Source organism: Microcoleus sp. S13_B4 (genome assembly GCF_036700885.1).
In the GTDB taxonomy this organism is placed as follows: domain Bacteria; phylum Cyanobacteriota; class Cyanobacteriia; order Cyanobacteriales; family Microcoleaceae; genus Microcoleus.
In genome coordinates, this window is sequence record NZ_JAUBPU010000014.1 from 57672 (window position 1) to 103907 (window position 46236).

The following is a 46236-nucleotide window of genomic DNA, read 5'->3' on the forward strand; positions in this document are numbered from 1 at the left end:
AGTTGACCGCGGGCGATCGCGGGGCAAGCATCCACAACTTTTCCTTCGCAGTAGCGGAGGTAGTTGGACTCCCCCGGTTTGAGTGTGCCGTATACAAAGACTTTCATCGGGTAGGGCTTAACCGCTAGTTTTTGCTAACATAGATGGCTAAGCTAATAGTTTAAGTCTCGCGGGCGATCGCGACTGCAATCTTCCTAAATTTCGTTGTTTACCCTTTCTTATAATTCATGACTCTAGCAGTTAGTTTTATTGCTTTTGGACTTCGGCCTTTGTACTTGAGCTCTTTTTTGCCGTCCCTGCCCCTGGACAGCTTGTTTTCGACTCAAGGAATTATGGTGATGCTGCTGGCCGCCTATGCGGGGGCGATGTGGATGTTTCTCACCAGTGCTCCGAAGGTCCACACGGTAATGGTATCGGATCTCGGACAAGCGAGGGAGTTCTATGAAGGTATGCTAAACCTGCCCGTAGCAGAAGTGCCGCTGCACTACTACTACAATTACGAGCAAACTTTGGGTACAACTGGTATTGATCCGCTGTATTTGTCGCCGAATGTCGGGAGGGCAACGAGCTCTCAAACGCTGGGCAGTCCCGAGGGTTTGTGGTATCAGTTGATGAAAAATACGCAGTTGCATATCATTAGCGGCGCTGGTGTAGGGGAAAAAAATCGCGAACGTCATGTTTGTTTCGATCGCGAGTGTTTGGATCAGCTATTGATGAGGGTACAAACTCGCGGCATTAGTTATAAAATTCGCCGGGAAAAGCCGCTGAATTTTTTGGTCAAGGATTATGACGGTCGCGTCATTGAAATGGCTGAGGTTAGTAATTAAATAATACGCGGCGGTTGAAACCGATTGTACACAAAATTTGGTCTCCACAGAGAGGGACAAAAGAATCGAAGGGGTATTACATCCCAAGTTAGAAACCCGGTTTATGTAAAAAACCGGGTTTCTTGTTCATTAATTAATCTTAGATTCAACGCTAGATTTTTCTGAAACCGCCGCTGCTTTAATCTCTGAAATCGCTTTCCGGCTGAAGAGTTGGAAGTAGAGAGAAACAAAAAACTCTTTGACTGGAAAAACGATAAAAGTCAAAGGATTAATTGTCACGATGATGTTGCGCGCATCGGCTTTAGCTTGTTTGACAACTTGCTGCGCTACCCAATCTGGAGACAGAATGCCGATCGGGTTTAAGTTGCTTTTAAACGGCCCTAAAATGAGTTTGCGAACGATGCAGGGCGCGTCCAGCCGGCGCAGGGTGACTAAATCTCCCAGGGCGCGCTTGCTGAGTTCGTACAGGGGACTGACAGCGGGAATTACTTCTGCTTCGGAAGTGTTGATCCAGACTTCTTTGCAAGCGATGTTTTCGTTAGTACGGACTGTTAAGAAAAAGAGTTCCATCAGCCGCCACGCGGAAAAAGTGTTAATTTCGTATGAGTTGGCGATCGCCTCTCCTGTTCTTTCTCCGTGTACATTAATCCCGTGATTGATGACGAGAATATCGATTTTTTCTAAAAATAGGGCTAAGTCTGCCTCTTGGCCAGCTTGCCAAGTTACGGTTTTTACAGGTAAATTTTCGCCGTCTACATCCAAAGTAATTTCCTCATTTCCAGAGGTGAGGGCGATCACTTTTGCGCCAGCTTTGTGCAGGTGTTTGAGTAGCAAACGCCCTAAAGTTCCCGATGCACCGGTGACGGCTACAGTTTTGCCTTTGAGAGAAAGTGCTGTACCCATAAGTTTATCTATTAAGGTGAAAGTACCGCAATAGTAAGCATTTTGATTGTCGAAGTGATGCCGCCAGTGATAAGGTTTATTAACTAACCACTTGCCAGGGGGAGTCAGAAAGTCTCCCGGTTGGTGGGTGATGTCGGTTAATTCGTCTGCGCCTTTGATGCCGCACCCGCGGGCGATCGCGCTCAACAAAAAGCCTAAAGTATAAATACAACCCGCTGCTGCGCCCCAGTGATATTCCGGTAGCCCAAAATAACCTACAACCCACAGCAACAAGCCTAAAACCATCATCGCCGCAGCTTCGGGCACGTCGTGACGCCAGTGTGCTTGCTTATAAATTGTCTCGCTGACGGGGGTCAAATTCGGGCGAAAAACCCGGTGATGCCAAGTGTGCAGCTTTTGCAGGGGTGCCCAATAATGGGACACGACGTGATAAAAGTCTCGTATTATTTCTGCCCAGCAGACAGAAGCTATTGCCACAGCGCCAACTATCCAGTAATTTACCATGCTCGCACCAGTTTGAAATTTGAGATATTAGATATTGTCTGCTTTGAAAGATAACTCAAAATGGCTTTTATTGCTAGTCTGAAAGTTTACTCAGGCGTTTTAAAATCTGCAACACTCGGTACAATTCATTGCCGGGGTTGGAAATAACAAATTCAGCCGATCGCGCATACTGGGGAGTTTCCCCTGTGACTAACTTCACAAAAGAGAAGTTAGCACCTGTAGAAATCATGCCAAAAGTAGGAGTTTCAGGATTGGGATCTGCCAGCATATATGTCAGGAGTTGGGCCAGTGCTTCGTCAGTTGAAAACGAAAGTTGTTTGGATTCAATTACTGTCACCCATAAGTTTGCTTTCATAATTAGAATATCTATTTTGCCTTCGATGATTCTCCCTTCGTCTTCCTCTTGAATGGCGAGCGATTTTTCGGCTTTGACTTGAAAAGGAGACTCATACAGACCGGCAATAAACAAAATGGGGCTGATGATTGTTAGCTTGACTGCATTTTCAAATACAGGCGGGGTGTCTACCAAGTTGAAGTATATGTCTTGGACGCGATCGAGCAATTGTTTTTCTGAGTCTGTTACTTCGGGTAAGTTTTCTTGCCATTCTCGGAAAAATTCGCTGTTACGAACTCGCTGCAAGCCGAAGTTATCAATTAGATAGCGGAGGTTGATGTCTCTTGATTGAATTTTTTGCATTAATTTTATCATAATTTATATGGTTGTTAATAAGTTTAGCATAATTGGATTTTTAACCGCAGATGAACGCAAATGAACGCAGATGAAATTCCGAGTAAGTTAATTTGGCTGAGGTGTCTGTTCATTGGGTTTTTCGCTCGGCAATTCGCTGTTTTTGTCCAGCTTGCATTTGCAGCAATTGCGGCACGGTGACAAAACGATATCCCTGCTGTTTGAGTTTGGGAATAATTGCAGATAGCGCCTCGACTGTTTGCTGGCGATTTCCGCCGCCGTCATGCAACAATACGATCGCCCCCGATGTAGCTTGGGATAACACGGTATGGGCGATCGCAGCGGCCGGAGGTTCCAGAAAGTCTTTAGGATCGATCGACCAGATTACGACTACATAATTTTTCTTTTTAGCGTAATCTGCCAAACCGTTATTTAAGCGGCCACCGGGAGGGCGAAACAAGAAACTTTTTGCCCCAGTCGATCGATAAATATGAACGCCAGTATTATCTATTTCATCCGATGCTGTTTTTTCGGTAACATTGTGAGAGTAGTGATGCCAAGTATGATTGCCGATCGCATTTCCCGTTTGCACAACTCTTTTAGCAATTTCTGGATACTCCCGCAAATTTGCACCCAAGCAGAAAAATGTGCCCACAACTTGGTGTTTCTGCAAAACTTCTAATATTTTCAAAGTTTCTGGCGTTGGGCCATCGTCAAATGTCAGGGCGATAACTTTTGAGTTGTTAATACTGGCTTTATAAACAATTTGGCTGCGAAATTGCACGGGCGGTGCGAAGATTAAAGGTTGTTCGGGAGGTGTGGGAGAGGGAGTTGCGGGGGGAGAAGGGGGTGTTTTTAGTTTTGGGGCTTTCAGGAGGTTGGGCGGGGAATTTTCAACGGGTGCGATCGGTATTAGCGGATTTGAATTGGCGGTTTTTCTGTTTTCCGACAACAGAGAAATTGTGATGCTCAATCCGATAAGTATAACGGTTTTAATAACCAGTTTTTTATGGCCTTTGCGATTCATCAGGTATAGAATTTATTTAGAACAATCTCATTATGCCTGATTGTTCTGCTAGCTTAAAAGTTGGGTAAATTTTTTTTTTTTGCAAAACCTCGATCGCACTAAAGCTAGACTTAGGCAGAAACCGGGTTTTTTTAGGCAAATCAATCGTGGCTAGCCACCCTTTCCGCTATCAAAACCCGGTTTCTTAATAAAAAATCTACACTTTCAGGCTCTTTCGGCGACAATAAAACGACGTGATGACACCCTATCTGTCAAGGACTATCTACAATCGGCAAGTTTGCCGCGCCCTTTCATCCTCCGGTTCTTGCCACCCAAAAGCAAAATGGCTCACCGCATTAATTTGCGGCGTCGCAGAGCGAATTGCTCGCATTTGAATCTCCAAAGACGGCCGATTTCGGAGAGGTTTTCCCCAATCTCCAGCAATGGCAGGAATAATTTTTGCTCCCGCAGGCGCTAAACTTACTGTCCGCTGCACCTGTGGCACAATGCAGCTTACATCCCCGCAATTTCCGTAAGACATGGCGTGGAATTCTACAGCAGCCGGAAATGTATCCCAAGGCTGCAATCTCGAATCATATCCCCCTTGATTTATCGCTTGATTTGCAGTGGGAAAAAATACCGCTCCTACAGGAATTCCCATCCTTTGAGCTGGTTGAATTGCTATACCCAAAAAATCTAAAATCCCTTGGACTGCGTGAGCAACGCTTAGTTTCCACAGGTCTTTTTGCAGAATGCCGGTATCAGGCAGCGGCGGTGTCGTTTTTGATGTTGGAGTTGCAGGGTTTGGCTTGTTAGCGGCGGGATTTGTTGAGGCTGATCTTGATGTGGCATTCTCTCTTCTAGAAGGTGGAGTTGCTACTGACATCGCCTGCGGAATTCGGCCCTGCCAAAGAGGTTCTCGCTCCGTTGGATACTGTTTGACTACTGCTTGAACGTCATTACTATTGATAAATCCTCTAGTCAAATATCGCTGAATTAAATCTCGCCCTTGCTGATTGTTAGCCCGCTGCAAAAGAACTTGCTGCGATGCTGGACCGTAAATCCACAAGTCTTGAACTTTAGTAGCAACTGAAGCGGGTCCGACGCCCCTTAGATAGCGAATGTAGTCGAATAACATTCCTTGCGGCTTGCGCTTGACTATTTGATTTACTAACAAAGTATAGTCTTGCCGTGCTTGTGGGTTGTACGGATCGATAAAGGCTTGATTACCGGGAACTTCTCCGAAGTCCTCGTTAATTGCTGCGTCTTCACTTGCTGTTAAACTTGTCTGATTTTTACCGTTGATAGCGAGGGCTTGCTGTCTGTCTGGACGCTGAGAATAGGTATAGCCAAAGTTCATGGTGAACAACCAGGCGTATACTTTTAAACCTCGCTGTTTCCCTTTGGCGATCGCCTTTTCTAACAAATCGTATTTCTCGTAACCACGATTTCTCAAAACAGAAGGCCAAGCCGTAGGATTGTCTGCGACTGGTAGCAGCACTTGACCGTCATAAAATGTTTCTATATAGACTTGGTTGTAGCCTTTATTCACAACTTTGTCTAATACTCGATCGAGTTCTCCGGGTCTGACATCGCAGGGATACAAACGCAGCCAAACTGCTTGGGTTTCGGGCCAAGTTTTTTGGCGGCATTCTGCTATTTCCCGCGCGTCTTTGCTCAAAACAGCAAAATATGCTTGCTGAGATTCCGGTTTTCCTGACAGCGCCGCGCCGCGCAAGTCTTCTTTTTGATTTACTTGTTCTTGGGATAATTGGCAATAGGCTGATGTTTCGGCCAAAGCTGGTTGATTTTCAATAAACGGCCAAACAAGCTGGCTGATGAAGCTACTGGTTAAAACAGCAGTTACCGCACTGAAAAAGCGTCGCTGGTGTTGAAAATTCGCGATGCGAGTTGGTGCAATTTTCATGGGATAGTTGAATGGGGTTTTCTAGTTTAAATTGGGTGGCGAGCGCCTTTTTGTGATCGCGCTCAACAAGCAGCTACAAATTTTCTACTTTTTTCGGTTGACCTAGTTATGGCACAAGTCGATCGCACAATGCAAATTCTATCGGGCGGCTATTTAAATTAAAGAAGGGCGATCGCGTAAGATAAGATTGGGCGATTAAACCGCTGCTAGGTTATACAAAATTTCCTCTGCCTAAGTGTTGGCGCGCAGGCACCCGCCTTCGCGGACTCAAAAATAAAGGGGGTAAAAAGCCCGGATTTGATCTCATACCCAGTTCGATTTTTTAGTATTTTTTCACTAAATGCTGCATAAAAAAGCGCCTGGATACAGTGGGCGCTAAAAGCAGTTGATATTTCTACTAAAAATTGTTCACACTCAAATATCAAGGATGAAAGATGAATTGTTAAAATTTATCCTTGATCCTAAATTTTGAGATTAAGCTCCTCTGTTAAGAGCAGCTTCAATCTGCTGAAATTCTGACTCAAGACGCTTTTTCAATTTTTCAGGAACGGGACGGTTGGGATAGGAACTGTAATGTCCTGCCAAAGAGTTTAATGCCGTCCGCATTGTCGTGAAAGAGGCCAGCTTGGTAAGAGCGGGATCGCGGCGATATGCAGCAAAAAAATCGTTGATGCTGGTGCGAGCAGCGGCTTGAGCGGCGGCTTTTTCGGGCGCGCCCTCGGGCAAAGTGAGCGCTGTTCTCAAGCTCTTCACTAATGCTAATGTGTCTTGGCCATAATCTCCACTCAGAGTGGCGGGAACATTCGTACAGCCCGCTACGCCGATGACAACAACTAATACCAGGGCTAACAGACGGGAAATGTAATGCTTCATAAGGTTTAGAAAAATGGAAGCGAAAGCGGCAATCAAAATTAACCTTTATCCTATCTCGAATTGAGCTAATAATGCCACTTTCGAGTTTTTTTTGTGCCAATACCATGAAAAAGATAATTTGTCAATCTAAAATCTAAAATCTAAAATCTAAAATCGATTGATTTGTCCAGCAACGACGGAGAGAATTTGGGTTTGTCGCAGCCACTGAGCATCAAAAGCGCCTAGGTGAGTTGTAGTAATCAGAGTTTGAAATCGTTCTTGAATTGTTTCTAAAAGTTGATTTTGGCGGCTCAGATCGAGTTCTGCAAGTACGTCGTCGAGCAACAGTAAAGGCGCTTCGCCGACGACTTCTTCAATAAGCTGCAATTCGGCTAATTTTAATGCTAATACCAGAGTTCGCTGCTGACCTTGGGATGCGTATTGACGAGCTGGGGTATTGTTAATTGTAAATGTAATGTCGTCGCGGTGGGGGCCGACTAAAGTGGTTCCTTGAAACTGTTCGGCGATCGCCCTTTTTTGAATTTTCTCTAAAAATGCTTGTCGCACTCCTTCGAGATTGTCTTTAGCGATTAATTCCGAACTTACTTCAATATTAGCATCGTATTTTACATCTAAAACTTCTGCAGAACCACTAATGGAACGGTGCCAATTTCGAGCTAAAGGCATCAATCGCTCCAAAATTCGATCGCGCCTGCGGATCACGCGAGCGCCCGCTGTCGCCAACTGCGCGTCCCACAAAGCTAATTCTGAACTGGGAATTGGGGATTGGGAATTGGGGATGGGTAAGTCTTTTGTATTTTCCGGTTCGGGACTTTCGGGTGCAATAAATCGCATTTTGTCAAAACTGTCGGAAAATTCCGCTTTCCGGATTTCTTTAGAACGTTTCAACAGAGCGTTTCGCTGGCGCAAAATTTGGTTGTACTGCTGCAAAATGTGAGCGTAAATCGGTTCTAACTGGATGACTAAGCGATCGATCCAATTGCGCCTTCCTTCGGGCCCGCCGCGCACTAAGTCCAAATCCAAACAAGAAAATTGCACTACATTTAAGACACTCAAAAAGTCTAAATGGCGACGCAGCGGTTCACCGTTGAGCTTCAGTGTCCGACGCGCCCCAGAGCGAAGAGTTAAAGCTAAGTCGATCGCTCCGGTTTGACGTTCGAGTGTAGCATCAATTTGCCCGATCGGCTTTGAGTCGAGTATTAAATCGCGATCGCGCGATACTCTGTGGCTTTTTAATGTGGAAAGCAACTCTACCGCTTCTAACAAGTTAGATTTTCCTTGAGCGTTATTTCCTACTAAAATGGTTTTGGGAGCGTCAAACGCTACCTTTTGATCGAAGTAGTTCCGAAACTGCCGTAAGTGCAGCGTTTTCAAATACATAATATTAGTAATCGGTGAGCGGCAATTCGTAATAGGTAATTGATAATTAGTAATACATCTGCGATTTCTTTCGGAGTGGCTCGCTTCACTGCGTTGCACCTGCAATGACATTATAGCGAAGTAATAAATGTTTAATTCCGTCTCACGAGCTATTTCGTCTTTAGAGCGATGACTTTCGCTGTGAGCCAGGGGTCAAAATCCCTGGCGGATGTTATTTAGAATAGCGCCCCATGCGGTCTGTATAACGAATAATGGAACATCGCTCCTTCTCCGTCAGCCGTTAACACTATTTTCTAGATTTGTAAAAGCGCACAAACAGTTTTTCCATTTCAATCCACACAAACATCAGGGCGCTGAAACCGAAGCAAACCATCAATTCAAAAGGCGACAAATAGTGAGTACCGAAAAAAGCTCTCAGTGGCGGAACGTAAATCAGCATCAATTGCAAAGCAGTAGTAACAATCACAGCTCCCCAAACAAAAACGTTAGTCAAGGGATTTAACTCGATAGTTAGCTGAGTGTTAGACCGAATTGCGATCGCGTGACCCATTTGTGCCAAACAAAGAGTTGTAAACACCATTGTTTTCCAAGCATCTGGATCTCCGACATGATTGGGGTTGGTGGTATATCCGTAAGCCCAGGACATCATCGCGATCGTCAAAATTGCAAAAATAATCCCGATCCGAATCATGTAAGAACCCAAACCCCGCGCAAAAATACTTTCTCGCGGACTGAAAGGAGGCTTTTTCATCACGTTCGGTTCCGCCGGTTCCACGGCCAAGGCCAAAGCGGGAACGCCGTCTGTTACTAAGTTCATCCACAAAATTTGCAGCGGCGTCAGCGGCACTCCTCCCAAACCGATTAAAGGTGCGGCCGCAATTGTCAAAACTTCGCCGATGTTGCTGCCCAAAATGTACTTAATAAAGCGGCGAATATTGCTATAAACCACTCGCCCTTCTTCAGCGGCGGCGACAATAGTTGCGAAGTTGTCATCGAGGAGCACCATATCGCTAGCTTCTTTGCTGACATCGGTGCCGGTAATCCCCATGGCGATGCCGATATCGGCTTGTTTCAAGGCGGGGGCGTCGTTAACGCCGTCGCCGGTCATTGCCACAAATTTGCCCCAACTTTGCAAAGCTTGGACTATTCGCAATTTGTGTTCTGGGGAGACGCGGGCGTAAACGCTAACCTGTTCGACTTGCTGTTTGAGTTCTTCTTGGCTGAGCTTTTCTAATTCTTGACCGGTGAGAACTCGATCGCCCTCTCTAGCAATACCTAAATCGTAGGCGATCGCTTTTGCAGTCAACTGGTGGTCTCCTGTAATCATCACCACCCGAATGCCTGCATCGCGGCACTTCACCACTGCTTCTCGCACTTCCGGGCGTGGGGCGTCCAGCATACTGACGAGTCCCAGCCAAATCATGTCTTGTTCGCTGGTTTCCTCAGAACCTTCGGGTGGCACGTTTTCCCAGAGTTTGTACGCAAACCCGAGGACTCGCAAACCTGCGCCTGCCATGTTGTTGTTTTCGGCGAGGATGCGATCGCGCATTTCCTGAGTTAAAGGTTGTACTCGATCGCAGACTATAATGCCTTTGCAGCGCTCCAAAGTCAACTCTGGAGAACCTTTGGTCAGCATCAAATAATTCGGCTGCTGTCCTTCAACTGCTGGAAATCCCGAATTTCCCGATCGGCCGGGCACTTCGCAAATCACGCTCATTCGCTTGCGTTCGGAAGAAAAAGGAAATTCCGCCGTCCGCGGCAGCAATTGAGACTGTTTTTCCTTATATATGCCTGCTTTTCCTGCTACACACAGCAGAGCTCCCTCCGTGGGGTCGCCCAAAATCTTCCATTCTTGCTGTTCTTGCTGCAATACTGCGTCGTTGCACACTGCACAGGCAATTAATAAAGATTCGAGTTCTGGATATTCTTCTAAATTATTAATTTGGGTCGATGTATGGCGATCGGTAAAATCTCCGATCGGGGCATAGCCGTCGCCTGCGACGGCGACTGTGCAGTCGCCCGTAGAGACTAGCTGAACTACCATTTTATTTTGAGTCAGAGTACCTGTTTTGTCGGAACAAATGGTTGTTACTGAACCCAAAGTTTCTACCGCAGGTAGTTTGCGAATCAGGGCGTTTCGCTTCACCATCCGTCTAGTTCCGAGTGCTAGAGTAACTGTCACGACTGCTGCGAGTCCTTCGGGAACCACAGCCACAGCCATGCTGAGAGAAACTTCTAACAACTCTTCAAACCTGCTGGTATCGAAACCGATGCCGCCGTTTTGGAAGGTAATCATGCCGCCGATGACGACAATTGCGACTAAGGCTAGGGCACCGGAGACTAGAACATTTCCCAACTGGCTCATCCGCTGTTGCAGGGGAGTCGGTTCGTTTTCTACTGACTGAAGCATGGCGGCAATTTTGCCCAGTTCAGTTTCCATTCCGGTGTTGGTGACGATCGCCTTTGCTCGTCCCTGAACAACTTCTGTGCCTTGAAAAATTAGGTTGAGTCGATCGCCCAACGAAGAATCTTCTGGAAGTTCTAGATCGGCTTGCTTGGTTACTGCTAGAGCTTCCCCTGTCAAAGCAGATTCTCTGACTTGCAGATTTGATGTTTCGATCAAGCGTGCGTCTGCTGCTATTTTTACCCCAGCCTCCAACAGCATCACGTCTCCGGGTACAAGTTCCTTGGCGGCTATTTCCGAAGTTTTGCCGCCCCGCAGGACTCTGACTAGGGGGGAAGCGAGGTTTTTGAGGGCTGCGAGGGCTTTTTCAGCACTTTGCTCTTGGAAAAAGCCGAGAATGCCGTTGAGTATGACGATCAAAAAAATGGCGATCGCATCTTTGGGAAAAGTATTTTTTTTGATGTCCAAGAAAGCCGAAATCACTGCCACACCTATCAGCATCAACAACATGATGTTGGTGAACTGATCGACAAAAATCGACCACGGACTGCGGCCTCCTGTTTCTTCTAGTTCGTTGGGGCCGTATTGCTGCAAGCGTTCTGACACCTGTTGGCTGCTCAAGCCAGCGTCTTTGTTGCTGCTTAGCTGCTTGAGAGTTTGGTCAATTGCTACGGTGTGCCAAGAAGAGGGAGAAGTTGAAGACATAAATTACGATCGAGCATGGGGCAATTAGGGGACTGCGGCCGGACAGATACAGCCGATAGATGTCGCTGATGGCACTGAGAGAGTTTTTAGTTTTTAGTTTTGCATAAAAAACTGTTTAACTTGGGACTCGTATGTGGCGGTTCGAGGCCGGGAAGGCAGGAAGCTTTCAACTTCACTGCGTCTGGCGGATCTATCGCGCCGTTTCTAGACCTATCGCTCATAGCACTTATCCACCTTAACTAAAAATTAGCAATTTCTTCGGCTTTTACCCACGGCCCAACGGCTGAGTTTAGTCTTTAAATGGTGATATTTCGGGCAAAAGTTGTGGCTGTGGCGATCGGGGTCACAATAAGATTCGATTTTACCTACCGAATTCTGCCTGCATCCTGGCTGGGGCAGAATTTTTGGTTTTTTCCCTATTGCCGTGCCTTGTTTTAGCCAAACGTTAATTTGCTTAACTCTTCTTAACCATTCGGTTTTCCGTAGGAAAGCCAACAGAGGCGATCGGCTGAGGCGAGGGTTTGGGGCAGGTTCATTCGTGTCAACTTAACGTCAAACCCAGTTAGAGACAGATGTTTGACTATTAAGACCAGAGCCCCCTAGCCCCCTTAATAAGGAGGGGACAGGAGTCTTCTCAAAGTCCCCCTTCTTAAGGGGGATTTAGGGGGCTCTAGACTTTGCCTAAAAGCGACATTTATCAGGGGTTTCCGGCTTAAGTTGACACCAACGGGGCGAGCCTACCCCCACAGCATGGGTCAAAGAACCAAACTCGGGGTTTCCCGCTGCACCGACGCATCTACCGCAGGGAGGACATTTGCCAGCCCTCGCCGAACCAGAATTTACCTTCTAAGAGAGATAAGTTCCTGTAATAATTTGTAATAAACAAACGCGGGCGAGCATTGTATAAAGTTATCAGAGGGTTGAAACGACAGGCCAAAGTTAACAAAAACACTGATTGACAAGGTTTGTCGCATCTCATAAAAGGTGTAAAATTTTCTAAGGTTTCTTAAACCTCCGTTGCAATGTAACAATAGTGCAGGTAGCGGAAAGGGAGAGATCGATGGGACCAGCAGATTAGCTGGCATCAAATTTCAACCCTTGCAGGCACTCGTAGCCTGAACAAATTTAACTTAACGGTTTTATACCGCAACCAAACTCAATTAACTCAAATAGGAGAGTTCTTTCATGTTTGACGCATTTACAAAAGTGGTTTCCCAATCTGACGCTCGGGGCGAATTTCTAGCTCAGGGTCAACTTGATGCTCTCAGCAGCATGGTTTCCGACGCTAACAAGCGGATTGACGCAGTAAACCGCATCACCGGCAACGCATCCAGCATCGTAGCCAATGCAGCTCGCACCCTGTTTGCCGAACAGCCACAACTGATCGCTCCTGGTGGCAATGCTTACACCAACCGCCGCATGGCAGCTTGCTTGCGCGATATGGAAATCATCTTGCGCTACGTCACCTATGCAACATTTGCAGGCGACGCCAGCGTTTTGGACGACCGCTGCTTGAACGGTCTGCGTGAAACATACCAAGCTCTGGGAGTTCCCGGTGGTTCAGTTGCAGCCGGCGTGCAAAAAATGAAGGAAGCAGCAATCGCGATCGCTAACGACCCCAACGGCGTTACCCGTGGTGATTGCAGCTCGCTGATGTCTGAAATCGGCAGCTACTTCGACCGCGCTGCCAATGCAGTCGGCTAAAAATAGCCAAGCGAACCTTTCTTGTAAAGAAGCGAGCGATCGCATTTTTGCAAACAATCATTTTTGTACAAAAACAACACAACATTAGGGAGAAACCAGAACAATGAAAACCCCTTTGACTGAAGCAGTAACAGCAGCCGATTCTCAAGGCCGTTTCCTGAGCAGCACTGAACTACAAGTCGCCTTCGGACGTTTCCGCCAAGCAGCAGCAGGTTTGGAAGCAGCCAAAGCGTTGACCGCCAACTCTCAGCGCTTGATCGACGGTGCAGCTCAAGCTGTGTACAACAAATTCCCGTACACCCAACAAATGCAAGGCCCGAACTACGCTTCTACCCCAACCGGTAAAGCTAAGTGCGCTCGCGACATCGGCTACTACCTCCGCATGGTGACCTACTGCTTAGTTGCAGGCGGCACCGGTCCGATGGATGAGTACCTGATTGCAGGTGTTGACGAAATCAACCGGACATTTGAATTGTCTCCTAGCTGGTACGTTGAAGCTCTCAAGTACATCAAAGCCAACCACGGTCTGAGTGGCGACGCTGCAACTGAAGCGACTTCCTACATCGACTACGCAATCAATGCCCTGAGCTAGATTTGCGTGATGCCCGGAATTGTAAGCTGCTGTTAGCTTAAGTGTTAGCGGTTGTTTAGAATTCCGGGCATCTGCGATCGAAGCCTAGTTTTGCAAATACTTTTTTTAAGCATTTTTCAGTTTTTAAAGCAAAAAAGGGAGAAGCGAAGATGGCGGGATTAGGTGCAGCAGAACGGTTGGGAATAAAAGCATTTGAAGAAGCGGGACGGGTTGAACTGCGTCCCCACTGGACGCAAGACGATGCGAAAGCAGTAATTCGCGCCGCTTACAGCCAAGTTTTCGGCAACGAGTATTTAATGTCGAGCGAACGACTTACCAGTGCAGAATCTCTGCTGATGCAAGGGCAGATTTCAGTGAAAGATTTTGTGCGGTCAATTGCACATTCCGAAACTTATCGGAAAAAGTTTTTTTATCCGAACTCGCAAACGCGGTTAATTGAGCTTAATTACAAGCATTTGTTAGGCCGCGCTCCTTACGACGAGTCGGAAATTGCTTTCCACGTTGATTTGTACAATGCAGAAGGCTACGAAGCTGAAATCAATTCTTACATTGACTCAGTTGAGTATGAAGAAAATTTTGGCGAAAGTATAGTGCCTTACTATCGCGGTTTCGCGACCCAAAAAGGTCAAAAAACTGTCGGTTTTAACCGGATGTTTCAACTGTACCGGGGTTTTGCTTCTAGCGATCGATCGCAAAACCAAACTCAAGCCCGGCTGACTTGGGAAGTAGCGAGAAATATGGCTTCGCCGATACACACAGCCTCCACCGGAAAAGCCCTGGGCGGGACTTCCGGCGGTTCTCGCGGCCAACTCTACCGAGTCACCGCAATGCAAGGTTCGGCTAAGTTTTCGCCTCAAGTGCGGCGGACTACGACGGAATATCTCGTGCCTTACGAGCAACTTTCGAGCCGCTTGCAGCAAATCAACAAATGTGGCGGCAAAGTGGTAAGTATTACCACAGCTTAAAGTTTGTAAAGACGTTTCAAAAAAACGTCTTTAGCAAATTAGGACTAAGGCTAAAAAATTCTTCAATTTTATGTGTATATGTAAGGTGTGCAGTGTACACCCTACTTTGAGGCATATTATCCTTAGTCCTAAAAATTTCAAGTGCACCCAAGCATTAAACTTTTGTCATTAATAATTTAGGAGAAAATCTGGTGGCGATTACAACAGCAGCGTCCAGACTAGGAACATCCGCCTTGAGCGATGCGCCGAAGGTAGAACTGCGCCCAAACTACACCAAAGACGACGTTGAAACTGTGATTCGTGCGGTTTACCGTCAGGTGCTGGGCAACGACTATTTAATGAAATCCGAGCGACTTACAAGTTCCGAGTCTTTGCTGCGAGATGGCAGCTTGACTGTACGAGAATTTGTACGGGCTGTAGCTAAGTCAGAACTGTACAAAACCAAGTTTTTCTACAACAGCTTCCAAACTCGGACGATCGAACTAAACTACAAACACTTGCTCGGTCGCGCTCCCTACGACGAATCTGAAGTAGTTGAGCACTTAGATTTGTACCAAACACAAGGCTACGACGCTGATATTGATTCTTACATCGATTCAGTAGAGTATCAAGAAAACTTTGGCGAAAGTATCGTGCCTTACTACCGCGGCTTTAACACCCAGCGTGGTCAAAAAACCGTTGGTTTTACCCGGATGTTCCGGTTGTATCGCGGCTATGCAAACAGCGATACATCTCAACTAGAAGGCAATAACTCTCGCTTAGCTGTCGAACTCGGCACTAACACCGCTACGCCTGTAGTCGGTCCCTCCGGCGGTAACGAAGGTTGGGCATATCGGCCTTCTGCCAGAAACGTAACTCCCGCAAGCACTTTCGGCGGCGCGGCAGCTTACGGCAAAGAAGGGCGACTGTTGCGCGTGGAAGTTTCGGGCATTCGCACAGGCGGCTATCCCAGCGTGCGCCGCAGCAGCAAGGCTTTCATCGTACCTGTTGAGGATTTGTCCTCGCAAATGCAGAAATTTCAACGCATGGGCGGGAAAATCGCCAGCATTACTGCAATTTAGTCAGTTGGCAGTTGGCAGTTGGCAGTTGGCAGTTAGTAGCTTTTAGTCAACAGTCAACCGTCAACAGTCAACAGTCAACCGTCAACCGTCAGAATTACCAATTACCAAGAAGCTTATGTTGGGTCAAATTGTAGGTGGAAAAAGTGGCAATACAGCTTCGGCTGGTCGCTGCTTTCGGTATGAAGTTGTGGGCTTGCGCCAAAGCGATGAAACAAATAATGTGGATTATTCGATTCGATCGAGCGCGAGTACATTTATCAACGTGCCTTACAATCGGATGAATCAAGAAATGCAGCGGATTACTCGCATGGGCGGGAAAATTGTCAGCATTCATCCTTTAAGCGCGGGTGCAGAATCATCCCATGAGTCATCCCATGAGTCATCCCATGAATCATCGGGTGAGCACCAATAGTTTGCTGGGAGGAGCGATGAAAATCGCTCCGACACAAGCTAGAAGGGGCGATGAAAATCGTTCCTAGATAAGCTAGAACGGGCGATTGAAATCGCTGCTAGACAAACTTTCGTCCAATCCAAGCGGACTAAGAGTTAATGCAACCCGCCCAGGCGGGTTTTGTCTGTTTAGTAGCGATTTTAATCGCCGAGTTTCCCTAACCCTTGCAGGTTTTTTCTGTGTAGCAGCGATTTCAATCGCCTAATAACTAATAATTAATAACTAATAACTAATGACTATGAATTATTACGAATCCGACTCACCGCCGGCGGGTGTAGCTGAGGGCGAGTCTTTAACTGTTGAACAGGCGATCGCAAATCTCCACTCCCAAGATTACAGTCTTCGCTATTACGCGGCTTGGTGGGTTGGCAGGTTTAGAGTCAAGGAACCGGCAGTTATTGCAGCTCTTATTGATGCTTTGCAAGAAGAATCAGAACAAACAAAAATTGGCGATTATTCCCTACTGCGAAATGCGGCGCGAGCTCTGGGAAAATTGGGAGATAAACAAGCCTTGCCGGCGCTGATTGGCTGTTTGAAATGCGGAGATTATTACGTGCGGGAAGCAGCGGCTCAAGCTCTCGAAATGCTGGGAGATCGCGATTCTATTCCACCGTTAATGGAACTCTTAGATGGGGGAATTTCCGCAGCCGTGCGAGTGCCTGGAAAAGCACATCTAGTGCAGCCTTACGACTCGGTAATTGAAGCTTTGGGAACGCTGGAAGCGACAGAAGCAATAGCGCTAATTTCACCTTTTTTAGAACATTCTGTGGAGCGGGTGCAGTACGCTGCGGCGCGGGCGATGTATCAGTTAACTGGTGAGCGGGTTTACGGAGAGCGCTTGGTAACTGCTTTGAATGGGGATAATTTGCAGTTGAGACGATCGGCTTTGATGGACTTGGGGGCGATCGGCTATTTGCCCGGAGCGCAAGCTATTTCTGAAACTTTAGCAGAAAATAGCCTGAAATTGATAGCGCTCAAAGGAGTTTTGGAGCATCACCTCAATCAACAAGAATCACTATCTTTGTCAGATGAAGCTATCCGCGTTATGGATTTAATGGATAGTTTACTTTAAAAAATTAGTTGACAACTAAAATAGGATTGCTCTAGCGGTTCTCAATTGTCTGCCGTACATTCAGGAAACAGCACATTTCAGGACACAGCCGTGCTGTTTCCCTACCTATTTTGATAAGAATGTGGGTGGGTGAGTGTGCAAAAAGTTCGATCGCGCGATCGACCCAACTTACAATTACAATACTCACGGTAAAGCTTACAAATAAATGGCATTAGAACTAATTCAGGCTGTCGAACAAGCAGATTCTTCCGAGGGCTTGTTAAACGCAGTCAAAGCACTGGCCGCAGCTTCCTCAACACAAGCAATTCCTACCTTAATTACAGTGCTCGGCTACAACAACCCAGGCGCTGCTGTTGCCGCAGTTGATGGGCTGATTCAACTCGGAGAACCTGCGGTGCTACCGCTTCTAGAACAGCTTGACGGCTACAATTACGGGGCGAGAGCTTGGGCTGTTCGGGCTTTGGCCGCAATTGGCGATCCGAGGGGTTTGGAGATTTTGCTCGATGCGGCGGCGAATGACTTTGCTTTGAGTGTCCGGCGGGCGGCGGCTAGGGGTTTGGGGACGATTTGCTGGGAACTTATGCCAGCAGAACAAGTTGTAGAGGCTCAAATTAGCGCGGTTAAAACGCTGCTGCAAGCGTCCCGAGACCCGGAATGGGTGGTTCGCTACGCAGCAGCGGGGGGTTTGCAAGCTTTGGCGGGTGGTGTGGCTGTTAAACCGGATTGGTTAGCGGACGTTTCTGCCAGGTTTGACGAAATTATTGATCGCGACGAAACTGCTTCAGTTAGAGCCCGGGCTTTGCTTGCCAAACAAAGATTGTCACTTGGCTAGGGTTAGGGCGATCGTCTCTTCCAAGTCCCCTTGACTGAGAGTGGTTAATATAAAGACTTCTTGTACGGTTTTGCCTTGTCTGGCGATGATTTTAAATCCCCCGCGGATGGGTACTGACACTCTTAATGTCATGCGGGGGATGTGTCCTTTAACTTTGTTGATGACGCCTGGAGTAACGGTTTGAATGCCCATTTTTAGGGTGAGGCGCTCTAAAATTGGTATCAAACCGGGAAGGTGGGTAGAGTGATTCCAAACTAGGCGGCCTTTGGGTTGTGCGTTCATAATTTTTTAACCAAATTCAACATACCCAGTCTAAGCCACCTCTGGCTGGAAGCAATTTGAAATTCCCTCAACTTATGTATCAATAACGTTACTGTGCGTGTCATTGCCAGCAAACCGACGCAATCTCACACCTAAATTTTTGATTCCTGGCGCGAAAAGAGAGATTCGATGGCGCAGAATTGTCCTGTACTTTTTGATGTTGTGCGTTGGTAACTGTCGGTTTTTCTAGTTGAGTGGCGATCGCCTCAAGCATTTTTGCGGCGCTGCAAGGTTTGTTGAGATAGCCGTCTGCTTTGAGTTCCAGGGCTTTTTCCATCTCGGAACCCGTCATAAAAATAAACGGAATGCTGGCGGTTGCAGGGTGCGATCGCACGGCTGCGAATACTTCAAAACCGTCTGCTTCCGGCATCATGACATCAGACAAAATTAAATCGGGAATTTCGGCTGCTAACTGGATACCGACTTTTCCGTTTTCAGCACCCACAGCTTCAAAACCGTGCGATTCCAGAAGTTCTAATACCGTTTCTCGGATTAAATCATTATCTTCAATTACTAATATTTTTTTCATTGGTTTGAGCTGGCTCTTTACTTTGTTTGTCTGGCTTTGTTATAATTGTTACAGGTGAGTTTTAAAGAATTCAATAGGGTTATTGCAAAAAACCGCTCTTGACTAGCCACTTGTTACGGCTTTGTGTACGCTCGCAGTTACACACAAGACTTGAGTTATCAGCAGCTTTACCTTGTGTACTAGCGGTAGAAGTCGCTCCAGCGTACCTAGGATTGTAAACGTATAAAATCAGCGATTCAATAGTATATTTAATAAAGATTCCAGCCGCCAGACTCCAAAAGTTTCTATTTGAGTGGCGATCGCAGTTACGTGTAATTAATAAATCTGCCGATTAGCTAAGGGGAAAACTCCAACCTGTGAAGTTCACAAATTTCGGGCGATCGGGTAAAATATAACTTGGTGTATCGCTATTGAGTGAGGAAAAAGATATGTCAGAATTTCTAGACTTTCTCAGACATCAGTTTGCCTACGTTGCCATTGGCGAATTTAAACCGGGAAAATTTAAAGAAGCAGAAGAACTTTTTGAAAAAGCCGTTGCAACGTATGCTACAGGTTTTAAGGGAGCATACCTGCTGCAATTGCCCAATACAGACAAAGGTATTGCCATCATTTTTTGGGAAAGCGTAGAAGAGATGGCCGCCAATCAAAGCGAAGCTTATCAGGAAATATTAAAGCAGATGACGCCTTTGTTTGCGAAACTTCCCGACACTGATGTTTATGAAATCGTCAGTGAAATTCAGCCCAAAAGTGAATGATTAAAAATCCTGCAATCGGCGAGTCATTCCCATACCCATCGGCGTCTTTCGCCCGACTCCGCTGTAAAGCGCAAAATCTGCTAAAGTGTTAATTTGCTTGATAGTAGCAGGAGCTATATCTCCCATAATTCGGTAACTAATATCGCCGACGCAGCCAATAAATTTACTGCGAGAATCCGTACTAACTTCGGTTCGGATATCGAAGAAACTGGGGAAAATAGCTTCTGTGAAAGTAGGTTCGATCGCAATCCGGCTGTACTTGTTCCAGCGATTCGCTAAACTGCCGAAAATACTTTCTCTAGTCGGCATAGCACTATCGTATACACCTTGCCTAAAATTAGTAGGAGTGCAAAAAGTAAAAGCAATTTGGCGCTCAGTTTCCGAAGCTCTATCGAACAATTCGGCGTAAGTACAAAAGTTTACCCAAGGCTGGTTTGATTGCGGTTCGCTCAAAATATTAGTAATGTATATATTTGTCGGGCCGAGATGCCAAGGGCTCTCGAAATTGAGTTGCTGCCAAAGTTGAGTTAGGCGATCGAACAAACCCTCATCCAGCAGAGAAATTCGCCACCAAATCGGCGTATTTTCCTGAATTGCTTGTTTGTGTTCCCACTGTACAGCCTGCGAAATTGTGCGGGAAGCCGGAGGCAAAACTCTCTTTTCTGGCTGGGGCGTGCTGCTTTTGTAAATCTCTTTTCTGCTTACTTGAAAAGGGCTTAAAGTGAAAGCTTTTTCATGAGATTGGTCGTGCAAGTAGGCGCTCAAATCGCTGTCTACAGCACTCACAAGGTTCAAAAATAAGGCGTGGAGATGCCGTCCCGTTAAAAACTGGGATGGAATTGGTGCAACTGGCACCAGGTTTAAAACAAGGCTGTGGGGCATTTTTAAATTTATATACTGTGTCTGTTCATATATGTTCAGCTAGTATTAATACTACAGCTAAGTTGCAACTTAGATTAAGGAATTTTAATCAGGTAAGGTGCACAGTGTGCACCCTACGTTTACGACGATTTGTGGGTCGTATACACCTACGTTTAGGCTGTAATATTGAGGTCAATCTCTGTGTGGTAATTTTTTAGGCGATCGAGATTTCTGGCGACAAATAAACGTCTTGGATGGCGTGGAACAATTTTACACCTTCTTCAAAGGGACGTTGAAAAGTTTTGCGGCCGGAAATTAAGCCGCACCCGCCAGCGCGCTTGTTGATTACCGCTGTGCGAATTGCTTCTGCAAAATCGCTTTTCCCGGAAGCACCGCCGGAGTTAATTAAACCCATCCTTCCCGCATAACAGTTGAGCACTTGATAGCGAGTTAGATCGATCGGGTGATCCGTTGTCAAATCCGAATAAACGCGCTTGTCTGTTTTGCCGTAACTGTGGCCGCTAGCTTTAGCCACAGCTTCGTAACCGTTATTGCACTCTGGCAATTTCTGCTTGATAATGTCAGCTTGAATTGTCACTCCCAAGTGATTTGCTTGCCCGGTTAAATCGGCTGCAACGTGATAATCTTTGTCTTGTTTAAAGATATCGTTGCGGAGATAGCACCAGAGAATTGTTGCCATGCCGTATTCGTGAGCGTGAGCAAAAGCTTGACTGACTTCTTGGATTTGTCGTGTCGATTCCGGCGAACCAAAATAAATTGTGGCTCCCACTGCAACTGCTCCCAAATTCCAAGCTTGTTCTACAGAAGCAAACATTATTTGGTCGTATTGATTGGGATAAGTCAGCAATTCGTTGTGATTGAGCTTGACAATAAAAGGGATTTTGTGCGCGTACTTGCGAGATACGCTTCCCAAAACTCCCAGCGTTGTCGCGACAGCATTGCAGCCAGCAGAGATTGCTAGTTTGATGATGTTTTCGCTATCAAAATAAATGGGATTTGGTGCAAAAGAAGCGGCCGCTGAGTGTTCGATTCCTTGGTCTACGGGCAGGATGGATAAATAGCCGGTATTGGCCAAGCGTCCGCTAGAATAGAGTTGCTGAAGCGATCGCAAAACTTGAGAAGATCGATCGGTTTGAGCAAAAATGCGATCGACCCAATCGGGGCCCGGCAGGTGCAACAAATCTTTAGAAACTTTCGCTTGATGGGTAAGCAAGTCTTCGGCTTCGTCGCCAAGCCAAGATTCGATCGCACTGGGAACTGATAGTGTAGCTGTCATACAGATTTCCCTCTCAATTTCAATTGCAGACTGATGATTCCAGACATTAGCCTTGCTGATATTGTAGCGAAAAAATCATATTTTCCCTTCACTCAACGATCGACCCAGTTTTTAACAAGTTAGCGACAACAGCAGCTAGGACGCGCTACTCTATAATAAGCTGGCACTTCAGGCGGATCTGCGCTGCCAGCGATCGCTGATCGACTCACAACTTTGCCATCACAATGTCACACACTTACTTTGATTCTGAAAACGGTAACAAATCCTTCGAGATGCCCGGTGCCAGGCCCCACTACAACCCCGATCGCCCTGGTCAAGTAGAGCACATTTTCCTCGACTTAGTGCTGGATATTCCCAAACAAAGCTTTCGTGGCACTTGCAGCATCCGCATCAATCCAGTTCGCAGCGGCATTGACAAATTAACCTTAGATGCGGTAAACCTCAATATTAAATCGGTAAAAATTGGCGAAACCGAGCAAAATTTCGACAGCGACGGCGAAGTGCTACAAATTCAACTGCACGAACCAACAGAAGCTTACCAACCAATTACAATTGCGATCGACTACTCGGTCGAAAAACCCCAACGTGGCCTTTATTTCGTCGGCCCGGACAAACACTATCCAGACAAACCCACTCAAGTTTGGACTCAAGGCGAAGACGAAGATTCCCGCTTCTGGTTTCCCTGTTTCGACTATCCCGGACAGTTGGCAACTTCCGAAATTAGAGTGCAAGTTCCCAGACAATTATTGGCTATTTCCAACGGCGAATTAATTAGTACAAAAAACGAAGGCGACGATAAGATTTATCACTGGTCGCAAACCCAGGTACACCCGACGTACTTAATGACCTTAGCAGTCGGAGATTTTGCCGAAATTAAAGACGAATGGAACGGGAAACCAGTTAATTATTACGTGGAAAGAAGCCGCGAAGCAGACGCTAAGCGTAGCATGGGCAAAACGCCTCAAATGATTGAATTCTTTTCTAAAGCATTTGGCTATCCTTACCCTTTTCCCAAATACGCTCAAGTCTGCGTCGATGATTTCATCTTCGGCGGTATGGAAAATACTTCGACAACTTTGCTAACAGATAGGTGCTTGTTAGATGAACGTGCCACCCTAGATAATCGAGGTACTGAAAGCTTAGTTGCCCACGAATTAGCTCACCAGTGGTTCGGGGATTTAGTAGTAATTAAACATTGGTCTCATGCTTGGCTAAAAGAAGGCATGGCTTCTTATTCCGAGGTGCTGTGGACTGACAAAGAATATGGCAAAGAAGACGCGGCTTACTATATGTTAAATGAAGCCCGCAATTATTTAGCAGAAGACAGTTCTCGCTACCGTCGCCCCATTGTCACTCACGTTTACCGCGAAGCCATTGAATTGTACGATCGCCATTTGTACGAAAAAGGCGCTTGCGTTTATCACATGATTCGCGCCGAGTTGGGCGACGAATTATTTTACAAAGCAATTCACACCTTTGTGCGGGATAACGCTCACAAAACTGTAGAAACTATCGATTTGCTCAGGGCGATCGAAAAGGCTACCGGTCGCAATCTCATGTTTTTGTTTGACCAGTACGTTTATCGTGGCGGTCATCCAGATTATAAAGTTGCTTATTCTTGGGACGGAGATAACAAATTAGCAAAAGTTACTGTAACACAAACTCAGGTAAAAGACAGCAAAAATGACAACGGCAACAGCAAAGATGTATTCGATCTGAAAATTCCAATCGGCTTCGGTTACAAGCCGGAAAAAGATGCAGACGATGAAAGTTCTGCACGTTCAACCCAGAACCTAAAAACTTTCACAGTGCGAGTCTACGAACGCGAGCAAAGCTTCTATTTTCCTCTCGAAGAGAAGCCTGCATTTATCAGTTTTGATATCGGCAATAAATACTTAAAAACTGTTGTGTTAGAGTATGGAGTTGCGGAACTAAAAGCTCAGTTGCAATTCGATCCAGACCCCGTTTCCCGAATTTACGCTGCTCAAGCTTTAGCGAAAAAAGGAGGACTGGAAGCTGTGAAAACGCTGTCAGAAGTGCTCAAGAAAGAGCCTTTCTGGGCTGTGCGCGCCGAAGTCGCGGGTCAGTTAGTTGAAATTAAACTTGACCAAGTTTTTGAAGGTTTAGTAACTGGTTTAAAAGATAAAGATGCTCGTGTTCGCCGTGCTGTGGTGAATGCGCTGGGTAAAATCCAAACTCACGAAACTTATAAAGCCCTGAGATCTATCGTCGAAAAAGGCGACGACAGCTATTATGTAGAAGCAGCAGCAGCGACTGCTATTGGCGGAATTGCCGCGGCTAACCCCGACGAAAAACCGACCGACGAACAGGTACTGAAAGAGTTAAAATTGGTGCTGAAAGAGCGTCAGGGCTGGAATGAGGTAGTGCGATCGGGTGCGATCGCAGGTTTGGCGCAAATGAAAACTTCTGAAGATGCGCTGAATCTAATTTTGAAATACACAGCCGTCGGTACTCCGCAAGCTTTGCGCTTGGCTGCAATTCGATCTTTGGGCACAATTTCGACTGGTCAAACGAAGGTCAATTTAGAACGGATTTTGCAGCGATTGGCAGAATTATCTAAAGAGACATTTTTCTTGACTCAAGTCTCTGTAGTAGTGGGATTAGGACAAATGCAAACTCGCAAAGCCATTCGCATTTTGCGTTCTTTAGCTGACCAAACTCCCGATGGCCGCGTTCGCCGCATGGCGGATGAAGCTGTGCAAAGAGTGCAGAAAAATGCTGGTTCTGATGCAGCGGTAAAGCAGTTGCGGGAGGAATTAGACCAGGTGAAAAAGGAGAATCAAGATTTGAGGAGTCGGATGGAAAATTTGGAGGCTAAGGCGAAGAAAGATTAGGTGTAAAATCATACCGACGCAGATAAAGGCAGATATTGGCGATCGGCTTTTATCTGCTTGTCGGTAGAGGATTGCGCGCGGTTATTATAATAATATTATTGTTCAGCGGGAGTGCATTTAAATTTGCTACTTTCCACAAAGTCTAAAAGCCAAATATCTCTATTCCCCATTTTGTTCTGGTCTCAAATCGGGACTCATCTAGCATCAGGATGCAAGGTTTATTTTTTAGTGGTAAACAGTTCAGGAGGTTGCAGCAGCTTTTGCACCCAGACATATTGCATAAATCATGAGTATAAAAACCGCTTTACTGATTGAGCAATCGGGGGTAATTCCCTATCGCATTCAAGACGGACAAATTGAAGTAATGCTGATTACTTCTTCGGCTAGCAAGCGCTGGGTGATTCCCAAAGGATTAATTGAACCTGACATGACTCCCCAAGATTCCGCCGCCAAGGAAGCTTGGGAAGAAGCAGGTTTGTTGGGTAAAGTGTTCCCGGATTTGCTAGGAACTTACGAGTATCAAAAGTCCGGCTGTACTTGGCTGGTAGGAGTATTTTTAATGCAAGTGCAAGCAGTTCTAGAAATTTGGCCGGAAGCTGGCAAGAGAAAGCGGCAGTGGGTAAGTATTCCTAAAGCAATTAAGCGGGTTAATGAACCGGAACTCAAACTTATTTTGGCGGATTTGCCGAATCGGTTCTGGTGAAGAGTCGTTCGGTAAGGGCGGGTTTATCAATACTTCATAAATTCGGGTGAACCCGCTAAAAGAACAAAATGACTGAAGACTATATGCTGTAAGATTCTGGAGATGCGATCGCCCGGAGCCATCTCCTCTGATGACCCACCTTAACCCAATTAAAATTCTCTCCCTCAATGACCTGCGCGACAACAAGCCCGAACGTCCAGGCTGGTCACTCACCTTCGGAGCCATCTGTGCAGATGCCGCCGCCGTTTGCCTCGACGATGGAGGAGACTCTATCCCTGTGAAGCTGATAATCGAGGGGATTCAACCCTGTGAAATCCAAATTCAATGGGATGCGATCGATGATAATATCCGTCGGTTCAATGCCGATCGGGAAGTTGCCACTGAATATGGAGCCTACGGTATCGCGGCGTTTATCGTGCCTCACCTCACTGGACTCACCATCATCGAACGCTCTGTCAAAGGTAAAGGGTTAGGTTTTGACTTTTGGCTTGGTTCGCTCGAAGATCCAGGCACGCTATTTCAGCGTAAAGCCCGCTTAGAAGTCTCCGGGATTCGTAAAGGTTCTGACAGGATTATTCAAGCCAGAGTTAACATAAAATTAGAACAAATCCGCCCTTCAGATGACGTAGCTCCTGGCTATGTATTTGTAATTGAGTTCGGTACTCCCAAAGCACGGATCGTCAAAAAATGCAGACCGTAGAAGCCCTTCACCACGAAGCAATGGAACTGGTCGATCGAGCAGTTTTCGCCCGTCAGTGCGGTGATATCGACCAAGTGACTGCACTCACCAGAGCCGCCTTTGCGAAAGAACGGGCGGCAGCGGATTTAGTAGCAAACGAATGGGATTTTGAGCCTACTCGTTCTATACTGCATCGGAGCGCCGCCGTACTTGCCATTGAGTGTGCCCAACTCCGGGAAGCAGAACGCCTGATTGGACGCGCCCTCGCAGGCAACCCTCCCACCGACATAGCGGATGAACTGCGTGACCTGCTTATAGAAGAAATTTACTCGCAGCGCCAAGCGATTGGAGCTTAATTTCTTTAAGCATTAGCTGACAGAAAAGGAATGCTTTCGGCTAAGTTATCCTTAATTTCTATTCCCTGTTTTCTCGCCCAAAACTGGCTCAAAAAGTGAATTTGTCGCAAGCCGACAACTAAATTTAAACCTGGTACAAAAATCCACCAAACTGTTAGCGGTTCTTTGATTCCTTCTTGGCGGTACAATTCATTAACTGTGTTGTAAAGTTTGAACTGCACGATGTAAATCCAAGCAATACCAAGCAAGGAAAACCAACCAAACCATCCGGGAACGTCTGGATCGAATATCCGCAAAGCTTGGGGGACGGCTACTCCTAAAACAAAGGGAAGCAAGCAAAGAGTTCCCGACCAACCGCTGCCGTTATAGCGACGCAATTCTTCTTGAATAATCCATTTGTACCATCCGTAATATAGCAGCAAGCTGACTCCAGACAGCAAAATTACTCGCCACAAAGAGCGCGGTTTACCTAAAGGTTTGTCGGACATATTTAGATGTAAGATATGAATGGCTCTCTTGATTGTATTAACAATTGTTAATTATTGCAAAATCATTTCTCGAATCGATCGCGCTGTTGCAGGGGCCAGCAGAACACCGTTGCGATAGTGGCCACTGGCGATGAGAACGCGATCGTTACCGGAAAGCGTCTCGATAATTGGGGCCGGCCGCCCTTCCGGCCGCGGGCGCAATCCTGACCATTTCCTGATGATTTCAGCTTCTGCTAAGCCCGGACAAAGTGCGATCGCCCTCGCCATCATTTGCCCCAACATATCAGCATTTGCCTGAATTTCCCCGCCATTTTCGGAAAACTCCACTGTCGCCCCCACCCAAAATTCCCGTGAAGCGAAGCTATCCCGAAGGGAATCGCCCAAAGGCACAATGTGAACGTCATCGCAAGTAATTACTGGCGTAAAATCTGGGTTCCCTAAAGGCTTGGCCGATCGCAAATGCAGCGCTTGTCCCAACACCGGGCGAATGTCAACCAACTGATTTAACGATTCAGTCACAGCAGCAGAACCCAAACCAGCCGCCACAATTAGTCGATCGAACTCCAAACTAGCAGCAATCTCCGCTGCTTCAACGGGCACCCCAAACTCAAAAATCGCCCCATTTCGTTCAGCAGCATCAACCAAAGCCAAAGTTAGCGCCGTTGGATCGACTTGCCGGTCTTGAGGCGAATAAATCGCAGCAATAATCTTATCATTTAAAGAGAGATGAGGGCAGCGATCGCGCACTCGTTCCACATCCCAAAGTTCCAATTGCCAACCTTGAGAACGGCGAGTTGCTATCAATTTTTCCCACTTAGTTAAATCCTCTCCCTCCGAACAAAGCATTAAAATCCCTTGTTTGTTAAAAGGAATTTTCCGCCCCGTAACTGCTTCCAATTCAGGAATCAAAGTTTCGTAGCGCTGAAGGCTGGTTTCCCTCAACTGCCAATTTCTACCCTTAGTTTTGTGGCTGATCACTCCCATCAAAACACCGAGTGCAGCGCCCGTAGAACCTTGTCCCGGCGGCTGTTTGTCGAACACAGTAACTTTCAGTTCGGGAAATTGACTTAGTTCAAAGGCTATCGAAGCCCCAATAATACCGCAACCAATAATTGCAACGCGAATCATTCAATTTTAGATTTTAGATTTTAGATTTTAGATTTTAGATTTTAGATTTTAGATTTTAGATTTTATAGAAGTTTCTGGTAGTTTTTCGTAGGGTGCACACGGAGCACATTATCTTCTCGGTGAGCCGTGTGTACCCTATGCCAAGCCGTAAAGCTATTAACCTTTAGGAATTAGCTGCAAGAAGGTCTCGAAATCATTGACAGCTTTTTGATAGCTGGCCGTGACTTTTGCATAGTCAAGCTCTTTAGCAGCAAGATCAATGTTAACCAACTCGGTAAACAAACTCTTAGTTAAATCAACAGCTTGTTGTTGAGAACTAGGCAACAAACTCGAAGATACGGTTTTCATGGTGTTCCGCAAGTCGCCTAGAGGCCCGTGAATGTAAGTTCTGGTATCAATCCAATTCCGTTTTTGAATTAGGGTTCCCAGGTTGTCCATGCGCGATCGGAACTCTGTCAGGGTAGGAACATAGCGCTGAATTTGCTGGGTCTGGGCTGCTGTGTAAGTCGTTGGAACTTTTGCTTCGACACTGCTGCAACTAACCAGAAATGCCATCAAAAACGCCATCATCAAGGCAAAAATGGAACGGGGACGAGTCATATCGATTTTAGATTTTAGATTTTAGATTTCTCGTTCTCAGGAAGAGGCTGGGAATGCAGCTCGGCGAGGAGCTGGTTCACTGACCTAGCACCGAGAGTTATGTACAAAATATTATTTTACCTCCTGGCGGCGCAGAAAAGTGATCACAGCATTGCCAACTTTTTCGGACCAATGTTCTTGAGGATAATGCCCCGCTTGTTCCAGTGTGACTAACTCTGCATTTTGCAGGGAACCGACTAGCTTTTGAACTGGTTCAACACTCAGCCAAGGATCGGTCAAACCCCAGACAAATAAAGTTGGTCGAGTCCATCCTTTCAAGCCGGATTCAATTTCTGCCATTGACTGCGGTAATTGAATATTGCGGACAGTATTCATCAGCGATCGACCCGCATCCGAACTCTTCAAAAACGGGCGGCGGTAAACATCTAAATCCTTGTCGGATATTGTCTGGCGGCTGCCGCCTTCGAGAGTCCTGTCAACCAAAAGCGGGTCTTGCGTCATCATGTCGCCAATAAAAGGCAGCCCCAACTGCTGCATTTTCCAAGGCAATTTGATATCTGGTGAAACTGGTGTATTTATGATGGCTAGACGATCAATTTTATCGGGATTGCGTAAAGCGTATTGAATGCCGGCTGAAGCTAAAAATCCTTGGACAACGAGGGAAAAGCGGTCTAATTCTATAGCTTGAATAAAGCCAGCGAGGGCGTCAACAAAAGCATCGGGAGTGTAGGCAAAGTCGCGTTTGTCTGGTTTGGTCGATCGCCCGTAGCCCACCCAATCTGGGGCGATCGATCTAAATCCCTGTGCAGCCAAATCCGGCATCATTACAGTCCAGGTAAAACTCTGGGACGGCAAACCGTGCAGCAGCAGTACGGGCAGTTTACCAGTTTCGTTAACCGGATTTGTTTCCCGATAAAACCATTTCAGCGAGCCTACTTCAACTATCTTCTCATCAATTAACATTATTTTACTGGTTATTTATCAAAGAATAAGGCGGGGAATACCCGCCCTACTTACCTAATAGTTGGGTGTGCATAAAACACCTTACCCAACTAATTACAGCCGCGTTTAGAAATTCATTTCAGCAGCTTGAACTTTTTCGACCTGTTTCTTCTTGAGAACCAGCATGATTTGAGCCAGCATGGTTATAGCCACAAAAGCCATCAATCCTTTAACTCGATCGGCACTTTGCAGCACAATCTCCACATCTTTTTGACCGAAGCCGCCCACATTAGGATTGCTCGTCAAAAGTTCGCCTGCTACAACTGTTTGTCCTTCGGAAACAATCAGTTCGGGGCCTGCAGGAATCGTATCAACAACTGCTGCACCTTCTGCAGGTTGAATTTTCACTTCATAACCGCCAGCTTCTGGTTGAGAAATCTTAGAAATGGTGCCAGCTACCGAAGCATTGTAAACAGTATTATTGCTCTTTTCGCCAGTAGGATAAACCTGACCACGACCGCGGTTCCCACCAACATAAATTTGGTATTTGCCGTAGTGAACGGACTTGTCAGTTTCCGGATTCGGCGACAAAACTGGGAATACCAATTCTTTGTATTGTTCTCCCGGTACTGGGCCCACTAAAACAACATTTTCTTGGGTTTCGCTGTAAGGTTGGAAGTAAAGATCGCCGACTTTTTCCTTCATTTCTTCAGGAATTCTGTCAGCGGGAGCAATCTTGAAACCTTCGGGCAACATCACAACTGCGCCGATATTCAAGCCACCTTTGCTACCATCGCCGACAACTTGCTGCACGCTAGTATCGTAGGGAACTTTGACAATAGCTTCAAAGACCGTATCTGGCAAAACAGATTGCGGTACTTCAACTTCAGTCGGTTTTGCACCGAGGTGACAGTTAGCGCAAACAATGCGGCCTGTTGCTTCGCGGGGAGTAGCGGGTGCTGTTTGCTGAGCCCAGAAAGGGTAAGCAAATGCTGCTTGGGGAAGTGCGATGTCGCTGGTGAGAAAAAATCCTGCGGCTACGATCGCAATTAAGGCTGTTTTCGCGATCGTCCTGGCACTGCGGCGAAATATCGCAGATAAATTAGTTTGTGGCATTAGAGTATTCAATCTCAAAGGTCAGACAATTTTGGATTTTGGATTTTGGATTTTGGATTTTGGATTTTGGATTTTGGATTATTAGACTGCTTTAGGGATGCACTTATCTGTGGTTTTCACCATTCACCCCCTATCTAAAATCTCAAATCTAAAATCCAAAATAGTTTAAGACCACCAAGGTGCTTCGCCTGTGCGGAAATCTGTTTCTTTCCAAGTTGTAAAAGCGATCTTGTCATCTGCGACAGTGGCGTGGGCCAGGGCCAGAGACAAAGGCGCGGGGCCGCGCACCACTTTGCCCTCATTGTTGTATTGAGAACCGTGGCAAGGACAGATAAACTTGTTTTCGCTAACATTCCAAGGCACGACGCAACCCAAGTGAGTGCAGACTGCATTGATGCCGTAGTCGGCGATAGATTGGTCTTCTTTCACCACAACATAGGTGGGGTCGCCTTTGAGACCTTGGGCTAAGGTGCGATCGCCCGCAGGGTGCGAAGTCAAATATTCGCTAACGATGATGTCGTTACCCAAAGCATCTTTAGCTGTCACTCCGCCGCCAACTGCCCCACTCGCCGGAGGAACAAAATATTGGACAACGGGATAGAGTGCGCCCAGTGCCACACCTGTGACTGTACCGAACGTCAGCAAATTCATAAATTGGCGACGCCCCATATCGGGAACATCGGGATTTCCAGCAGAAGATTGAGCCATGACCTGCCTTTACGGTTTTAAGTTACGTTTGTTTGTTAGCTGTTAGCGAACCTGTACGTGCAGACAACTGGGATAATTGCCGTTAATCTGCTCGCACAAATTTTAGGCCGCGAAAATTCCTTTTAAGAATGCGCCTTCCAGCCTTTATTAGAGTATTATTACATTTTTTGAACTTTGTCTTTTATTGTTTAATGGATTAACTCAGGAGCAACCATGACGGGCAAGGATTTACACCAGCTACTGCTAGAAAAATGGGGAAAGTCTTACGATATCAGATTGCGGCGAACACGGGGCAAGATTTTTGTGCAAGTTATGTGGAAATATTTAGAACAGGCATCTTTTCCGATGACGGAGGCTGATTATTTCGAGCATTTGGATGCGGTGGCCAATTACCTCAACGGCTGGGGGAGTACAGAACAGGTGAGAGAATACATCGTGACTACTCGCGATCGCCCCCGCTTGGGTAAAGCTGTCAGCGTTCCTCTAGATTTGGGTGAAAGAGCCTCGGAGTGGTTGCTAGACGAGTTTTGAATCACTCAGTCGATTTTAGATTTTAGATTTTAGATTTTTAGATTGACTCCACAGCCGGGATCTGGGGGAGTTCCTTCAAGTTTTGTGTCGCGCCGCGGCTGGATTAGTTGAGCCCAAAGTCCCGAAAATCGATCGGCGAGCTTGTCATACGACTTACCGCTGGTGAGAAACTAAGCTGTGGCGCATCTAATTTGCACAGGTGTTTTGATTCAAAGTCTTGTGTGGCGGGCTTTGCTGCGCGCGCCCTGCTGTGGGATTTAAATGCCGCAACAGTTTCTGGGGCTTTTTAGGGGCTTTTTAAATTTTGGGCGATCGGACTTCTAGCTTACCAAAATCATCGGAACCAATTTCTGTCAACAATTTCACATACAATGAAGGTCAGATATCTTGTGAAATTTAGGAGAATGTTGTAATGGGTGTTGCACTGGGAATGGTTGAAGTCTTAGGATTTCCCGCTGCAGTAGAAGTTGCGGACTCAATGGTGAAAGCAGCCCGTGTTACTTTAGTTCGCTATGAGAAAATAACCCGCGCCTACTGGACAATTATAGTGCGAGGAGATGTTTCTGAAGTGCAAGCAGCCGTTGCTGCTGGAATTGAATCAGTTAAAAAGGTCGATGGCGGAAAGTTGCTCTCGTATCACATAATTGCTCGTCCCCACGAGAATCTGGATTACGTTTTGCCGATCGGCTACACCCCAGAAGTCGAACAATTCCGAATGTAGTCAAAGTTTTGACAAAACTTTGGTGTTGAATTTTAACTTTTAGTAATTATAGAGGCGCGGGTGATCGCGTCTCTATATTTTTTTTGCTGCCAGTCGATCGATCGTTCTGTGGAGTTTTTAGCGCCCTAAAAGCTTTACCAAACCAACCCCTCCAAAATACAAGCTCAGCACCGCACCTCCTAAAAGACTTTGCGTTAAAGGGTCAGTAGAAGGCGTTAACACCGCTCCCAAAACTGCCGCTCCCAAGACTACATAACGCCAGCCGGAGAGCATTTGGTTAGAAGAAACTATGCCCAAAACACCGAGCAATACTTGGACGATCGGGATTTGAAAAGCTAAGCCGGTGCTGAACATTAACAGCAGCACAAATTTAAAGTATTTGTCGATCGACCACAACTGCTCTACAACATCCGCTCCATAGGTAACAAAGAAGTTAAGCGCCGCCGGAATCAGAGCAATGTAAGCAAATACTAAACCGCCCAAAAATAGGAAACTCGAACCGAAAAACACCGGCCCCAGCAACCTGCGTTCTTTGCGAGTCAAGCCGGGGAGAACAAACAGCGCTATCTGGTAAAAAATAAATGGAGTGGCGAGGAGCAAACCGGTGTATCCGGCTACTTCGATAGAAACAAAGAAATACTCGCCGGGAGCTAGTTGCAGAAACTTGACGGGCCCGGCCGGTATTTCTAGCAGTTGCACGATAGGTTTAACTGTTAAAAAGCAACCAATTACAGCGATTACTACTGCAATTAGCGAGTAGAAAAGTCGCAGACGCAATTCTTCTAAATGCTCGAACAAAGACATCTCAACTTCGTCGGGAAGTTCGTCGAGAAATTCGTTTTCTAAGTTGCGAGAACCCATCGCACCGCCGGCGATTGGTGCAATGCTGTTTTCCGGGCTAATTGCTTCGAGGTTGTTGTCGGAACCTTGTTCGGATGTCTCCAAGTTTGAGGGAGCAGTCATAGGAAATGGGTAATTGGTAAGAGGGAAAGGGTAATTGAAAATGGGTAATTGAAAATTGGTAATTGAGAATAGTTATTTCATAATTGCTCCGACTTCATTCTTCATTCTTCATTCTGACTTCAGCAGCAGAATGAATTATCGATCATTAATCCGTGTAGTGCCTTCATTATTCAATCACGATCGCAATTTTGCCGATCGCGCGGCCTGTTTCGCTGTAAACGTGGGCTGCTGCTACTTCTTGTAAGCTGTAAGTGCGATCGACAATCGGCTCAACTTTCTCGGATTCTATTAACTCCCGCAAAGCCCCTAAATCGCTCGTGTTGGCATTGGCTAGAATGAATTTAGCTTTTTTACCCGATATAAACCAGCTTGTTAACATCGGTGCGAGGTTGTCTAAACTCGGCAAAGTCGAGATATAAACTCCCTCTGGTTGCAGCACTTTTTCGCAGTCATCAAATGTTCTTGTCCCGACAGCATCTAAAATTATATCATATTTATCGCTTTGTTGAGTAAAGTCAACTTCCGCGTAATCGAGAACAAAATCCGCTCCCAAACTCTTGACCAATTCTCTATTTTTAGCACTGCAAACTCCCGTTATTTCTGCATTCATTGCTTTCGCAACTTGCACGGCAAAAGTGCCGACTCCGCCGGAAGCGCCGTTAACCAATACTTTGTTTCCTGCTTGAAGTTGACCCAAATCCCTGAGCGATTGCAAAGCAGTTAAACCTGCGATCGGTACTGCTGCTGCTTCTGCATGAGTGATGTTTTTCGGTTTAATTGCTGCATCCGATTCTGGCACGGCCGCGTATTCGGCGCAAGCACCCCCACTGATGGGATTTAAGAAAGTATAAACTTCATCTCCGGGTTGAAATTTGGTGACTTCCCGGCCGACTTCCACGACAACTCCCGATATGTCAGAACCGACTATTCTAGGAAAGTTAAATCCTGTTAATAGTTGCAGGTGTCCTTGCCGGATTTTCCAGTCTACGGGATTGACGCTGCTAGCGCGAACTCGCACTAACAATTCGTTGGATTTGGCGATCGGCTTTTCCAATTCTCGGTACAGCAATTCCTCGGCTGAACCGTAGCGATCGAACGCAACTGCTTTCATGGCAAATTTTCCGGTTTATTTCCAATAGAACACTCAATCCTTTACAATTACAGCACATTCGATCTAAATGTGACACAGTAAGTTGAGCTAGCCTTGTAGCAGCGGGCGATCGACTCTTGGAGGCCTCCAGACAATGGGCAGGCGTGAGGCCATGGGTTCGCAGGCCCAGTGCGATCGCCTAGGGATTAAAGTTAATAGGAACAGGGCGGGCTATCCCATAACCCTGAGCATAATCTACCCCAATCTCCCGCAATTTTTCTAAGATAGTCTCGTCTTCGACAAACTCAGCTATAGTTTGCAGATTCATCGCATGGGCAATACGATTAAAGCCTTCAACGAGCGCTTGAGAAATCAAATTATGACTAATATTCTTGACAAAAGCACCGTCAATCTTTAAATAATCAACTGGTAAATTCATCAGATAGGCAAACGAACTCAATCCACTGCCAAAATCATCTAAAGCAAAGCGACAGCCAATTTTTTTGAGTTCGCTTATGAAATATCTGGCTTGCTCAAAATTTGCGATTGCTGCGGTTTCCGTGATTTCAAAACCAATGCTTTCTGGGGGGACTTGGTAGCGAGGAAATTGTTTGATTAAAAACATCAGGAACTGATTGTTACTAATGCTAGCCCCAGAAAGATTGATCGTATACAAGCCTGTACTCTGAACATCTCTCTCCGGCAAATTGTGATAATTAGAGAAAAAATTTTCGATTACCCAACAATCGATCTCAGTTATCAAGCCGTACCGCTCCGCGGCGGGAATAAACTCATTGGGAGATACTAATTGTCCATTTTCGTCCAGCATTCTGAGCAAAATTTCATAATGCTCTACTAATGGTTTAGAGGTAATAGAGACAATCTTTTGGTAGTAGAGACAAAAACTATTGGTTTCCAGCGCTCGGCTGATTTTGGAAACCAACTGCCTCTCACCCCGTTGTTTAATTAGTTCGCCATCATCTAGACGATAAATATGAACACAGTTTCGCCCTCGGGCTTTGGCGGCATAACAAGCTGCATCAGCCGCTCCCAGAAGCTCCCTCAAATCTTGGCTTGTTTGGTCAATAGCAACAACTCCAATGCTGACTCCGATGATAAATGTTTTGCCATTCCAAATAAACCGAAACTGATGCACTAGGTCTTTGAGGTTTTCCGCAATCTGAGTTGCTTGAGAGAGCGAACATTGAGTGAGCAAAATACCAAATTCATCACCTCCCAAGCGAGCCAGCATATCATTAGCACGGACTCCCTGTTGAATAAGTCCGGTGATTTGGCGCAGTAGCTCATCGCCAGCAATATGACCTACGGTATCGTTAACGACTTTGAATTGATCTAAATCTAAATAACAGAGAGCGTGCTGGTAATTGCTATCTTTAACAGAGGCGATCGCCTCAACTAGGTGCTGCTCAAATCTTCGACGGTTGATTAACCCCGTTAGGGCATCGTGACTGGCTTCCCAAGATAGTTGACGGCTGAGATAGCGCGATTCAGTAACATCATGAAAGACGATTACTGCCCCAATAATTTGACCTTGGCGGTCTCGAATAGGTGCTGCAGAGTCAGCAATGGGATACTCGGTTCCATCATGGGCAATCAGAATAGTATTGTTAGCTAAGGTCACAATTCGCTGCTCTAATAGAGCCTGGTTTATAGGATTCTCTACTGGCTCTCGCGTTACTGAATCAACTATTAGGAAGACTGTAGAGAAATGAACTCCTTGAACCTCATGAGTTTTCCAGCCTGTCAGTCGCTCAGCTATAGGATTGAAATATCTCACCTTACCTTGGGCATCAGTAGTAATGACCGCATCGCCAATGGATTGTAGTGTCACTTGAGCCAGTTCCTTTTCGGAAAAGAGAGACTCTTCGAGACGTTGCCGTTGTTCAATTTCTATCAAGAGACGTAAATTCTGCTCTTGGAGACTTTGTTGCAGCCGTCGGATAGTTAGGTGGGTTTCAACACGAGCTAATACTTCTTCGACTTGAAATGGCTTAGCAATATAATCTACCCCTCCGGCAGCCAGCCCTTGCACTTTATTGAAAGTTTCATTGAGAGCACTCAAAAAAATTATTGGAATGTCTGCGGTGCGCTCATCTGATTTTAATTGTCGGCAAACTTCATAGCCATCAAGATCTGGCAATTTAATATCTAGTAAAATTAGCTCCGTCGATGGCGATTGGGCGGCTCGGATAGCCATTGCCCCTGTTATAGCACTGCGAACTTTATAACCCTCTTCCCTCAAAGTATCCCTGAGCAGACGCAGGTTATCAGGCAGATCGTCAACAATTAAAATATTGCCTCGGTAGTTTGTAGCTTGCTCGCTAATCTTATCGCTAGTTCTATCGACAATCATACTGATTTCCCGAGTTTCCTGCTAGAGGAATATAACCCTATGCACCAATAGTATAGTTGAATTATGAGATTATAAAGCTCACTTTACACACAAAGAAATCTTGCGATCCCCGAGATATTCGACTGGCAAGGGGGCGCAGCCATACAAAATCTGAATTGTTCGGGTAGGGGCAGTCCCCCCGTGGTTACTCTTCTTGGCTGCACATAACATTAAAAGAAGAATGTGTCAACTCAAACAGCCGATTTATGAACAAGCGCATTTCTCAAATGGCAAGTCTACTCGTCATTGCGATCGGATGTCTCGTGCTGCTGGGTTGGCAATTTGACATCTCTCTACTCAAAAGTGGTTTTCCCGGTATGACTTCGACCATGAAAGCAAACACGGCAATTTGCTTTGTGCTGGCTGGACTATCTTTGAGATTGTTGCAGTACCCAAGAACCAGACTGCACGATCGCATCGCTCAAGGGATGGCAAGATTCATAATCATCGTCGGTATGCTGACGCTGAGCCAGTATATTTTTGGTTGGAAGCTGGGTATTGATCAGTGGCTTTTCCGAGAGTTCGTGTCTTCAGCGACTCCTTATCCGGGAAGAATGGGAGTCAATACCGCCCTAAATTTTGTGCTCATGGGAGTAGGATTGTTACTGTTAGGGCAAAATTCCCAACGACACACTTGGTTGGCTCAGATTTTTAGTAGTGTTGCAGCTTTAATTTCTCTACTAGCTTTATTTGGACACATATTCAGTGTCGATATTCTTGAACGGTTGGTCACAATTACGACGACTCAACCCCTAAACACGATCGCCACCTTTTTCATCCTCTATGGAGGAATTTTATGGCTCCGCCCCAAGGAAGGATTAATGCAAGTATTAACCAGTCCCCTGGTGGGCGGAGTAATGGTTCGGTGGTTGCTGCCTTGGGGGACAATCTTTCCAGTGACACTGAACTGGTTGACTCTTCAGGGACAAAATTTAGGCTGGTATAACGTTAATTTTGGCTATACATTGCGTTCAACTGTTATGGTTGTCACGTTCTCAATTCTTATCTTGGGGACGGCTCGCTCTTTAAACCAGATAGATTACAGGCGCCAAAAAGCGGAAAAAGAAATTAAAAAACTTAACGAAACTTTAGAAATTCTTGTGGCTGAACGAACAGATGCTTTACAAAAATCGCAGGCTCGTTTTGCGGGAATTCTAGAAATCGCCAATGATGCAATTATTTCAGTCGATCGCACTCAACGCATTACCCTGTTTAATCAAGGGGCAGAAAAGATGTTTGGCTATAAAATTGAGGATACTTTAGGGAAGCCACTGAATTTACTGCTGCCAGAACAGTTTAGAGATGCACATCCGCAGCATATCAAAAAATTTGCACAGTCTTCTACCAGAGCGCGAAGGATGGGAGAACGAGGCGAGATTTTGGCTCGTCGTCAAGATGGAACGCAGTTTCCGGCTGAAGCCTCTATTTCTAGGCTGGAAATGGGAGACGAAATGGTATTTACTGTTATTCTGCGCGATATTAGCGATCGCAAACAAATTGAGATGGCTTTACGAAACAGTGAAGAGCAGTTTCGCCATGCGTTTGAAGATGCCTCTATCGGAATGGCGATCGTTTCACTTGATGGGCACTGGATTAAAGTCAACCCGGCCTTATGTCAGATTCTTGGCTACTCCTCAGAAGAGTTGTTAGCGTTAACTTTCCAAGACATCACCCATCCTGACGATTTAGACGGGGATCTTAATTATGCACATCAACTATTAGCAGGAACAATTTCCACTTACCAAATGGAAAAACGGTATTTCCATAAGCAAGGACATATTATTTGGATTATTCTTAACGGCTCCCTCGTACAAGATGAAGAGGGAAATTCACTGCATTTTATTTCTCAGATCCAAGAAATTACGGCTCGAAAAGAAGCTCAAAAAACGCTAGAACTCCAAAGCGTTATCATGAATAACATGGGAGGAGGAGTGTGTTTGATTAAAGCCTCAGACCTCATAATCGTCTACACCAATCCTACCTTTGACGCTTTGTTTGGCTACACAGAGGGCGAACTCGCAGGTCAATACGTTGGTGTCTTGAATTATGTCGATACAAAGGTTACACCAGATGTAAGCGTTCTAGATATGGTCACTCAAATTGAAGAGACGGGGCAAGCGAAATATGAAGTCCACAATAAAAAGAAAGATGGAACTGTCTTTTGGTGCAGAGTTCATACATCCATGTTTGAGCATCCTGAATACGGAACTGTATATGTTGCCGTTCAGGAGGACGCAACAGAGCTAAAACTGGCTGAGCAAGCCTTGCAAGCGACGACAAATCGCCTCCACTTTCTTCTAAACTACAGCCCCGTTGTCATTTTTAGCAGTAAACCTGCTGGCGATTATGGCGCAACGTTCATCAGCGAAAATATCAAAGATATATTGGGCTACGAAAGCCGCGAGTTTTTAGAAGATTCTAAATTTTGGGTGAATCACTTACACCCAGATGATGTAGAACCAGTGCTTAATGGTTTAGCCAATGTATTTGTTAATGATTTTTCTTTCCACGAATACCGTTTTCGTCGCTCCGATGGGGTTTATCGCTGGATGCTCAGTCAGCTTAGGCTAATTCGAGATCGTTTAGGTACACCAGTAGAAATCTTGGGATATTTAATTGACATTAGCGATCGCAAACAAGCTGAGTTGGAATTTCACCAAGCAAATGAAGCAAACCAAGCCAAGACTGTCTTCCTCGCCAACATGAGCCACGAGCTCCGCACCCCCCTGAACTCAATTTTGGGATTCACGCAATTGATGAGCTATGAGAGAAATCTGACTCCTTCTCTCCAAGAACGTTTACAGATTGTCAACCGTAGCGGTAGACATTTATTGGACTTGATTAACGAGATTTTAGATTTATCCAAAATAGAGAGTGGACGGATGACTCTCAATCTTTCTGACTTTGATTTGACAAATTTGTTGGCTTCTATTGAAGAAATGTTCCAAGTTAAAGTCCAATCTAAAGAATTGCAACTAATTTGCGAGCTAGCTCCCGACCTTCCTAAATTTGTGCATAGCGACGAGAAAAAACTCTATCAAGTCTTCGTCAATCTGCTCGGTAATGCGATTAAGTTTACCAACCAAGGAAGCGTCACCCTACGGGTAAGAGCAACGCAAAGAAACAAAACATCCTGTCACCTATGTTTTGAAGTTGAGGATACAGGCGTAGGAATTGCACCCACAGAAATTGATAGCCTATTTAAGGTATTTGTGCAAGCCCAAGCTGGGAATAATTTGAGTCAAGGCAGTGGACTTGGTTTAGCCATCAGTCAAAAACTCGTCAAACTCATGGGCGGTCAAATTCGCGTTAAAAGCACTTTGCAACAAGGTAGCACTTTCTCCTTTGAGATTCCTGTACAGTTACCTGAAGCAGAATCCGTACCCCCAGAATCAAGTAATCAAAGAGTAATTGGTTTAGCTCCCGGACAACCAACTTACCGGATTCTAATTGTTGAAGATTTAGAAGAAAATCGCCGCTTGTTAGTCGATATCCTTACCTCGATTGGTTTTGAGGTGAGAGAAGCAAAACAGGGAGTGGAGGCACTCTCACTGTGGGAGAGTTGGCGGCCCCACCTGATTCTGATGGATCTACGAATGCCGATCGTCGATGGCTACACAGCTACTAAATATATTAGAGAACGCCCTAAGAGCCAAGAAACTGTCATTATTGCTTTAACTGCCAGTGTTTTTGAAGAAGATCGAGAGAAAGTTCTTATGGCTGGCTGTAACGACTTTATAAGCAAGCCATTTCAGCAAAGAGAAATCTTTGACAAACTTGCTAAATATTTGGGAGTGCAATATATCTACGAAGTCCTAGAACAAACTCCACAAAAACTATTGGTTGAAACGGTGTCTGTAGAAGATCTATCCATGATGCCCCCTCAGTGGTTAGAACAAATGTATCAAGCCGCTTACTATCTCGATACCGAAGTTATGAACGAATTAATCGTACAAATTCCCAAATCCAAAGCAAGTTTGTTCAACGCACTAACGGATTATATCAATAATTTTAATTCTGATCGAATTATGGAGCTGATTCGACCTTTGCTGCCGAATCCACTGTAGTTATCGACTTTAAGGACAAAGAAGCTATAGTGCTGTAACCAGTGGCTATATTTCCCATAGAAACCAACCTGTGAAAAGATTGGGAAGTTTTTGGAGATGTGTGTTGCAGATATCTATCAGCATGAGGCAATGGGGTATACATTAGATGGAATGTGCTGTATCATATAGCAATTATATTTTTGGTGTAAAGGGGATTTATTCTTTTTATTAAATGCAGAGGGTGCTGAAGGGGCAGAGAAAGAGAAAAGAGAGACAGAAATGATTGATTTAACCGGAAAGGTAATTTTAGTAACTGGTGGCTCGAAAGGGATTGGTGCAGTGACCGTGCGGACTCTGGTTAATGCTGGGGCTGAGGTGATTTTGCATTACTTTCGCAGTCAGAAAGAAGCTGAATCTGTAGCAGCAAGTGTTGCGCGCGATCGCTGTTATTTATTGGCCGCAGATTTGATGGTGGAAAACGCGGCCTCGACTTTGTGGCGAGATGCTTTAAAATGGCGGGGTCATATTGATATTTTAGTTAATAACGCTGGAATTATGCAGTCAGCGGGTATCGAGGATAAATTCGATATTTGGTCGTCAGCTTGGCAGCAAACTCTACAAGTTAATTTAATTGCCACTGCCGACTTGTGCCGGGAAGCAATTCTTCATTTTAAAACTCGCAGAGTCGGTACAATTATTAATATAGCAAGTCGCGCTGCTTTTCGCGGCGATGACCCGAATTATCTGCACTACGCCGCTTCTAAAGGTGCTATTGTTGCTTTAACTCGCAGCATTGCTAGAGGGTTTGCGGCTGAGAATATTTTGGCTTTTACAGTTGCACCGGGATTTGTCAGTACAGAAATGTCTAATCAGTTTATTCAGGAGTTCGGTGAAGCTGATATTATTCGCGATATCCCGATCGGCAAAATCGCTCCTCCCCAAGATGTTGCCAATGTTATCGCGTTTTTAGCATCGGGTTTGGCTACGCACGCTACCGGGACTACGATCGACATTAATGGAGCCTCTTACGTGCATTGAGACAATTACTGTAAAATACCTCTCAAGGCTCACGCTGACCCCTTTTAAAACTCACTAATTTATCACTTTAGCAAGACGCTAAAAACATCATAAATCATTTAGGGTTAAATAAAAGATAGTCTGAGGAAAGTTGATTATGACAACAGATAAAGGTAGCAACACAAAACGAGTTGCCATACTCATCGAAAATGGAGTTGAAGATTCCGAATTTCTAGTTCCTTACAACGCCTTAAAACAAGCAGGATTTGAAGTAGTTGTCCTCGGTTCGCGCACCAACGAAAAGTATGCAGGGAAACAAGGAAAAGTTGCCCAGCAGGCTGACGGAACTACCACTGAAGCAGTACCCGCAGAATTCGATGCAGTGATAATTCCCGGCGGTATGGCTCCCGATACAATGCGGACTAATCCCAATACAGTAAGGTTTGTAAAAGAAGCATTTGAGCAAGGAAAAATCGTGGCTGCTGTTTGCCACGGCCCGCAAGTTTTGATTGAAGCCGACTTGCTGAAAGACAAAAAAGCCACAGGTTTCTTGGCAATTAAAACAGACATGATTAATGCCGGAGCTAACTACATCAACGAAGCTTTAGTAGTTGACGGCAACTTGATTACTTCCCGCCAACCGGGAGATTTAGCAATATTTACCACCGCAATTATGGCTCGCCTCGGTTACGGTGGAAAAGAAGTCGGTTTGCCAGAAGAAAGTGACACAAATGCAGAATGGTGGAAATTAGCTAACGGTTGGGGAGGTTCTACACAAGGCGACATTGTTAAAGGTTTGAATACCGCCCTCGCAGGGGAACGCTATTCTAGCGAAGCCTTTCAAAGTTATGCGGAAAAAACCCAAGACAGCGAGTTGCGATCGCTCCTTGCAGAAATGATCCAAAATAAACAGCACCACATCCTCGCTCTCGAAAAACGCCTAAACGATTTCGGTGAAAAACCCTCAATTCCTGCCCAAATTGCTGACAAATACGCTAAATTAAAAGCCTCGGTGCAAGGAACCGATGAAACCTTCTTGCTGCGGAGCACTCTCGGTGATTTGCAAACTGGTGTTGTCGATATTAACAACCTGCGGGTGAAGTTCACAGATCCCGTATCAACTGCCATTTTGACAGAGATAGAATCGGATTTGTCTAAGTGTGAACAAGTCGTTGCTAAACTCTTCCGCGCCCGTGCAGTTTCCCAAGAAATTAAGTCTCCTAAACCTTCAACTAGCCCCGCTGTAAAAATGTAATCAGCAAGGGGATAAATAAGTTTGTAGTTTTTTTGATAGGTGAAAACCCGCACCACTATCGCAACTACAAACTTGCTCTGCAATCCTACAATATAGCCCTTGGCGGTAAAATAAAACCCAACACTAAAAAGCAGATATTCAACTAACTCGAAGGTGGAGGGTTTTATTTTTGTTTCAGCGCGACACGGCGGGTTTGAAGGAAGCTTGCGGCAACCGGGGGCAGTACAAGCCCCCGGATTCATCCCTGCAGAAATAAAAAATATAGTATCCGATAACCACCCCCCGGATACCTTCGTCAAGTCGCTTTATTCAATTATTCAATTATTCAATTCTTTAATCTAAAATCTAAAATCTAAAATCGATTGGCTTGTTCCCTCTTCCTTTAGACAGGAGACACCTGGGCAATAAATGCGCTACTGTGTTGCCAATATTTTGATGAGGAAAAAAAGGCTGTGGTTCCCTTACGCGATGAAAATCCCATTACTATCACTCCCTACGTCACCTACGGGCTGATTGCCGCAAACATATTAGTATTTTTGTACGAACTCAGTTTGGGCGATCGACAATTAACCCAATTCTTCTACTCTTGGGCCGTAATTCCTTGCCAGTTAAGCAATATGTGTCGGGTTGCTCTGCCAGTTTCGCCATTTCCCGAATGGACGACACTAATTAGCTCCCAATTCCTGCACGCAGGCTTTCTCCACATTGCCGGAAATATGTTATTTCTGTGGATTTTTGGCAACAACGTAGAAGATCGTTTAGGACACGTCAAATTTATAATATTTTACCTTACTTGCGGCGTTTTAGCATCACTAACTCAGTGGTATTTTTCCTCAGCATCTGCCATGCCGTCCCTGGGTGCTAGCGGCGCGATCGCAGGCGTGATGGGAGCTTACATTCTCAGATATCCCCAAGCCAAAGTTCTGACACTGCTTCCCTTGGGAATATTTATTACCACCGTCAGAGTCCCCGCTTTCTTCTTTCTAGGATTTTGGTTTGCACAGCAAGCATTGAGTGGCTTGGCTTCCTTAAATGCCCCGGCAAGTGTCGGCATGGAATCCGGCGGAGTTGCCTACTGGGCCCACGCTGGCGGCTTTGTTTTCGGCGCTATTCTTGGCCCTTTGTTGGGCCTTTTTTCTGAGGAAAATCAGATTTAACTTTTAACCGCAGATGAACGCCAATCAACGCAGATAAACCGCCAAGAAAATCTGCGTTTATCTGTGTTTATCTGCGGTTTCCAACCTCTGATTTTTCTCAAAGTTCAGTGCTATGCTTGGCTCTTTGTTGGGATTGTTTTCTGAGTAGAAGGAGATTTAATTTTTCCCCACAGATGAACACAAATTAACGCAGATAAACTGCCACCAAAATCGGCGTTTATCTGCGTTAATCTGCGGTTTCAAACCTCTGATCTTTTCTTTTTAGATAAACGTGAAGTCAAATCCCGAAAGAGAAGAAACCCCAGTTACACCATTTAACTTCGCCAAAATGCGAGAATCCGCACCGGCGACGTTATTGCCATTGCCGTCATAAATGATGTAAGTATTGCCGCCGGAATCGTAAGCAAACAAGAAAGCAGTTCCTCCCAGAATATTTGCAGAAACAGTTGTCTGCACATTCAGGAGAACTTGACTGCCATTGCTGAGATTGGGGAATCCTGGGGCAAAATTAAACTGATCGGCGATCGGCACACCGAGGCCGTTAAAGTCGGTAATCACATCGTATCCGCCCGCCGCGATCGCAGCATCGATCGCAGCCGAAGAAGCCGCATCAAAAGCCGGCCCACCTTGTGCAGGGCTGGTATAGCGGAATTGATTGCTGCCGCCGCCCCCCGTCATGGTATCTGCGCCGAGGCCCCCTACGAGCACGTCGTTATCCACACCGCCGTTAATCGTATCGTTGCCGCCTTGACCATCAATAGTATCGCTGCCCGCCAAACCGTCCAAATTGTCCGGCAAAGAACCCCCAACTAAATTGTTAGGCCCGCTATCAGCCGGCAAGATTTGAACGGTGATAGTACCTGTTCCGGGAATTGTCCCGAATCCGTCGCTGACGCTGTAGGTAAAAGCAGTTGTACCCGCTACGTTGCCGGGGATGAATTGCACTTGAGAGACAAGATTTACAGCTATCCCCAGTTGCGGTGTGCTGACATTGATAATGTTGAGCGGCCCTTGTTGCGGGCTGGAATCGTTTGCCAGCACGTCGATGAAAGTGGGCTGCGAATTATTCGTACTCGTAAATATGATGCCGTCATTGACAGCAATCGGCGACAGGGTAGTTGGAACAGTTACGGAGGTATTGAAAGAATTGATGTTAATTGCCACTGACGCTGCTGCCGTGCCGCCTTGGTCGTCAGCTACGCTGTAGCTGAAAGAACCGGCTGGCCCGATCACGTTTGTTCCAGGTTGAAATTTCAGTCCAAGTAAATCCTGAACCGTTAACTTTTGGTTCACTGTGAGGGGGCTCGTACCCGTAATTACCTGACCAAAAGTAGGATTGGGAAGTCCGACTACCGCGATCGACAGTGGCTGGCCCTCCGGGTCGCTGGGCGCCGAAATGCTCAGAGACAGAGGCAGATTTTGCAAACCAGTCAGCGTCTTGCCAGTTTCCACGATCGGCGGCTGGTTAGGAGTCGGAGATGTAAAACTCGGCGGAGTCGGCCCACCGCCCAAAGGCGGAGGAGTTGGGGGCGCCGCAGTTGGAGTAGGGACGATCGAAGGACTCGGGCTCGGAGTTGTCCCGCCTGCAGTCGGAGTCGGACTCGGACTGGGAACCTGTGTCGGCAATGTCCCTGTTGTTGGTGTGGGACTCGCAGTTGTCCCTGTTGTGGGACTCGTGGTTGTCCCCGTTGTGGGACTCGTGGTTGTCCCGGTTGGTGTGGGAGTTGTGGTCGCTGGTGTGGGAGTTGTGGTCGCTGGTGTGGGAGTTGTGGTCGCTGGTGTGGGAGTTGTGGTCGCTGGTGTGGGAGTTG

At 46.0% G+C, this 46236-nt stretch carries 42 protein-coding genes (1 of these 42 cut by a window edge); 19 read left to right on the top strand and 23 right to left on the bottom strand.

Annotated elements, in window-relative coordinates; translation table 11 throughout:
- On the bottom strand, nt 1-107 hold the start of the coding sequence (locus QT994_RS11055) for a gamma-glutamylcyclotransferase (RefSeq protein ID WP_333174391.1). Its footprint begins 298 nt before the window's first position; 107 of the gene's 405 nt are visible here — the first part of the coding sequence; it begins with the start codon at nt 105-107; its stop codon lies off the left edge, out of view.
- A 120-nt stretch (nt 108-227) separates the two neighbouring features.
- Here QT994_RS11055 and QT994_RS11060 point away from each other — a divergent pair, with 120 nt between their 5' ends.
- Entirely contained in the window at nt 228-827 is a 600-nt protein-coding gene (locus tag QT994_RS11060) for a glyoxalase-like domain protein (protein WP_333174394.1), read from the top strand.
- Between the two features lie 129 nt (nt 828-956).
- Here the strand turns inward: QT994_RS11060 and QT994_RS11065 are convergent, their stop codons facing one another.
- The 7 genes from QT994_RS11065 to QT994_RS11095 all read right to left on the bottom strand — a co-directional run bounded on the left by QT994_RS11065 (nt 957) and on the right by QT994_RS11095 (nt 11217).
- Nucleotides 957-2234, bottom strand: a complete 1278-nt coding sequence (locus QT994_RS11065) for a bifunctional sterol desaturase/short chain dehydrogenase (protein WP_333174396.1) — start codon at nt 2232-2234, stop codon at nt 957-959.
- A 73-nt stretch (nt 2235-2307) separates the two neighbouring features.
- Nucleotides 2308-2931: a restriction endonuclease subunit R gene (locus QT994_RS11070; protein WP_333174398.1), complete on the bottom strand. Its 624-nt coding sequence runs from the start codon at nt 2929-2931 to the stop codon at nt 2308-2310.
- A gap of 121 nt (nt 2932-3052) precedes the next feature.
- Complete coding sequence (locus QT994_RS11075; RefSeq protein WP_333174400.1) at nt 3053-3949, bottom strand: polysaccharide deacetylase family protein; 897 nt, start codon at nt 3947-3949, stop codon at nt 3053-3055.
- Nucleotides 3950-4211: 262 nt separating this feature from the next.
- The gene (locus tag QT994_RS11080) at nt 4212-5855 is read right to left on the bottom strand and encodes a family 10 glycosylhydrolase (protein ID WP_333174403.1); all 1644 of its coding nucleotides are present in this window, start codon (nt 5853-5855) and stop codon (nt 4212-4214) included.
- A 474-nt stretch (nt 5856-6329) separates the two neighbouring features.
- Nucleotides 6330-6728 (bottom strand): photosystem II protein Psb27, encoded by a 399-nt coding sequence (gene psb27, locus QT994_RS11085; RefSeq protein ID WP_006631261.1) that lies wholly within the window; start codon nt 6726-6728, stop codon nt 6330-6332.
- Nucleotides 6729-6875: 147 nt separating this feature from the next.
- Nucleotides 6876-8108 carry an AAA family ATPase gene (locus tag QT994_RS11090; protein ID WP_333174406.1) on the bottom strand — a complete coding sequence of 411 codons (1233 nt, stop codon included), beginning with the start codon at nt 8106-8108 and terminating at the stop codon, nt 6876-6878.
- A 286-nt stretch (nt 8109-8394) separates the two neighbouring features.
- A complete protein-coding gene (locus QT994_RS11095) occupies nt 8395-11217 on the bottom strand; it encodes a cation-transporting P-type ATPase (protein WP_333174408.1) in 2823 nt (940 codons plus the stop codon).
- Between the two features lie 1185 nt (nt 11218-12402).
- On the opposite strand from QT994_RS11095, the gene QT994_RS11100 reads away from it, so the two are divergent.
- From QT994_RS11100 to QT994_RS11125, 6 genes are all read left to right on the top strand, one after another.
- Nucleotides 12403-12921 (top strand): phycocyanin subunit beta, encoded by a 519-nt coding sequence (locus tag QT994_RS11100; RefSeq protein ID WP_333037001.1) that lies wholly within the window; start codon nt 12403-12405, stop codon nt 12919-12921.
- A gap of 103 nt (nt 12922-13024) precedes the next feature.
- Nucleotides 13025-13513 (top strand): phycocyanin subunit alpha, encoded by a 489-nt coding sequence (gene cpcA, locus QT994_RS11105; RefSeq protein ID WP_172185445.1) that lies wholly within the window; start codon nt 13025-13027, stop codon nt 13511-13513.
- A gap of 149 nt (nt 13514-13662) precedes the next feature.
- The gene (locus QT994_RS11110; RefSeq protein WP_333044052.1) at nt 13663-14478 is read left to right on the top strand and encodes a phycobilisome linker polypeptide; all 816 of its coding nucleotides are present in this window, start codon (nt 13663-13665) and stop codon (nt 14476-14478) included.
- A gap of 191 nt (nt 14479-14669) precedes the next feature.
- Entirely contained in the window at nt 14670-15539 is an 870-nt protein-coding gene (locus QT994_RS11115) for a phycobilisome linker polypeptide (protein ID WP_333174410.1), read from the top strand.
- A gap of 115 nt (nt 15540-15654) precedes the next feature.
- Nucleotides 15655-15951, top strand: coding sequence for a phycobilisome linker polypeptide (locus tag QT994_RS11120; protein ID WP_333044054.1), 297 nt, complete (start codon nt 15655-15657; stop codon nt 15949-15951).
- Nucleotides 15952-16222: 271 nt separating this feature from the next.
- The gene (locus tag QT994_RS11125; RefSeq protein WP_333174413.1) at nt 16223-17062 is read left to right on the top strand and encodes a HEAT repeat domain-containing protein; all 840 of its coding nucleotides are present in this window, start codon (nt 16223-16225) and stop codon (nt 17060-17062) included.
- Between the two features lie 31 nt (nt 17063-17093).
- Here QT994_RS11125 and QT994_RS11130 read toward each other — a convergent pair whose 3' ends face one another.
- The gene (locus tag QT994_RS11130) at nt 17094-17249 is read right to left on the bottom strand and encodes a hypothetical protein (protein WP_333174414.1); all 156 of its coding nucleotides are present in this window, start codon (nt 17247-17249) and stop codon (nt 17094-17096) included.
- Between the two features lie 18 nt (nt 17250-17267).
- Here QT994_RS11130 and QT994_RS11135 point away from each other — a divergent pair, with 18 nt between their 5' ends.
- Nucleotides 17268-17894, top strand: a complete 627-nt coding sequence (locus QT994_RS11135; protein ID WP_333174416.1) for a HEAT repeat domain-containing protein — start codon at nt 17268-17270, stop codon at nt 17892-17894.
- Here the strand turns inward: QT994_RS11135 and QT994_RS11140 are convergent.
- Both QT994_RS11140 and QT994_RS11145 read right to left on the bottom strand, forming a co-directional pair.
- On the bottom strand, nt 17883-18176 hold the full coding sequence (locus tag QT994_RS11140) for a DUF2103 domain-containing protein (protein ID WP_333044057.1): 294 nt from the start codon (nt 18174-18176) through the stop codon (nt 17883-17885). The genes QT994_RS11135 and QT994_RS11140 overlap by 12 nt on opposite strands.
- 100 nt (nt 18177-18276) lie before the next feature.
- Nucleotides 18277-18744, bottom strand: coding sequence for a response regulator (locus QT994_RS11145; RefSeq protein WP_333044058.1), 468 nt, complete (start codon nt 18742-18744; stop codon nt 18277-18279).
- Between the two features lie 428 nt (nt 18745-19172).
- Here QT994_RS11145 and QT994_RS11150 point away from each other — a divergent pair, with 428 nt between their 5' ends.
- Nucleotides 19173-19499, top strand: coding sequence for an antibiotic biosynthesis monooxygenase (locus QT994_RS11150; protein WP_190661662.1), 327 nt, complete (start codon nt 19173-19175; stop codon nt 19497-19499).
- On the opposite strand, the gene cas6 is transcribed toward QT994_RS11150, so the two are convergent.
- Nucleotides 19500-20381, bottom strand: coding sequence for a CRISPR-associated endoribonuclease Cas6 (gene cas6, locus QT994_RS11155; protein WP_333174424.1), 882 nt, complete (start codon nt 20379-20381; stop codon nt 19500-19502).
- Nucleotides 20382-20574: 193 nt separating this feature from the next.
- Nucleotides 20575-21657 (bottom strand): class I fructose-bisphosphate aldolase, encoded by a 1083-nt coding sequence (locus QT994_RS11160; protein WP_333174426.1) that lies wholly within the window; start codon nt 21655-21657, stop codon nt 20575-20577.
- A 224-nt stretch (nt 21658-21881) separates the two neighbouring features.
- On the opposite strand from QT994_RS11160, the gene QT994_RS11165 reads away from it, so the two are divergent.
- The 4 genes from QT994_RS11165 (at nt 21882) to QT994_RS11180 (ending at nt 26250) form a co-directional block, all read left to right on the top strand.
- Nucleotides 21882-24512 (top strand): M1 family metallopeptidase, encoded by a 2631-nt coding sequence (locus QT994_RS11165; protein WP_333174429.1) that lies wholly within the window; start codon nt 21882-21884, stop codon nt 24510-24512.
- Between the two features lie 286 nt (nt 24513-24798).
- The gene (locus QT994_RS11170; protein ID WP_333044062.1) at nt 24799-25215 is read left to right on the top strand and encodes an NUDIX hydrolase; all 417 of its coding nucleotides are present in this window, start codon (nt 24799-24801) and stop codon (nt 25213-25215) included.
- 130 nt (nt 25216-25345) lie between these two features.
- Nucleotides 25346-25915 carry a hypothetical protein gene (locus tag QT994_RS11175; protein WP_333174433.1) on the top strand — a complete coding sequence of 190 codons (570 nt, stop codon included), beginning with the start codon at nt 25346-25348 and terminating at the stop codon, nt 25913-25915.
- Entirely contained in the window at nt 25903-26250 is a 348-nt protein-coding gene (locus QT994_RS11180; protein ID WP_333174436.1) for a hypothetical protein, read from the top strand. The genes QT994_RS11175 and QT994_RS11180 overlap by 13 nt, the downstream gene beginning before the upstream one ends.
- A gap of 5 nt (nt 26251-26255) precedes the next feature.
- Here QT994_RS11180 and QT994_RS11185 read toward each other — a convergent pair whose 3' ends face one another.
- From QT994_RS11185 to petC, 6 genes are all read right to left on the bottom strand, one after another.
- Nucleotides 26256-26738, bottom strand: coding sequence for a hypothetical protein (locus QT994_RS11185; RefSeq protein WP_333174438.1), 483 nt, complete (start codon nt 26736-26738; stop codon nt 26256-26258).
- A gap of 51 nt (nt 26739-26789) precedes the next feature.
- A complete protein-coding gene (locus QT994_RS11190) occupies nt 26790-27866 on the bottom strand; it encodes an FAD-dependent oxidoreductase (protein ID WP_333174440.1) in 1077 nt (358 codons plus the stop codon).
- A 156-nt stretch (nt 27867-28022) separates the two neighbouring features.
- Nucleotides 28023-28466 (bottom strand): photosystem II protein PsbQ, encoded by a 444-nt coding sequence (gene psbQ / locus QT994_RS11195; RefSeq protein WP_333044065.1) that lies wholly within the window; start codon nt 28464-28466, stop codon nt 28023-28025.
- A 111-nt stretch (nt 28467-28577) separates the two neighbouring features.
- Nucleotides 28578-29429: an alpha/beta fold hydrolase gene (locus tag QT994_RS11200; RefSeq protein WP_333174442.1), complete on the bottom strand. Its 852-nt coding sequence runs from the start codon at nt 29427-29429 to the stop codon at nt 28578-28580.
- Between the two features lie 105 nt (nt 29430-29534).
- Nucleotides 29535-30524 carry a cytochrome f gene (gene petA, locus QT994_RS11205; protein WP_333174445.1) on the bottom strand — a complete coding sequence of 330 codons (990 nt, stop codon included), beginning with the start codon at nt 30522-30524 and terminating at the stop codon, nt 29535-29537.
- 165 nt (nt 30525-30689) lie between these two features.
- Complete coding sequence (gene petC, locus QT994_RS11210) at nt 30690-31232, bottom strand: cytochrome b6-f complex iron-sulfur subunit (protein ID WP_333174447.1); 543 nt, start codon at nt 31230-31232, stop codon at nt 30690-30692.
- Nucleotides 31233-31445: 213 nt separating this feature from the next.
- Between petC and QT994_RS11215 the strand changes: the two genes are divergently transcribed.
- Both QT994_RS11215 and QT994_RS11220 read left to right on the top strand, forming a co-directional pair.
- The gene (locus QT994_RS11215; protein WP_190661639.1) at nt 31446-31763 is read left to right on the top strand and encodes a DUF3067 family protein; all 318 of its coding nucleotides are present in this window, start codon (nt 31446-31448) and stop codon (nt 31761-31763) included.
- Between the two features lie 412 nt (nt 31764-32175).
- Nucleotides 32176-32484 (top strand): carbon dioxide-concentrating mechanism protein CcmK, encoded by a 309-nt coding sequence (locus QT994_RS11220; RefSeq protein ID WP_006631236.1) that lies wholly within the window; start codon nt 32176-32178, stop codon nt 32482-32484.
- A 117-nt stretch (nt 32485-32601) separates the two neighbouring features.
- Here QT994_RS11220 and tatC read toward each other — a convergent pair whose 3' ends face one another.
- The 3 genes from tatC to QT994_RS11235 all read right to left on the bottom strand — a co-directional run bounded on the left by tatC (nt 32602) and on the right by QT994_RS11235 (nt 36911).
- The gene (gene tatC, locus QT994_RS11225) at nt 32602-33447 is read right to left on the bottom strand and encodes a twin-arginine translocase subunit TatC (protein ID WP_333174449.1); all 846 of its coding nucleotides are present in this window, start codon (nt 33445-33447) and stop codon (nt 32602-32604) included.
- A 166-nt stretch (nt 33448-33613) separates the two neighbouring features.
- Nucleotides 33614-34558, bottom strand: a complete 945-nt coding sequence (locus QT994_RS11230; RefSeq protein WP_333174451.1) for an NAD(P)-dependent alcohol dehydrogenase — start codon at nt 34556-34558, stop codon at nt 33614-33616.
- Nucleotides 34559-34736: 178 nt separating this feature from the next.
- On the bottom strand, nt 34737-36911 hold the full coding sequence (locus QT994_RS11235) for an EAL domain-containing protein (protein ID WP_333174455.1): 2175 nt from the start codon (nt 36909-36911) through the stop codon (nt 34737-34739).
- A gap of 245 nt (nt 36912-37156) precedes the next feature.
- On the opposite strand from QT994_RS11235, the gene QT994_RS11240 reads away from it, so the two are divergent.
- From QT994_RS11240 to QT994_RS11255, 4 genes are all read left to right on the top strand, one after another.
- Nucleotides 37157-41017 carry a PAS domain S-box protein gene (locus tag QT994_RS11240; RefSeq protein ID WP_333174457.1) on the top strand — a complete coding sequence of 1287 codons (3861 nt, stop codon included), beginning with the start codon at nt 37157-37159 and terminating at the stop codon, nt 41015-41017.
- A 258-nt stretch (nt 41018-41275) separates the two neighbouring features.
- Nucleotides 41276-42034 carry an SDR family oxidoreductase gene (locus QT994_RS11245; RefSeq protein WP_333174459.1) on the top strand — a complete coding sequence of 253 codons (759 nt, stop codon included), beginning with the start codon at nt 41276-41278 and terminating at the stop codon, nt 42032-42034.
- 136 nt (nt 42035-42170) lie between these two features.
- A complete protein-coding gene (locus QT994_RS11250) occupies nt 42171-43268 on the top strand; it encodes a DJ-1/PfpI/YhbO family deglycase/protease (RefSeq protein ID WP_333174461.1) in 1098 nt (365 codons plus the stop codon).
- 452 nt (nt 43269-43720) lie between these two features.
- Nucleotides 43721-44425 (top strand): rhomboid family intramembrane serine protease, encoded by a 705-nt coding sequence (locus tag QT994_RS11255; RefSeq protein ID WP_333174464.1) that lies wholly within the window; start codon nt 43721-43723, stop codon nt 44423-44425.
- 261 nt (nt 44426-44686) lie between these two features.
- Here the strand turns inward: QT994_RS11255 and QT994_RS11260 are convergent.
- A partial coding sequence (locus QT994_RS11260; protein ID WP_445243895.1) for an Ig-like domain-containing protein occupies nt 44687-46236 on the bottom strand: 1550 nt, incomplete at its 5' end.

Bases quoted from the DNA above. Each gene is read 5' to 3' on its own strand.
- QT994_RS11110 (WP_333044052.1), top strand. From the start codon at position 13,663: ATGGCGGGATTAGGTGCAGCAGAACGGTTGGGAATAAAAGCATTTGAA.
- QT994_RS11235 (WP_333174455.1), bottom strand. From the start codon at position 36,911: ATGATTGTCGATAGAACTAGCGATAAGATTAGCGAGCAAGCTACAAAC.
- cas6 (WP_333174424.1), bottom strand. From the start codon at position 20,381: ATGCCCCACAGCCTTGTTTTAAACCTGGTGCCAGTTGCACCAATTCCA.
- QT994_RS11230 (WP_333174451.1), bottom strand. From the start codon at position 34,558: ATGAAAGCAGTTGCGTTCGATCGCTACGGTTCAGCCGAGGAATTGCTG.
- QT994_RS11070 (WP_333174398.1), bottom strand. From the start codon at position 2,931: ATGCAAAAAATTCAATCAAGAGACATCAACCTCCGCTATCTAATTGAT.
- QT994_RS11185 (WP_333174438.1), bottom strand. From the start codon at position 26,738: ATGTCCGACAAACCTTTAGGTAAACCGCGCTCTTTGTGGCGAGTAATT.
- QT994_RS11135 (WP_333174416.1), top strand. From the start codon at position 17,268: ATGGCATTAGAACTAATTCAGGCTGTCGAACAAGCAGATTCTTCCGAG.
- QT994_RS11245 (WP_333174459.1), top strand. From the start codon at position 41,276: ATGATTGATTTAACCGGAAAGGTAATTTTAGTAACTGGTGGCTCGAAA.
- cpcA (WP_172185445.1), top strand. From the start codon at position 13,025: ATGAAAACCCCTTTGACTGAAGCAGTAACAGCAGCCGATTCTCAAGGC.
- QT994_RS11200 (WP_333174442.1), bottom strand. From the start codon at position 29,429: ATGTTAATTGATGAGAAGATAGTTGAAGTAGGCTCGCTGAAATGGTTT.
- psbQ (WP_333044065.1), bottom strand. From the start codon at position 28,466: ATGACTCGTCCCCGTTCCATTTTTGCCTTGATGATGGCGTTTTTGATG.
- QT994_RS11190 (WP_333174440.1), bottom strand. From the start codon at position 27,866: ATGATTCGCGTTGCAATTATTGGTTGCGGTATTATTGGGGCTTCGATA.
- QT994_RS11120 (WP_333044054.1), top strand. From the start codon at position 15,655: ATGTTGGGTCAAATTGTAGGTGGAAAAAGTGGCAATACAGCTTCGGCT.
- QT994_RS11140 (WP_333044057.1), bottom strand. From the start codon at position 18,176: ATGAACGCACAACCCAAAGGCCGCCTAGTTTGGAATCACTCTACCCAC.
- petC (WP_333174447.1), bottom strand. From the start codon at position 31,232: ATGGCTCAATCTTCTGCTGGAAATCCCGATGTTCCCGATATGGGGCGT.
- petA (WP_333174445.1), bottom strand. From the start codon at position 30,524: ATGCCACAAACTAATTTATCTGCGATATTTCGCCGCAGTGCCAGGACG.
- QT994_RS11065 (WP_333174396.1), bottom strand. From the start codon at position 2,234: ATGGTAAATTACTGGATAGTTGGCGCTGTGGCAATAGCTTCTGTCTGC.
- QT994_RS11095 (WP_333174408.1), bottom strand. From the start codon at position 11,217: ATGTCTTCAACTTCTCCCTCTTCTTGGCACACCGTAGCAATTGACCAA.
- tatC (WP_333174449.1), bottom strand. From the start codon at position 33,447: ATGACTGCTCCCTCAAACTTGGAGACATCCGAACAAGGTTCCGACAAC.
- QT994_RS11075 (WP_333174400.1), bottom strand. From the start codon at position 3,949: ATGAATCGCAAAGGCCATAAAAAACTGGTTATTAAAACCGTTATACTT.
- QT994_RS11090 (WP_333174406.1), bottom strand. From the start codon at position 8,108: ATGTATTTGAAAACGCTGCACTTACGGCAGTTTCGGAACTACTTCGAT.
- QT994_RS11220 (WP_006631236.1), top strand. From the start codon at position 32,176: ATGGGTGTTGCACTGGGAATGGTTGAAGTCTTAGGATTTCCCGCTGCA.
- QT994_RS11080 (WP_333174403.1), bottom strand. From the start codon at position 5,855: ATGAAAATTGCACCAACTCGCATCGCGAATTTTCAACACCAGCGACGC.
- QT994_RS11240 (WP_333174457.1), top strand. From the start codon at position 37,157: ATGAACAAGCGCATTTCTCAAATGGCAAGTCTACTCGTCATTGCGATC.
- QT994_RS11180 (WP_333174436.1), top strand. From the start codon at position 25,903: ATGCAGACCGTAGAAGCCCTTCACCACGAAGCAATGGAACTGGTCGAT.
- QT994_RS11250 (WP_333174461.1), top strand. From the start codon at position 42,171: ATGACAACAGATAAAGGTAGCAACACAAAACGAGTTGCCATACTCATC.
- QT994_RS11150 (WP_190661662.1), top strand. From the start codon at position 19,173: ATGTCAGAATTTCTAGACTTTCTCAGACATCAGTTTGCCTACGTTGCC.
- QT994_RS11170 (WP_333044062.1), top strand. From the start codon at position 24,799: ATGAGTATAAAAACCGCTTTACTGATTGAGCAATCGGGGGTAATTCCC.
- QT994_RS11100 (WP_333037001.1), top strand. From the start codon at position 12,403: ATGTTTGACGCATTTACAAAAGTGGTTTCCCAATCTGACGCTCGGGGC.
- QT994_RS11160 (WP_333174426.1), bottom strand. From the start codon at position 21,657: ATGACAGCTACACTATCAGTTCCCAGTGCGATCGAATCTTGGCTTGGC.
- QT994_RS11060 (WP_333174394.1), top strand. From the start codon at position 228: ATGACTCTAGCAGTTAGTTTTATTGCTTTTGGACTTCGGCCTTTGTAC.
- QT994_RS11125 (WP_333174413.1), top strand. From the start codon at position 16,223: ATGACTATGAATTATTACGAATCCGACTCACCGCCGGCGGGTGTAGCT.
- QT994_RS11165 (WP_333174429.1), top strand. From the start codon at position 21,882: ATGTCACACACTTACTTTGATTCTGAAAACGGTAACAAATCCTTCGAG.
- QT994_RS11175 (WP_333174433.1), top strand. From the start codon at position 25,346: ATGACCCACCTTAACCCAATTAAAATTCTCTCCCTCAATGACCTGCGC.
- QT994_RS11215 (WP_190661639.1), top strand. From the start codon at position 31,446: ATGACGGGCAAGGATTTACACCAGCTACTGCTAGAAAAATGGGGAAAG.
- psb27 (WP_006631261.1), bottom strand. From the start codon at position 6,728: ATGAAGCATTACATTTCCCGTCTGTTAGCCCTGGTATTAGTTGTTGTC.
- QT994_RS11145 (WP_333044058.1), bottom strand. From the start codon at position 18,744: ATGAAAAAAATATTAGTAATTGAAGATAATGATTTAATCCGAGAAACG.